At 48.8% G+C, this 57,671-nt stretch carries 54 protein-coding genes, 3 pseudogenes and 2 riboswitches (1 of these 59 cut by a window edge); of the genes and pseudogenes, 19 read left to right on the top strand and 38 right to left on the bottom strand.

Going from position 1 to position 57,671, the window contains the following annotated elements; all coding sequences use genetic code 11:
• A pseudogene (locus tag AC3B4V_RS13265) lies at window positions 1-1,090 on the bottom strand (MFS transporter); it reaches 148 nt to the left of the window's first position.
• A 26-nt stretch (window positions 1,091-1,116) separates the two neighbouring features.
• On the bottom strand, window positions 1,117-1,572 hold the full coding sequence (locus tag AC3B4V_RS13270) for a CBS domain-containing protein (RefSeq protein ID WP_133208459.1): 456 nt from the start codon (window positions 1,570-1,572) through the stop codon (window positions 1,117-1,119).
• Between the two features lie 182 nt (window positions 1,573-1,754).
• Between AC3B4V_RS13270 and AC3B4V_RS13275 the strand changes: the two genes are divergently transcribed.
• Window positions 1,755-2,177 carry a MarR family winged helix-turn-helix transcriptional regulator gene (locus tag AC3B4V_RS13275; RefSeq protein ID WP_035395500.1) on the top strand — a complete coding sequence of 141 codons (423 nt, stop codon included), beginning with the start codon at window positions 1,755-1,757 and terminating at the stop codon, window positions 2,175-2,177.
• 68 nt (window positions 2,178-2,245) lie between these two features.
• Here AC3B4V_RS13275 and mmuM read toward each other — a convergent pair whose 3' ends face one another.
• The 4 genes from mmuM to AC3B4V_RS13295 form a co-directional block, all read right to left on the bottom strand.
• A complete protein-coding gene (mmuM, locus tag AC3B4V_RS13280; protein WP_488378682.1) occupies window positions 2,246-3,181 on the bottom strand; it encodes a homocysteine S-methyltransferase in 936 nt (311 codons plus the stop codon).
• On the bottom strand, window positions 3,156-4,559 hold the full coding sequence (locus AC3B4V_RS13285) for an amino acid permease (RefSeq protein WP_488378683.1): 1,404 nt from the start codon (window positions 4,557-4,559) through the stop codon (window positions 3,156-3,158). Before AC3B4V_RS13285 ends, mmuM begins: the two co-directional genes overlap by 26 nt.
• A gap of 77 nt (window positions 4,560-4,636) precedes the next feature.
• A riboswitch (SAM riboswitch) is annotated at window positions 4,637-4,738 on the bottom strand.
• 108 nt (window positions 4,739-4,846) lie between these two features.
• The gene (locus AC3B4V_RS13290; RefSeq protein WP_064300751.1) at window positions 4,847-6,313 is read right to left on the bottom strand and encodes a polysaccharide pyruvyl transferase family protein; all 1,467 of its coding nucleotides are present in this window, start codon (window positions 6,311-6,313) and stop codon (window positions 4,847-4,849) included.
• 204 nt (window positions 6,314-6,517) lie between these two features.
• On the bottom strand, window positions 6,518-7,432 hold the full coding sequence (locus AC3B4V_RS13295) for a ketopantoate reductase family protein (protein WP_488378684.1): 915 nt from the start codon (window positions 7,430-7,432) through the stop codon (window positions 6,518-6,520).
• A gap of 182 nt (window positions 7,433-7,614) precedes the next feature.
• Here AC3B4V_RS13295 and AC3B4V_RS13300 point away from each other — a divergent pair, with 182 nt between their 5' ends.
• The 6 genes and pseudogenes from AC3B4V_RS13300 (at window position 7,615) to ahpF (ending at window position 14,985) form a co-directional block, all read left to right on the top strand.
• Complete coding sequence (locus AC3B4V_RS13300; protein WP_064300753.1) at window positions 7,615-8,331, top strand: GntR family transcriptional regulator; 717 nt, start codon at window positions 7,615-7,617, stop codon at window positions 8,329-8,331.
• Window positions 8,324-9,865 (top strand): gluconokinase, encoded by a 1,542-nt coding sequence (gntK, locus tag AC3B4V_RS13305; RefSeq protein ID WP_214806128.1) that lies wholly within the window; start codon window positions 8,324-8,326, stop codon window positions 9,863-9,865. The genes AC3B4V_RS13300 and gntK overlap by 8 nt, the downstream gene beginning before the upstream one ends.
• Window positions 9,866-9,889: 24 nt before the next feature.
• A pseudogene (locus AC3B4V_RS13310) lies at window positions 9,890-11,235 on the top strand (GntP family permease).
• Between the two features lie 20 nt (window positions 11,236-11,255).
• A complete protein-coding gene (gnd, locus tag AC3B4V_RS13315) occupies window positions 11,256-12,656 on the top strand; it encodes a decarboxylating NADP(+)-dependent phosphogluconate dehydrogenase (RefSeq protein WP_488378685.1) in 1,401 nt (466 codons plus the stop codon).
• A gap of 221 nt (window positions 12,657-12,877) precedes the next feature.
• Entirely contained in the window at window positions 12,878-13,441 is a 564-nt protein-coding gene (ahpC, locus tag AC3B4V_RS13320) for an alkyl hydroperoxide reductase subunit C (protein ID WP_023469815.1), read from the top strand.
• Window positions 13,442-13,455: 14 nt separating this feature from the next.
• Window positions 13,456-14,985, top strand: a complete 1,530-nt coding sequence (gene ahpF / locus AC3B4V_RS13325; RefSeq protein ID WP_488378686.1) for an alkyl hydroperoxide reductase subunit F — start codon at window positions 13,456-13,458, stop codon at window positions 14,983-14,985.
• 43 nt (window positions 14,986-15,028) lie between these two features.
• On the opposite strand, the gene AC3B4V_RS13330 is transcribed toward ahpF, so the two are convergent.
• The gene (locus tag AC3B4V_RS13330) at window positions 15,029-15,598 is read right to left on the bottom strand and encodes a hypothetical protein (RefSeq protein ID WP_488378687.1); all 570 of its coding nucleotides are present in this window, start codon (window positions 15,596-15,598) and stop codon (window positions 15,029-15,031) included.
• A gap of 250 nt (window positions 15,599-15,848) precedes the next feature.
• Here AC3B4V_RS13330 and AC3B4V_RS13335 point away from each other — a divergent pair, with 250 nt between their 5' ends.
• Window positions 15,849-16,391, top strand: a complete 543-nt coding sequence (locus AC3B4V_RS13335; protein ID WP_488378688.1) for an ECF transporter S component — start codon at window positions 15,849-15,851, stop codon at window positions 16,389-16,391.
• Window positions 16,392-16,436: 45 nt separating this feature from the next.
• On the opposite strand, the gene AC3B4V_RS13340 is transcribed toward AC3B4V_RS13335, so the two are convergent.
• On the bottom strand, window positions 16,437-17,930 hold the full coding sequence (locus AC3B4V_RS13340; RefSeq protein ID WP_488378689.1) for a malate:quinone oxidoreductase: 1,494 nt from the start codon (window positions 17,928-17,930) through the stop codon (window positions 16,437-16,439).
• 244 nt (window positions 17,931-18,174) lie between these two features.
• Here AC3B4V_RS13340 and AC3B4V_RS13345 point away from each other — a divergent pair, with 244 nt between their 5' ends.
• Window positions 18,175-19,704 (top strand): cryptochrome/photolyase family protein, encoded by a 1,530-nt coding sequence (locus AC3B4V_RS13345; RefSeq protein WP_488378690.1) that lies wholly within the window; start codon window positions 18,175-18,177, stop codon window positions 19,702-19,704.
• A 40-nt stretch (window positions 19,705-19,744) separates the two neighbouring features.
• Here the strand turns inward: AC3B4V_RS13345 and AC3B4V_RS13350 are convergent, their stop codons facing one another.
• Window positions 19,745-21,112: an amino acid permease gene (locus AC3B4V_RS13350; protein ID WP_488378691.1), complete on the bottom strand. Its 1,368-nt coding sequence runs from the start codon at window positions 21,110-21,112 to the stop codon at window positions 19,745-19,747.
• Window positions 21,113-21,272: 160 nt separating this feature from the next.
• Window positions 21,273-21,350, bottom strand: a riboswitch (glycine riboswitch).
• Window positions 21,351-21,532: 182 nt separating this feature from the next.
• A complete protein-coding gene (locus AC3B4V_RS13355) occupies window positions 21,533-22,849 on the bottom strand; it encodes a calcium-binding protein (protein ID WP_488378692.1) in 1,317 nt (438 codons plus the stop codon).
• 247 nt (window positions 22,850-23,096) lie between these two features.
• Between AC3B4V_RS13355 and AC3B4V_RS13360 the strand changes: the two genes are divergently transcribed.
• Entirely contained in the window at window positions 23,097-24,320 is a 1,224-nt protein-coding gene (locus AC3B4V_RS13360; protein ID WP_488378693.1) for an MFS transporter, read from the top strand.
• 41 nt (window positions 24,321-24,361) lie between these two features.
• On the opposite strand, the gene AC3B4V_RS13365 is transcribed toward AC3B4V_RS13360, so the two are convergent.
• Window positions 24,362-24,883 carry an NUDIX hydrolase gene (locus tag AC3B4V_RS13365; protein WP_488378694.1) on the bottom strand — a complete coding sequence of 174 codons (522 nt, stop codon included), beginning with the start codon at window positions 24,881-24,883 and terminating at the stop codon, window positions 24,362-24,364.
• Between the two features lie 18 nt (window positions 24,884-24,901).
• Window positions 24,902-25,396: an LURP-one-related/scramblase family protein gene (locus tag AC3B4V_RS13370; protein WP_488378695.1), complete on the bottom strand. Its 495-nt coding sequence runs from the start codon at window positions 25,394-25,396 to the stop codon at window positions 24,902-24,904.
• Between the two features lie 142 nt (window positions 25,397-25,538).
• Between AC3B4V_RS13370 and AC3B4V_RS13375 the strand changes: the two genes are divergently transcribed.
• The 4 genes from AC3B4V_RS13375 to AC3B4V_RS13390 all read left to right on the top strand — a co-directional run bounded on the left by AC3B4V_RS13375 (window position 25,539) and on the right by AC3B4V_RS13390 (window position 29,591).
• Window positions 25,539-27,146 (top strand): FMN-binding glutamate synthase family protein, encoded by a 1,608-nt coding sequence (locus AC3B4V_RS13375; protein WP_488378696.1) that lies wholly within the window; start codon window positions 25,539-25,541, stop codon window positions 27,144-27,146.
• Between the two features lie 107 nt (window positions 27,147-27,253).
• On the top strand, window positions 27,254-28,252 hold the full coding sequence (locus tag AC3B4V_RS13380; RefSeq protein ID WP_195866080.1) for a tRNA dihydrouridine synthase: 999 nt from the start codon (window positions 27,254-27,256) through the stop codon (window positions 28,250-28,252).
• A 55-nt stretch (window positions 28,253-28,307) separates the two neighbouring features.
• Window positions 28,308-28,799 (top strand): MerR family transcriptional regulator, encoded by a 492-nt coding sequence (locus tag AC3B4V_RS13385; protein WP_223041073.1) that lies wholly within the window; start codon window positions 28,308-28,310, stop codon window positions 28,797-28,799.
• Between the two features lie 60 nt (window positions 28,800-28,859).
• On the top strand, window positions 28,860-29,591 hold the full coding sequence (locus AC3B4V_RS13390) for an SDR family oxidoreductase (protein WP_488378697.1): 732 nt from the start codon (window positions 28,860-28,862) through the stop codon (window positions 29,589-29,591).
• A 50-nt stretch (window positions 29,592-29,641) separates the two neighbouring features.
• On the opposite strand, the gene AC3B4V_RS13395 is transcribed toward AC3B4V_RS13390, so the two are convergent.
• The 5 genes from AC3B4V_RS13395 to AC3B4V_RS13415 all read right to left on the bottom strand — a co-directional run bounded on the left by AC3B4V_RS13395 (window position 29,642) and on the right by AC3B4V_RS13415 (window position 35,694).
• Window positions 29,642-30,163: an SF0329 family protein gene (locus tag AC3B4V_RS13395; RefSeq protein ID WP_223041074.1), complete on the bottom strand. Its 522-nt coding sequence runs from the start codon at window positions 30,161-30,163 to the stop codon at window positions 29,642-29,644.
• Between the two features lie 31 nt (window positions 30,164-30,194).
• Entirely contained in the window at window positions 30,195-32,954 is a 2,760-nt protein-coding gene (locus AC3B4V_RS13400; RefSeq protein WP_488378698.1) for a glycoside hydrolase family 3 protein, read from the bottom strand.
• Between the two features lie 16 nt (window positions 32,955-32,970).
• Window positions 32,971-34,035, bottom strand: a complete 1,065-nt coding sequence (locus tag AC3B4V_RS13405; protein WP_488378699.1) for an alpha/beta hydrolase — start codon at window positions 34,033-34,035, stop codon at window positions 32,971-32,973.
• A gap of 191 nt (window positions 34,036-34,226) precedes the next feature.
• A complete protein-coding gene (locus tag AC3B4V_RS13410) occupies window positions 34,227-35,414 on the bottom strand; it encodes a DUF4317 domain-containing protein (protein ID WP_035395462.1) in 1,188 nt (395 codons plus the stop codon).
• Window positions 35,415-35,496: 82 nt separating this feature from the next.
• Window positions 35,497-35,694, bottom strand: a complete 198-nt coding sequence (locus AC3B4V_RS13415) for a hypothetical protein (protein ID WP_488378700.1) — start codon at window positions 35,692-35,694, stop codon at window positions 35,497-35,499.
• Between the two features lie 192 nt (window positions 35,695-35,886).
• Here AC3B4V_RS13415 and AC3B4V_RS13420 point away from each other — a divergent pair, with 192 nt between their 5' ends.
• The 4 genes from AC3B4V_RS13420 (at window position 35,887) to AC3B4V_RS13435 (ending at window position 37,473) form a co-directional block, all read left to right on the top strand.
• On the top strand, window positions 35,887-36,507 hold the full coding sequence (locus AC3B4V_RS13420) for an HNH endonuclease family protein (protein ID WP_369792036.1): 621 nt from the start codon (window positions 35,887-35,889) through the stop codon (window positions 36,505-36,507).
• A gap of 15 nt (window positions 36,508-36,522) precedes the next feature.
• Window positions 36,523-36,762 (top strand): hypothetical protein, encoded by a 240-nt coding sequence (locus AC3B4V_RS13425; RefSeq protein WP_064300766.1) that lies wholly within the window; start codon window positions 36,523-36,525, stop codon window positions 36,760-36,762.
• Window positions 36,763-36,918: 156 nt separating this feature from the next.
• Window positions 36,919-37,071: a hypothetical protein gene (locus tag AC3B4V_RS13430; protein WP_488378701.1), complete on the top strand. Its 153-nt coding sequence runs from the start codon at window positions 36,919-36,921 to the stop codon at window positions 37,069-37,071.
• Window positions 37,072-37,098: 27 nt separating this feature from the next.
• Window positions 37,099-37,473, top strand: a complete 375-nt coding sequence (locus tag AC3B4V_RS13435; protein ID WP_488378702.1) for a hypothetical protein — start codon at window positions 37,099-37,101, stop codon at window positions 37,471-37,473.
• A gap of 1 nt (window position 37,474) precedes the next feature.
• Here AC3B4V_RS13435 and AC3B4V_RS13440 read toward each other — a convergent pair whose 3' ends face one another.
• From AC3B4V_RS13440 to AC3B4V_RS13530, 19 genes and pseudogenes are all read right to left on the bottom strand, one after another.
• Window positions 37,475-37,951, bottom strand: coding sequence for a GNAT family N-acetyltransferase (locus AC3B4V_RS13440; protein WP_488378703.1), 477 nt, complete (start codon window positions 37,949-37,951; stop codon window positions 37,475-37,477).
• Window positions 37,952-38,080: 129 nt separating this feature from the next.
• The gene (rlmH, locus tag AC3B4V_RS13445; protein WP_214806109.1) at window positions 38,081-38,560 is read right to left on the bottom strand and encodes a 23S rRNA (pseudouridine(1915)-N(3))-methyltransferase RlmH; all 480 of its coding nucleotides are present in this window, start codon (window positions 38,558-38,560) and stop codon (window positions 38,081-38,083) included.
• Window positions 38,561-38,632: 72 nt separating this feature from the next.
• Window positions 38,633-38,794: a CxxH/CxxC protein gene (locus tag AC3B4V_RS13450; protein WP_023469838.1), complete on the bottom strand. Its 162-nt coding sequence runs from the start codon at window positions 38,792-38,794 to the stop codon at window positions 38,633-38,635.
• 146 nt (window positions 38,795-38,940) lie between these two features.
• On the bottom strand, window positions 38,941-40,230 hold the full coding sequence (locus tag AC3B4V_RS13455; RefSeq protein WP_075643188.1) for a S1C family serine protease: 1,290 nt from the start codon (window positions 40,228-40,230) through the stop codon (window positions 38,941-38,943).
• 106 nt (window positions 40,231-40,336) lie between these two features.
• Window positions 40,337-41,128 (bottom strand): MBL fold metallo-hydrolase, encoded by a 792-nt coding sequence (locus tag AC3B4V_RS13460; protein ID WP_023469840.1) that lies wholly within the window; start codon window positions 41,126-41,128, stop codon window positions 40,337-40,339.
• A 10-nt stretch (window positions 41,129-41,138) separates the two neighbouring features.
• Entirely contained in the window at window positions 41,139-41,975 is an 837-nt protein-coding gene (locus AC3B4V_RS13465; RefSeq protein ID WP_023469841.1) for a two-component system regulatory protein YycI, read from the bottom strand.
• Window positions 41,976-41,981: 6 nt separating this feature from the next.
• Entirely contained in the window at window positions 41,982-43,298 is a 1,317-nt protein-coding gene (gene yycH, locus AC3B4V_RS13470; RefSeq protein WP_023469842.1) for a two-component system activity regulator YycH, read from the bottom strand.
• Window positions 43,295-45,145, bottom strand: a complete 1,851-nt coding sequence (walK, locus tag AC3B4V_RS13475; RefSeq protein ID WP_029343019.1) for a cell wall metabolism sensor histidine kinase WalK — start codon at window positions 45,143-45,145, stop codon at window positions 43,295-43,297. The genes yycH and walK overlap by 4 nt, the downstream gene beginning before the upstream one ends.
• A gap of 2 nt (window positions 45,146-45,147) precedes the next feature.
• Window positions 45,148-45,854, bottom strand: a pseudogene (yycF, locus tag AC3B4V_RS13480) (response regulator YycF).
• A gap of 225 nt (window positions 45,855-46,079) precedes the next feature.
• Window positions 46,080-47,372, bottom strand: coding sequence for an adenylosuccinate synthase (locus AC3B4V_RS13485; RefSeq protein WP_029343020.1), 1,293 nt, complete (start codon window positions 47,370-47,372; stop codon window positions 46,080-46,082).
• Between the two features lie 210 nt (window positions 47,373-47,582).
• A complete protein-coding gene (gene dnaB / locus AC3B4V_RS13490) occupies window positions 47,583-48,935 on the bottom strand; it encodes a replicative DNA helicase (protein WP_023469846.1) in 1,353 nt (450 codons plus the stop codon).
• A 19-nt stretch (window positions 48,936-48,954) separates the two neighbouring features.
• Window positions 48,955-49,398 carry a 50S ribosomal protein L9 gene (gene rplI, locus AC3B4V_RS13495; RefSeq protein ID WP_055969789.1) on the bottom strand — a complete coding sequence of 148 codons (444 nt, stop codon included), beginning with the start codon at window positions 49,396-49,398 and terminating at the stop codon, window positions 48,955-48,957.
• Window positions 49,395-51,380, bottom strand: coding sequence for a DHH family phosphoesterase (locus AC3B4V_RS13500; RefSeq protein ID WP_488378704.1), 1,986 nt, complete (start codon window positions 51,378-51,380; stop codon window positions 49,395-49,397). The genes rplI and AC3B4V_RS13500 overlap by 4 nt, the downstream gene beginning before the upstream one ends.
• 134 nt (window positions 51,381-51,514) lie before the next feature.
• A complete protein-coding gene (rpsR, locus tag AC3B4V_RS13505) occupies window positions 51,515-51,745 on the bottom strand; it encodes a 30S ribosomal protein S18 (protein ID WP_023469849.1) in 231 nt (76 codons plus the stop codon).
• A gap of 44 nt (window positions 51,746-51,789) precedes the next feature.
• Window positions 51,790-52,308: a single-stranded DNA-binding protein gene (gene ssb, locus AC3B4V_RS13510; protein ID WP_023469850.1), complete on the bottom strand. Its 519-nt coding sequence runs from the start codon at window positions 52,306-52,308 to the stop codon at window positions 51,790-51,792.
• A 23-nt stretch (window positions 52,309-52,331) separates the two neighbouring features.
• Window positions 52,332-52,619, bottom strand: coding sequence for a 30S ribosomal protein S6 (rpsF, locus tag AC3B4V_RS13515; protein WP_023469851.1), 288 nt, complete (start codon window positions 52,617-52,619; stop codon window positions 52,332-52,334).
• Window positions 52,620-52,739: 120 nt separating this feature from the next.
• On the bottom strand, window positions 52,740-53,840 hold the full coding sequence (gene ychF, locus AC3B4V_RS13520; protein WP_023469852.1) for a redox-regulated ATPase YchF: 1,101 nt from the start codon (window positions 53,838-53,840) through the stop codon (window positions 52,740-52,742).
• A gap of 228 nt (window positions 53,841-54,068) precedes the next feature.
• A complete protein-coding gene (locus tag AC3B4V_RS13525) occupies window positions 54,069-54,257 on the bottom strand; it encodes a DUF951 domain-containing protein (RefSeq protein WP_023469853.1) in 189 nt (62 codons plus the stop codon).
• Window positions 54,229-55,158 carry a mechanosensitive ion channel family protein gene (locus tag AC3B4V_RS13530; RefSeq protein ID WP_050678887.1) on the bottom strand — a complete coding sequence of 310 codons (930 nt, stop codon included), beginning with the start codon at window positions 55,156-55,158 and terminating at the stop codon, window positions 54,229-54,231. The genes AC3B4V_RS13525 and AC3B4V_RS13530 overlap by 29 nt, the downstream gene beginning before the upstream one ends.
• Window positions 55,159-55,340: 182 nt before the next feature.
• On the opposite strand from AC3B4V_RS13530, the gene yyaC reads away from it, so the two are divergent.
• On the top strand, window positions 55,341-55,958 hold the full coding sequence (yyaC, locus tag AC3B4V_RS13535) for a spore protease YyaC (protein ID WP_488378705.1): 618 nt from the start codon (window positions 55,341-55,343) through the stop codon (window positions 55,956-55,958).
• A gap of 37 nt (window positions 55,959-55,995) precedes the next feature.
• On the opposite strand, the gene AC3B4V_RS13540 is transcribed toward yyaC, so the two are convergent.
• Window positions 55,996-56,760 carry a ParB/RepB/Spo0J family partition protein gene (locus AC3B4V_RS13540; RefSeq protein WP_035395440.1) on the bottom strand — a complete coding sequence of 255 codons (765 nt, stop codon included), beginning with the start codon at window positions 56,758-56,760 and terminating at the stop codon, window positions 55,996-55,998.
• Window positions 56,761-56,798: 38 nt separating this feature from the next.
• Window positions 56,799-57,641 carry a nucleoid occlusion protein gene (noc, locus tag AC3B4V_RS13545; RefSeq protein WP_023469857.1) on the bottom strand — a complete coding sequence of 281 codons (843 nt, stop codon included), beginning with the start codon at window positions 57,639-57,641 and terminating at the stop codon, window positions 56,799-56,801.
• Window positions 57,642-57,671: the final 30 nt, after the last annotated feature.

The following is a 57,671-nucleotide window of genomic DNA, read 5'->3' on the forward strand; positions in this document are numbered from 1 at the left end:
CGATGGCTGCCCCGAGAAAACGTAGGAAACTGTATGCCGCAGATGCTGTCGAACGTTCGACAGGTGCTGCGTCCATGACAGCTGTCGTGATGAGCGTGTTGTTATTCCCAAGCACGGCTCCCGCCAAGATGACACAGACGATGACGACGGCTGGTGTTTCCGTGAAGATCCCCATTAATAGAAGCAAGATTGCGAATGTGATCAACATCATGACCATCGCTTTGATTGTTCCGAACCATTGTTTCAGTTTCGGAGCCGTTAAGACCGATGTGATCGCAAGCAACATTCCCCAGCCGAGGAAGACGAATCCGAGTCCTTGCGCTGGTAATTTCATGACGAATGGCGCATAGGCCATGATCGTAAAGAACCCCACGTTATAAAGCGCTGCAACGATTCCGAGTGTCAAGAGCGAACGATGCTTCATCGCTTGGAACGGTGCTTTTAACGATAACTTCTGTTTCGGTGCAGCAGATGCTGCTGGTTTTGGCATCAAGAAGAGCAAAACGAGGAACGCGATAACCATGATTGTCGCAACACCCATGAACGGGGCGCGCCATGTGATTGAACCGAGCGTTCCACCTAACAATGGTCCAATCGAAATCCCAAGACCAACGGCTGCTTCATATAAAATGATCGCTTTGGCTGTTCCGCCTGACGATAAGGAAACAATCGCAGCGAGTGCAGTTGCGACGAATAAGGCGTTCCCTAGTCCCCAACCACCGCGTAACGCGACGAGCGTCCAGATGCTGTCTGCTTGTGAAGCAAAACCAGCAACGGTTGCGATGACGGCGATTCCGAGCATCAACGTTCCTTTTTGACCAATCCGTGATGAGATAGCGCCTGTAATCAACATCGCGAATGCCATGACGGCGTTATAACTTGTAAATAAGAGCGTTACTTCACTTTTTGACGCTTCTAAATTTTCGGCAATCGTCGGTAAGACCGGATTGACGAGCCCCATTCCCATGAATGCTGTGATACTGGCGAAAAAGACTGCCCAGACAGCAACTGGTTGATGGAATAATCCATGTTTGCTCTCTGCTAATACCGTTTCCGGCTCAAGCGTCGTTGTTTTTTCAGCAAGTGCCATAGTGTCCCTTCTTTCTATTGGATGTGTTACATGAACTGTTTAAACGAATGGCGGATGACGTCGCCTCGACTAATGATCCCAACAAGCCGTCCTGCTTTAAGGATTGGAAGCTTTTTGATCCGTTTTGCGCCGAGCGTTGCTGCAATCTCTTCCATTTCTGTGTCAGCGTCCGCAGTTACGACTTTTCGGCGTGCCAGTTCCATGACAGGTCGATTCAAGATATGACGAATCCGGTCTTCATAATCTTCTTCGTCTCCTTTGATGACATCTACATATAAGAATGTATCGACGATGATGTCCTTGTGTTTTCCAATCGCGCGCATGATATCTCCATCACTGATATACCCAACGACCTCCTGATCGGCATTGATGACAGGAACGCCGCTAATACCAGATTGAATGAATCGTTCGATGACCGTCCGAATCAGATCTGTATCGTTTACCGTGATGACCTCTTGTTTCATCGACTCATAAGCTTTCATCTGAATTCTCCTTTGTCGTTCGTTTCTCATACGAAAAAGTTGTATGATACAATTAAAAGAACAAAAATGATTGTATAATACAACTACAACTCTGTCAAGCCTCCTGCTTTTCGCATTGACAGCTTATCCACATTGGGTAATCATGAGGGACAGAGAGACTTTTTTGAAAGGGGAGATACCCGATGTCTCAACAAGCACTCGAAACCATTGAATTGGAGTTAGCAATCCTGATCCGGCGCTTGACGACAGCGACGGCAGACAATCGCAATTTAGATCGTGCTTCCTACCTCTTACTGCGACAACTAGCGGATTCCGGCAACGTCGGTGTCAAAACACTTGCCCGTGAACTTCAGCTTGATGTCTCGACCGTCAGCCGCCAAGCTGCAGCGCTCGATCAGAAGCAACTTGTGGAAAAAGTAAAAGATCCGACAGATGGTCGTGCCTTCTTCTATCATATTACGGATAAAGGACAAGAAGAGCTCACGATTTACCGGACAGCGCGCCTCGCGAGCATCGAACGTCTCCTGACGGATTGGCCATCGGACGATGCCGAAGATTTTGGACGTCTATTGCAACAATTCAACCGTGCCTTGCGCGAGCGGTAACGAAATCACACCATTTAAAGGAACGGACGCGAAATCAATCGATTTCGCGTCCGTTTTTTCGTCATTCTTCATGATGTATGAGAAACCTGACAAACCAAACGAATTTGTGCGATGTGTTCAGGTGACGTTCGGCAACAACCACCGATCAATCGTGCCCCTGCCTCATACCATGTCTTCGCGACGGTTTGGAACGACGTACACTGATTCGTACCCGACCATGTTTTTGCGACCGGATCATAAACCTCACCGGAGTTCGGATAGACGATGATTGGCACGTCCGTCAACGCCTTGACGTGACGAATAAAGTCGGTCGCGTAAGATGCCGGAAAACAATTTGCACCGATTGCTGCGAGCTGTGGATGTTGTCCGACCGTTTCAATACACGTCGCAAGTGCCGTTCCTTCACTAATGTGTGTCGCATCTTGAAGCGAGAACGTCAGCCAAGCGGACACTTCCGGATACGCTTCGAGAATCCGGAACAACACGACAGCTTCCTCGAGCGACGGAATCGTCTCAAATGCCAGCAGATCAGCCCCCGCTTCAATCAATGCTTCGATCCGTGGTCTGTGGAAGGCTTCTAGCACATCTGCTGACACTCCATAATGACCGCGATACTCAGAACCATCTGCTAAGTAGGCACCATAAGGACCCACTGATCCTGCGATTAATGCGTCACTCTTTCCGCTACGCGTGCGTGCGTTTTGCGCCAAGGTGACCGTTTGTCGAATCAGCGACTGTGCTTCCTCTGTCGTGATATGACGTTGCTTGAACCCTTCGATACTTGCTTGATAGCTTGAAGTGATGGCAACATCGGCACCTACTTCAAAGTAGTCACGATGGACGTGTTCGATCTGTTCCGGTGCTTCGATTAAGAGACGTGCTGACCAAAGCGGGTCGTTCAGGTCGAATCCCTTCTGTTCAAGTTCGGTTGCAAGGGCACCATCTAAAATGAGAAAGGGAACTTCCTGTAATCGTTGATCAACTGGATTTTTGATTCGGGACATCTTCAACACTCCGTTTCTGAGAAGAATTCGTGAACGCATGAACGACATAACAGATCACGATGAATGGAATACCACAGTACAAGGCAATTCGTTGTGTCGGATCAAATCCGATACCAATCAAGGAAATCAAACAAACGACGAAAGCGGCGATCGGTACGAATGGAAAGAGTGGTGTGCGATAGACCAATTCGTCGACCGTATGCCCTTCACGAAGAAATTGCTTCCGGAAGCGATACTGGGCAACGCTGATACTCATCCAAACGACGACGACAGCAAGACCGGAAATCGAGACGAGCGCGATATAAACACTTCCTGCTGCATAGATGCTAGACAGCAAGGCAAGTCCTCCGCCAAGCATGCTGAACAATACGGCTCGAAGTGGAACCCCACTTGGCGTCACCTGGGCGAAGAATCGTGAAATCATGCGTTCGTTCGCAAGCGACCAGAGCATCCGAGAGGCGGCGTAAAGTCCAGAGTTCGCTGCCGACAAGATCGCTGTCAAAATGACGAAGTTCATCACGTCTGCTGCGTAGGGAATTCCGATTCGTTCAAACACGGCGACGAACGGACTTTCGAGTACACCTTTCCCATCCGTTGGTAATAAGACGGCTAACACGATGATCGTACCGACGAAGAAGAGGACGAGTCGCAAGATTGTCGTCCGGATCGCAAGCGGAATCGTCCGTTTCGGATCGACTGCTTCACCCGCTGCGACACCGATCAATTCCGTTCCCGAGTAAGCAAAGTTCACGGCAAGCATCGTCATGAAGATGACGAAAGCGCCATTTGGGAACAACCCGCCTTCGGTTAACGAAGAAAAGAATGGAGCCGGGCTACCATCTTGCAGTGGAATGAAGCCGACGATTGCTCCCGCACCGAGTAAAATGAAAGCAATGATCGTCACGACCTTAATGGCGGAAAACCAAAACTCGACTTCAGCAAACACGCGAACCTTCAAGACGTTGATAACGAGGATCATCGCAGCGAACAATGCGCTGAACACCCATACAGGAATCGACGGGAACCAACGTTGCATCAAAATGCCTGCTGCCGTGAATTCTGAACCAAGGGCGACCGTCCACGTCAGCCAGTAGAGCCAGGCCACTGTATAACCGGTGCCGGGTCCGATGTACTTCGTTGCGTACTTATGGAATGATCCGGTTTCCGGCATGTGCACGGCGAGTTCACCGAGACTTAACATGACTAAGTAAACGACGACGGCCCCAATCAAATACGATAAAATCGTTCCGACGCGTCCTGCTTGTTCCAACGTATAACCTGTACTTAAAAATAATCCTGTTCCAATGACACCACCTAACGACAGCATGATCAGATGACGTGATTCCATCTTGCGTCGAAATGCTCCGCTCGTTTTCATGAATCCATTTCCTCCTCGTTCCACCTATTTCAAACAAAAAACGCATCCTCACGGATGCGTCGGTCGACAATTCGGAAATCTTATCGATCGGGTGCAGCACCCGCAGGAATTAGCACAGTATCTTTCGACCTGTTGCTGAGGTTTCATAGGGCCAGTCCCTCCACCTCTCTGGATAAGTATGTAATTGTTCCTAACCCTATCAAGTCTTTTTCAAATTGTCAACACAATTCAGAATACTCCTATCAAAAAAACATTCCGCATCGTATCGATCCGGAATGTTTGGAGGTTTATTTTTTGGCGAATAAATCCGCTGTTTTCAAGGCTGCACGAACCGCTTTCCGATTCAATGTTCCTTGCTGGTGCTTCATTTTCTTCGTTTGGGCAGCCAATTGCGCTTTGAGCGCCGCAATCTCTTGATCCTTTTGAGCCGTTCCTGTTTGTTTCTGCAATGCTTTGATTTTCTTATCTTTTTCAGCTAATTGTGCTTTTGTTTGTTTTTGCGCATCCGCAATCTTCTTCTCTTGTTCCGGGAAGAACCGTTCAAAACGAGCGACTGCTTCCTCAAGACTTACGCCAGAGATCGGTTGGACTGGTGGGAGCAACTCGGTTTGCGCCATTTGACGGTCAAACGGTACATTCTCAGGATAGTTCGTCTCTTGGTAGATATGCTCAAGATTGTTCACGTTCAAGAAGTCAACGAAGTTGTCGAAGTTACGCGCTTGAACACGTGCCGGACTTTGGAAGTCAGCGCTTGCTACGACGTCGGATAATTGTGTATCCGCTGTGATGTCGTTCGCCCAAATGTGCGTCAACTGATGGTAATCCGTCAATTCGCGCATCCGTGCATCTTTTGGAATGAGGATACTCGGCGTACCTGCAAGCGTTGCTGTGATGTTTCCGTGCAAGCGTGCACCAAAACTAAGGTCTGCTTGTCCGATGAAATCGAACCATGTCTGTGCGTTCAAGAAGAAACGAACCCGATCATTCATGTAAGCAGGATCCGACATTTTCACCGGATAGTTCGTCACTGAAAGATCTGCGATCGGGTGCGTCCCTGTATACGTCAACTTCAGTTCCTTCATCCACTGGGGAATGAAGTAATGATTTGGATACTCTTCCATCCCACGTGTAATGAAATCGAGGACGTTTTGTGGAGCTAAACGTGACGAGTTGACCGTAATCATCGACTCAGGTGTGATGTTCGTTTCACGGATGTGCAAGTCGCGACCGAACGCGTACATCGAAGGACATCCGATGACGCGATGATCGATCCCTTCGCGGAAACCAAGACGTGTTAAGTATTTCGACGTAATCTCCCCGCGAAGACCCAGCATGCTCGAGCGCTCGAGAACGGCACTGACGAATGCTTTGACATCTTCATCGAATGGGAATCCACCATCTAAGTCTGGTTCAAACGGTGCACGTAACCCTACACCGATGACGACGACTGGAATCTTTAATTTTTTGATGAGACGTGTATATTTCCGTAACGTCGGTACGAATTCTTTTCGGAATGCGTCCGCTAACGGAATGACATAAAGGTCAAAGTTGGCATTGATTTCGTCTGCCCGTTCTTCGTCGTAATAGTAATAGTCAGGTGTGATCGTCGTACCTTCTGTCATCAACGTCCGAAAGATACTGTATTGATAGATAAGATTTCCAACGTTTCCTCCAATGGAATTATGTTTCATCAAATAAGGAGCATCGAACTGTTCGAATGGTGTCATACCTGCACGAATAATAATACGTTTCATAATGGATAAACTTCCCCTCTCGTCTGCTTCATTCGTCCTTGCAAGAAAAAATACGGAAAAATATATTATCAGTTTTTTTCAATCTCATTAAGAATAGATGAACTTTATTTCGGAAGTCAACGATTCCTAAGGGAAACAGGTCTTTCGTCATCAAAACGAAACATTTGCACCACTCCATCATTTTTCTAAAATAGAAAAATGTGACTATCTAATCGTTTCGAGATACATGCGTAGATTCGCTTCGACTAATTTCAAGGCATACATCTGATCAGTCGTAGCAGGCTTCAATAATGCACTGAAAAAATGTTCCACTTCGACGGGCTGACCCTTTTCCATGTCCCGTAACATCGATGATTTCATCGTATCTTCCATTGCATGCATCTGCTTCAGTAAGACCGCTTCTACATCGTCATTAAAGACTGCGCCTTGTTCTTCCATCGCCTGTTTCGCTTCCGCCATGACGTCTAGGATCATTTGACGTCCAACAGCTTCTTTCCGAATCGGACCGATTGCTGAGCGAAATAGCGTCGTCACGCCCGCGAATGTCGAAATGAAGAGATACTTTTGCCACATGTCATCCATGATATGCATCGAATACTTCATTGGTGCCTTCGCTTTCGCAAAACACGCTGCGATTTTCTCTAGACGCGCTGTTGGTTTACCGGTTCGTGAACCAAATAGCAGCCGATGCGACGGGCTTGTCTGTACAATGCGCCCTTCTGCATCAAGCGTCGACTCAATAAAGCAAAGACCACCCAAAACTCGATCTTCTCCAAAGACTTCTGTTAACCGTCGAATGTGCTGCATGCCGTTCAACAAAGGAATGATATACGTCTCGCTCGAAACGAATGGCGCGATGTCCTGTAGGACGTCATCTAAGTGATAGGCTTTCGTTGAAAGCAAGATGACATCAAATGCACGATCCGGTCGCATGTCTCGTGTTATCAACTGAGGCGTAATCGTCATATCGCCATGAGGACTAGTGATGTGTAGTCCTGTTTTTTGTAGTTGTTCATATCGATTCGAACGGACGAGGAATGTCACCTGCTCCCCTTGCTCAGCAAGACGACCTCCGAAATAGCCTCCAACTGCCCCTGCACCTACAACTAACATGTTCATATGTACTATCTCCTCCTTACCCGTTCTGTGCGTTGCTTACTCCTTCACCCTAACATATTTGGAACCGATTTCCTGATTTCTGCGTAGATCGATCCGTTTTAAGTTAAGCGTTTGCATTTTAGAAAAAAACGTATATACTAACTTGTATACAAGTATACTCACTTTAGAAATCAGGTGATTCCATGTCAGAAATGTTATACCCCTTGAAGTGGTTATCAAAAGCCTCCGCCGGAGATCGTGTCGCACACGAGCTACGGATGCGCATCATTTCAGGAAGGATTGAAAGCGGTACCATCTTATCTGAGAACAAATTAGCCTCTGATTTTTCAGTCAGTCGCTCGCCTGTCCGTGATGCGTTAAAGGTCCTTGCATCCGAACAATTGATCCGTCTCGAGCGGATGGGAGCGGTCGTCGTCGGTTTGTCTGAGCGCGACATTCAGGAAATCTATGATGTCCGGCTACTTATCGAAACGTTCGTCTTCGAACGACTCGTCAAAATCGAACGGGCAGAACTCGTCCGGGAACTCAGTAAGATTCTCGAAATGATGAAGGTTGCCATCAAATACAAGGATGCCGATGAATTCTCCTTCCAAGATGTACTGTTTCATGAAACAATCATCCGCTCGATTGATCATGGATATGTCAGCATGATTTGGCAAAATCTCAAACCGGTCATGGAAAGTTTCATCCTCCTATCGATGCGGGTACGATTCGAGGAAGACATCGAAGACTTCGAACGCATCCTCGCGAACCACGCCTTGTACATCGAAGCGATCGAGACGGGCGACCGTGAACGGATGGTTGCTTCCTTACATCAGAACTTTGATGACGTCCAGGAAGTCGAAGATCTCTGGAAAACGCAACAAATGATGTCGAAAGGAGTCGATTCACATGACTGAATATATGTTAGGCGTCGATATCGGAACGACGAGTACGAAAGCGGTCTTATTTACGACAAAAGGAGAGGTCATCGGACAAACGAACGTCGGTTACCCGCTCCATACACCAAATCGCTCGACGGCGGAGCAGGATCCGGAAGAAATTTTCGATGCTGTACTCGAATCAATCCGCTTGATCACGAAACGTCATCCGAGCATGCCACCAAAGTTCGTCGCGTTCAGTAGTGCCATGCACAGCTTGATCGCAATGGACGCACAACATCAACCATTGACTGCCTGCATCACGTGGGCGGACAGCCGGAGTGAAGCATGGTCGAACAAGATCAAGGAACAGTATGGTCTATCGATCTATCACCGGACCGGAACACCAATTCATCCGATGTCACCGCTCAGCAAAATCAGTTGGCTCGTCGAAGATCGTCCGGAGCTCCACGCTCAAACGAAAAAATATGTCGGGATCAAGGAGTTCGTGTTCCAAAGATTGTTCGGTAGATATGTCATCGACCACTCTCTCGCTTCAGCGACCGGTCTCTTCAACATTCATGAATTAGGCTGGGATACGGGCGCGTTACACGTCGCAGGGATCGATGCAAGCTACTTATCGGAACCCGTACCGACGACGACGACATGTACCGGACTGAATGCTGATTACGCACGACAAATGGGACTCTCCGTCGATACGCCGTTCCTAGTCGGTGCCAGTGACGGTGTTCTTTCTAACTTAGGTGTCAACGCGATTCGCAAAGGGGAAATTGCGATCACGATCGGAACGAGCGGTGCCATCCGAACGATCATTGATCGTCCGCAGACCGATGAAAAGGGACGGACGTTCTGTTACGCGCTGACCGAGGACCACTGGGTCATCGGCGGACCTGTCAATAATGGTGGAATGGTCTTACGGTGGATCCGAGACGAACTCGCTTCAGCCGAAGTCGAGACAGCAAAACGCCTTGGCATCGATCCGTACGCTGTTTTGACGAAGATTGCCGAACGCGTCCGTCCTGGATCCGACGGGCTATTGTTCCATCCTTACTTGTCCGGTGAACGAGCACCGCTCTGGAATCCGGATGTCAGCGGTTCGTTCTTCGGTTTGACGCTTTCGCATAAAAAAGAGCATATGATCCGGGCGGCACTAGAAGGCGTCATCTACAATCTCTATACCGTCTTCCTCGCCCTAATCGAGTGCATGGACGGTCCCGTGACACGGATTCAGGCGACGGGTGGGTTTGCCCGGTCCGAAGTCTGGCGCCAAATGATGGCGGACATCTTTGAATCAGAAGTCGTCATTCCGGAAAGTTTTGAAAGTTCATGTCTTGGTGCTTGTATTCTCGGACTGTATGCGACAGGGGAAGTCGATTCGTTCGAAGTCGTCTCTGAGATGATCGGGGAAACGCATCGCCATGTACCAAATGAAGAAGCGATGCATGAATATCGTCAGCTCTTACCAATTTTCATTAGTCTAGCGCGGACATTGTCTGAGGATCACAAACGAATCGCTACGTATCAACGGAGCTTGATTCAAGAAGAAAACTAACTTAATCTTTTGGGGGAAGTCATCATGCCTTTAGTCATCGTAGGAATTGGGATCGTCGCGTTGCTCGTTCTCATCATGGGGTTGAAATTAAATACGTTCGTCTCACTCATCATCGTTTCCTTTGGCGTTGCACTACTACTCGGCATGCCGCTCGATCAAATCGTCAAGACGATCGAAGCCGGTATCGGAGGAACGCTTGGTCACTTGGCACTGATCTTTGGTCTCGGTGCCATGCTTGGAAAGCTGATTGCTGACGCCGGGGGGGCGCAGCGAATCGCCATGACGCTTGTCGCCCGATTCGGGGAAAAGAACATCCAGTGGGCGGTTGTCGTCGCTTCGTTCATCATCGGGATCGCCCTCTTCTTCGAAGTCGGACTCGTTTTGTTGATTCCAATCGTCTTTGCGATTTCACGTCAGCTCCGTGTCTCGATTCTATATCTCGGATCCCGATGGTCGCTGCCCTATCCGTCACGCACGGCTTCTTACCACCTCACCCGGGTCCGACCGTCATCGCTGGTGAGTATAAAGCCAATATCGGGGAAGTCTTATTGTATGGTTTCATCGTTGCTGTTCCGACCGTCATCATCGCTGGTCCTATTTTTACAAAAATCGCGAAACGACTCGTACCTGAATCGTTTACACGGACAGGAAACATCGCGTCACTCGGAGAACAAAAAGAATTTGATCTAGAAGAGACACCAGGCTTCGGCATCAGTGTCTTCACGGCGATGCTACCGGTTCTTTTGATGTCGGTCGCAACGATCTTCACGCTCTTACAAGAAACACTCGGTTGGGGTGAAAACAGTGTCATCTCGGCGATTGAATTCATCGGGAACGCCTCAACGGCGATGTTGATTTCATTACTCGTCGCGGTCTACACGATGGGGATCGCGCGTAAGATTCCGATGCAAACGGTCATGGAATCTTGTACGACGGCAATCGCCCAAATCGGGATGATGCTATTGATCATCGGCGGTGGCGGTGCCTTTAAACAAGTCTTGATTGACGGCGGTGTTGGGACGTTCGTCGCGCAATTATTTGAAGGATCAGCGTTATCTCCGATTCTACTTGCTTGGTTGATTGCTGCGATTCTCCGGATCTCACTTGGTTCCGCGACAGTCGCTGCCCTATCAACGGCAGGTCTCGTCATTCCGTTACTGGAGCAATCCGACGTCAACTTAGCGCTCGTCGTTCTCGCGACTGGTGCAGGTAGTCTGATCGCTTCACACGTCAATGATGCAGGCTTCTGGATGTTTAAAGAGTATTTCGGATTATCATTAAAAGAAACGTTTGCGACATGGACTGTGCTTGAGACGATCATTTCCGTTTGTGGACTTGGGTTCGTTCTTCTCCTCAGCCTCGTCGTCTAAGAAAAGGAGTCGTTCTACTTATGCAACATTCTATCGGAGTCATCGGGCTTGGCGTCATGGGACGCAACCTGGCACTGAATATGGCGAGTCATCAAGAAGAAGTCGCCATCTATAACTACACACGTGATTTAACGGACGATCTCGTCGCACATGATGAGGGACTACCTCTTCATCCGTACTATGACATTGAAGCATTCGTTCAATCACTCGCTCGCCCACGTAAAATCTTCATGATGGTCACGGCTGGTAGCGCGATTGATTCAGTCATCGAATCGTTGCTTCCGCATCTCGAAACAGGCGATATCATCATGGATGGTGGGAACTCTCACTTCCTCGATACAGAGCGTCGTTTCGACGAGTTACAACGCCACGGGATCGAGTACATCGGTGTCGGTGTATCGGGTGGTGAAGTCGGTGCGCGGACCGGTCCTGCGATCATGCCGGGTGGATCGAAAGAAGCTTACGAACATGTCGCACCGATCTTGACGAAGATCGCCGCTCACGTCGAAGGAGATCCATGTTGTGTCTATATTGGTCCAAAAGGCGCTGGTCACTTCGTTAAGATGGTCCATAACGGCATCGAGTATGCAGACATGCAACTGATTGCTGAAGCGTATAGCTTCCTCCGTTTCCGTCTCGGACTCGACGTCAAGGAAGTCGCGGACATCTTCGCTGAGTGGAACGCGGGTGAACTGAAAAGTTACTTGATTGAGATCACAGCGGATATCCTCCGAAAAACGGATGACGAGACAGGGCAACCGTTGATTGATGTCATTCTCGATCAAGCCGGTCAAAAAGGAACCGGAAAATGGACGAGCCTGCAAGCCATTGATAATGGGATCGCCTCTTCAATCATTACAGAAGCTCTGTTCGCGCGTTATCTTTCAGCTATTAAAGAAGAACGCGTCGCAGCGTCTACTGTCTTAAAGGGACCAGAAGACTTGTCGACGCTTGAGCGAGACGCGTGGGTCGAACGAATTCGTCAAGCGCTTTATATGGGGAAAGTTGCCGCATACGCGCAAGGCTTCACCCAGTACCGGACGTCGTCTGAGTTGTATGACTGGAACTTACGCCTTGAAGAGATCGCTTTGATTTTCCGTGGTGGATGTATCATCCGGGCAGACTTCTTGAACGTCATCAGTGAAGCATTCAAAAATGATGCGAACCTCTCGAACTTGATGCTCGCCCCGTTCTTCGCTGAGAAAGTACAGGCGTATCAAGAATCGTTACGTCACGTCGTTGCCGAGGGTGCGTTATCTGGTTTTGCACTCCCATCTCTATCGACGTCACTGACGTATTACGATAGCTACCGGACAGCGAATTCGAATGCCAACATGTTGCAAGCACAACGCGATTATTTTGGTGCTCATACGTATGCCCGGACAGACCGCGAAGGGATCTTCCACACGGACTGGCAATAAAGAAAACAGCTCCCGACTCCTGTTTCATTTAGGAGTCGGGATTTCTTTTTTTGTTCACACAATCTTTCCTGAAATAAGAAATTGCCGATTATACCTTGACAAAAGTGTTGGTCTATATGAAATTAGTATTAGATTAGAATTATTCTAGTGTGATAAATACAGATTGTTTGTATGCACTAGAACAGATTCTAAAAATAGAACCCTTGAGGAGGATTTTTATCATGTCTTTAATCGGAAGTGAAGTAAAACCATTCAGTGCATCAGCATTCCACAACGGAGAATTCGTTGACCTAACGGATGCTAACCTTCGCGGTAAATGGAGTGTCGTATGTTTCTACCCTGCAGACTTTACATTCGTTTGCCCGACAGAACTCGAAGATCTCCAAAATCAATACGAAACTCTCAAAGCGCTTGACGTTGAAGTTTACTCTGTTTCAACAGATACGCATTTCACACATAAAGCATGGCACGAAACATCAGAAACAATCGGTAAAATCGAGTACGTCATGATCGGTGACCCATCACACGTCATCTCACGTAACTTCGAAGTCTTGAACGAACAAGATGGTCTTGCTGACCGCGGTACGTTCATCATCGACCCAGACGGCGTCATCCAAACAGTTGAGATCAACGCAGGCGGTATCGGTCGCGATGCAAGCACGCTCGTCAACAAAATCAAAGCAGCACAATACGTACGTAACAATCCAGGCGAAGTCTGCCCAGCGAAATGGGAAGAAGGCTCTGCAACACTCACACCAAGCCTTGACCTCGTCGGAAAAATTTAAGGAGCGGATTCGCGATGGCTTTAGCACCAGACATTAAAGCACAACTCGCGCAATACCTCGAGCTTCTCGAAGGCGATCTCGTCCTAGCGGTTAGCGCTGGGACAGACGCCGTCTCGCTTGAGATGAGCGCACTCGTCGAAGAGATCGCAAGCATGACACCACGCATCTCCGTCGAGCAGGCAAGCCTTCCCCGGACACCAAGTTTCACAGTCAACCGTGTCGGTGAGACAAGCGGAATCACGTTCGCGGGAATCCCACTCGGTCATGAGTTCACGTCCCTCGTTCTCGCTCTGCTACAAGTCAGCGGTCGAGCACCGAAGGTCGATGCGGACGTCATCAAGCAGATTCAAGGCATTCAAGAAACGTACCACTTCGAGTCGTACATCAGCTTGAGCTGCCACAACTGCCCAGATGTCGTACAAGCATTGAACGTCATGAGCGTCCTCAACCCGAACATCAGTCACACGATGATTGATGGCGCGGCATTTAAGGAAGAAGTCGAACAAAAAGAAATCATGGCTGTTCCGACGGTCTTCGTCAACGGCGAAGCGTTTGGTAACGGACGGATGTCACTCGAAGAAATCTTGGCGAAGCTTGGCACAGGTGCCGATGCTTCTGATTTCGCTGATAAAGATCCATACGATGTCCTCGTCGTCGGTGGTGGTCCAGCTGGATCGAGTGCTGCCATCTATGCAGCCCGTAAAGGCATCCGGACAGGAATCGTCGCAGAGCGTTTCGGTGGACAAGTCATGGATACGATGAGCATCGAAAACTTCATCAGCATGAAGTACACGGAAGGACCAAAACTCGTCGCAAGTCTTGAGGAGCACGTCAAGGAGTATGGCATCGACGTCATGAACCTGCAACGAGCAACTCGTCTTGAGAAGAAGGACCTCCTTGAGCTCGAGCTTGAGAATGGTGCTGTCTTGAAGACGAAGAGTTTGATCCTTTCAACAGGTGCACGCTGGCGTAACGTTGGTGTCCCAGGTGAACTCGAATTCAAGAACAAAGGCGTCGCCTACTGCCCACACTGTGATGGCCCATTGTTCGAAGGAAAACGTGTCGCAGTCATCGGTGGCGGAAACTCAGGAATCGAAGCAGCAATCGATCTCGCAGGAATCGTCAAGCATGTCACGGTCCTTGAATTCGCACCGGAACTAAAAGCGGATGCTGTTCTTCAAGAACGCCTCGCTTCCCTTCCGAACGTCACGATCGTCGTCAACGCACAGACGAAGGAAATCACAGGAACGGATAAAGTGAACGGTATCACGTACATGGAGCGCGAAACGAACGTCGAACGTCACGTCGAGCTCGAAGGTGTCTTCGTACAGATCGGTCTCGTACCGAACACGGACTGGCTTGGTGAAACGGTGAGCCGTAACAAGTTCGGTGAAGTCCAAGTCGATCGCCACGGCGCAACGAACGTACCAGGCGTTTTCGCAGCAGGAGACTGCACGGATAGCGCGTATAAACAGATCATCATCTCGATGGGATCTGGTGCAACAGCTGCACTGGGTGCTTTCGATCACTTGATCCGGAATTAAACGAAAAGAGCGAAACTCAAACGAGTTTCGCTCTTTTTCTATTTCAATAGTAGATTTCACCAACGGATGAACAATGAAACTCTTTTGTGATGTGGTGCTTTGTTAAGATGCCTTGCTTCGCGTATGTACCACTGACCGTTACGACCATCGTTTGTCCTGCATCGATTCGGGTACCATCGAATCCTTTCTGTGTCCAAATGCCATCATTGATGCCCTGAGACGTCATCGAAAAGACATCAGAGAACCATTGTCGCTCACTTCGCTCCAAAAGTTCCGTTTCGAAATTTCCCGTGATACGAACTTCTTTTCCACCTTGTGTACGTTCAAGTGCTCGTTGACCATCTCCATAAATACTCAGTTGGACATGCAACGGCTTTAACCGTTTGACTACTCGTTCCTGAAAACGTTCCGGCGAAATCCAGTCCTCGTCTGCGAATTGATTTGCTGCAAGCAATGTGACGTCCGCATTTTCCTGTGTCCGATTTATTTTCTCCACGATTTTTTCATATGCTGCGTAATAACGTTGATGTTGTGTCGTCTGGTCCTTTGCCTCCGATATGACTGGTGACAACGAAGCAAGTATGACAACGGCTGTCGCGATTTGATATTTCATTGACTTCCCCTTCCTTTCGCTGTTCATTGTACGAAAAAAACGAGGAATAGATTTGAAAACGACAACCGTTTTGGAGATTTTTTCATTTAAGACTGTATGAATAGATTAAACTCTTTTGGAATTAAGAACGAATGACGACTTTTTAGTCAATCTGACCCCTATAAATAATTCAAAGTTGACACTTTTGACTAGTCCAGGCATCTGATAGATTGAAGATATCTTAAAATCTATCATAAAGAAGGTTAGCCACATGCAAAAAGTAGCACCGTATTCTAGCACTCGTACCCGCCAGCTCGTCATCACTGCGATGTCAATCGCACTTGTTCTTGTTGCGACACTATTCATCAATATCAAATTGCCAATCGCTTCAAGCGGTGGTCTCGTTCATATGGGAACAGCAATGCTCTTTCTCATCGCGATTTTATTCGGTCCACGGACAGCACTGATTGCCGGAGCAATCGGTATGGGATTATTTGATCTTATCAGTGGATGGACACTCTGGGCTCCATTTACAATCATAGCTCGAGGACTCCAAGGATATATTGTCGGGCGTATCGCCTGGTCTTCGCGATACAAAGGAGACAACCCTGGCTTAAATATTTTTGCAATGATTGTTTCTGCTCCTGTCATGCTTGCTGTTTACTATGTTTGTGAAGGTATTCTTTACAGCAACTGGGTCGCACCAGTCGCTTCAATTCCAGGAAACATCACACAAAACGTCGTCGGAATCCTCGTTGCGATTCCAGTCGGGATTGCACTGAAGAAAACGCGTTTCTTCCGTAACTTCCGCTAAATCCAAAAAACCGTCCGGCTCCTCGTAGAGTCGGACGGTTTTCGTTTAGCGAATCGGTTGACCTTGTTCGAGTTCGAGCGTTTTTGCTGTTTCGGCATGAATCTGTTCGAACAGCTCCGGATGTTCAACGAGTGAGATCCCGTAAGACGGAATCATCTCCTTGATTTTTGCTTCCCACGCTGGTAATTCGGATGGGAAACATTTCGCGAGCACTTCGAGCATGACCGGTACCGCTGTTGAGGCACCTGGAGACGCCCCGAGTAAGGCAGCGACAGATCCGTCGGCTGCACTGACGACTTCTGTTCCGAACTGGAGTGTCCCTTTTCCTTGTGGTGTATCCTTGATGACTTGGACACGTTGACCAGCGACGACGACATCCCAGTCTTCTGTCTTCGCATTCGGGATGAACTCTCGTAATTCGTTCATCCGTTGTTCCGTCGACAAGAGGACTTGTTCGATCAGATACTTCGTCAATCCCATCTCTTTAGCTCCCGCAGCAAGCATCGTCAAGACGTTGTTCGGTTTGACAGACGCGATCAAATCAAGATTTGATCCTGTCTTTAGGAACTTCGGTGAGAAGCCAGCAAACGGTCCGAAGAGGAGTGATTTCTTCCCATTGATGTATCGTGTATCTAAGTGCGGTACTGACATCGGCGGTGCTCCGACTTTCGCTTTTCCGTAGACTTTCGCATGGTGCTGTTCGATGATCTCAGGATTTTTACAAACGAGGAATAAACCACTGACCGGGAAACCACCGATTTGCTTCGATTCCTCGATGCCTGTTTTTTGGAGCAACGGTAGACTACCGCCGCCACCTCCTATGAAGACGAACTGCGCCGTATGATGCTCGATCCGGTGATCGCGCTCATTCTTCACTTTGACTTCCCAACCCCCGTCAACACGCTTCAAATCCTCGACACCATGCTGATAGTTGATCGCTACATCGTGTTGTGCGAGATATTCAAACAGGATTCGTGTCAACGCACCAAAGTTGACGTCCGTTCCTGAATCGATTTTTGTCGCAGCGATCGGCTCTGGTGACGTCCGACCGTTCATGATGAGTGGAATCCACTCGGCTAATTTCGCTGGATCCTCTGAATATTCCATTCCCGCAAACAACGGATTCGCTGATAGCGCTTCCAATCGTTTTTTCAGGAATTCGACGTTTTCCGTTCCTTCAACCATGCTCATATGTGGAATCGGCATGATGAATTCTTTCGGATTCGGCAAGACACCTTCCTTGACGAGATGCGACCAGAATTGACGTGACAGTTGGAACTGTTCGTTTACTTTGACCGCTTTACTGATATCGATCGAACCATCGGCATTTTCCGTCGTATAGTTCAGTTCGCATAGTGCGGCGTGACCTGTTCCTGCATTGTTCCACTCGTTCGAGCTCTCTTCCCCGGCACTCGCGAGTTTCTCGAATACCTTGATGTTGATCTCAGGCGCGAGTTCTTTTAACAAGACCCCTAACGTCGCGCTCATGACTCCGGCACCAATTAAAATAACGTCTGTTTTTTTAGGCATACTGCTCATGATATCCTTCCTATCCCCGTTGATATTATGGACTACCTGTCATGAAAAACTTCCCCCTCATGACGACAACTTACCTTTCCATTATAACCCTATCATAGCTTGCACAGAAAGGAACTTCTTTTACATTCAGAAATGTGTAAAAGCGACGATTCAGGTAAGAAGATTTTCGTCAGCCGGCACACAACCAGGCATGACTTTGACGAAAAACGGTAATCATATAACGAAAGTAAAAGGAGGAACGCTCATGGCGACACGCTGGATATTCGGCAATCAATTGAATCACGATCTCCCTTTATTGAAGGAAGCAAACAAACAAGACGACGTCATCCTGATGGTCGAAGCGACCTCGCGCTCCAAGTGGAAGACGTACCATAAACAAAAACTTGTCCTCGTCTTCTCAGCGATGCGACATTTTGCGGAAGAACTGCGCGAAAAAGGCTTCACCGTCGATTACCGGGAAGCCGATTCGTTTGATCAGGCATTTAAGGCACACCGGAAAGATCATGATCCGGATCATGTATTCTATACGGCGATCACGGACGAACCGATGCGAAAGGCGATGCACAAGTGGCAAGACGCTTTACCAAAGAAAATCAAGGTCGAGGTCTGTTCCGACGTGCCGTTGTTTTTACTGACACAGGAAGAAGCGGTCGAAGCAATCGGCGACAAGCCCTACAAGATGGACCGTTTTTATCGCAAACTGCGCAAGGAACGAAACGTTCTCATGAACGGCTCCAAACCGATTGGTGGAAAGTGGTCGTTTGACGCCGAGAACCGGAAACCGGCGAAGTCGGGGACGACGTTTCCGGATCCAATTCAGTTTCGTCCCGATCGCATCACAAAGGACGTCATCGACAAGGTCGAGCGTGATTTCTCTGATCATCCGGGAGCACTTGATTCCTTCCATTGGCCGGTCACGCGCAAGGAAGCGACGCGGGCTCTTCATCGTTTCATCGAAGAACGACTCGAGACGTTCGGAACGTATCAAGACGCCATGCTGACCGGCGAAGATACGTTATCGCATTCGCTCTTATCAGCAGCAATCAATCTCGGCTTGCTGACACCGGAAGAGGTCATTCGTCAAGTTGAAGCCGCCCTCGAAGATCAAGATGCTCCGCTCAATGCGGTCGAAGGTTTTATTCGACAAATCCTCGGCTGGCGCGAGTACATGCGTGCCGTCTACCTAGCCGAGATGCCAGACTATGCTTCCGTCAATGCGCTGCGTCATGAAGCGGATTTACCGGACTTTTTCTGGACCGGGAAGACGAACATGCACTGTGTCGCTGAATCGTTACGTCCTGTCGTCGAGCATGCCCATAATCACCATATCCAGCGCTTGATGGTGCTCGGGAACTTCGCTAATCTGTTTGCAATTTCGCCGCAACAGACGGCAGATTGGTTCAACGAGATGTACATCGATGCCTATGACTGGGTCGTCTTACCGAACGTCCTCGGGATGGCGCTTCATGCCGATGGCGGAATATTATCGACGAAACCGTACATCGCTTCGGCGAATTACATCCATAAGATGAGTGATTATTGCAAGGGATGTCCGTTTCATCAAAAGGATATGCTCGGAGAGGATGCCTGTCCGTTTAACGCCTTGTACTGGGACTTCATCGACCGGCATGAAAAACGCTTCGCTGATAATCAGCGGATGTCGATGATGTATCGGCAATGGGGAAAGCGCGATGCGGACAGCAAACGCGATATTCGCAAGAAAGCGAAAGCACTTCGGAAACAATTACAGGATGGTGCTTTCGATACACCATAAAACAAGCCGGTCGGATTAGATCCGACCGGCTTGTTTTGAATTACGCACTTTTTTGATTAGCTGCTTGTTGTTTCTTTTTTCGGAGGTGATACAGTCCGAATAGTCCGAGGAACCAGACCGGTGTCAACAACAAGGCTGGACGTGTATCGTCAGCAAACAGCATGACGACGAGAATGACTGCAAACAATCCGAGCACGAGGTAATTGACGAGTGGTGTCAATGGCGCTTTGAATGTCGATGCCGCATGTAATTCCGGATTTTGTTTTTTGTACCGGAGATGACAGACGAGGATGACACCCCAGACCCAGATGAAGCAAATCGCACTGATCGTCGTGACGATACTGAACGCTTGTCCTGGTAACAGTTTACTGAGCAAGGCACCGACTGAGACGACAATCGTCGAGACGAACAAGGCGTTTGCCGGAACATGGTTTTTGTTCAATTTCGAGAACTTTTTCGATGCTTGCTGTTGATTTCCTAGGTTATACAGAATCCGGCTCGTCGAGAACATTCCGCTGTTACATGCAGAAGCAGCAGACGTCAGTACGACGAAGTTGATGATTCCTGCTGCGAGCGGAATCCCGATCAGACTGAACGTCTTGACGAACGGACTTTCTGTCGCACTTAATCCTGTCCATGGGTTGATCATCAAGAGGACGAGTAAGGCACCGACATAGAAGAATAAGATCCGAAGCGGAATCTTATTGATCGCGGACGGAATGTTCTTCTTCGGATCCGCTGTTTCTGCTGCGGACACCCCAACGAGCTCGACGCCGACATAGGCAAAGACGACCATTTGGAACGATAGCAGGAATCCAGAAATCCCGTTTGGCATCCATCCGCCATGTGACCAGAGGTTCGACACGGTCACGGGACCGGCGTCCGTTTTAAAACCGATTGCGAGCAGGACGATTCCGACACCAATCAAGGCAAGGATCGTCACGACCTTGATCAAGGCAAACCAAAACTCGAGTTCACCGAACAATTTAACCGTTAATAAGTTAAAACCAAGTAAAATCAAGAGAGCAAGAACGGCTGGAATCCATTGCGGGATATCAAACCAATACTTGACGTACACACCGACGGCGATGATGTCCGCCATCGCTGTCATGATCCAACAGAACCAGTACGTCCAACCGGTCACGAATGCGGCACGTGGTCCGAGATAATCTTCTGCGATATCCGTGAGTGACTGATAACCTGCTTTTGACAATAACAATTCCCCAAGTGCACGCATGACGAAGAAGATCGCGATCCCGACGAGTAAGTAGGCAAAAATGATCGATGGTCCGGCGAGTTGGATCGCTTTTCCTGATCCTAAAAATAACCCTGTTCCGATCGTTCCACCAATGGCAATCAACTGTACATGACGATTCGATAAATCCCGCTTTAATCCTTGCTGTTCCAAACCTGAACTCCTCCTTGTGATGGTTTCTCTACGCTTCAGACCGTTCTGTCGGTCCTGAAAAAGAAAAAAAGAGACTGGACGAATGTCCAATCTCAACAAAATCAAAGGAATAACCCATACACGCCACTACGACATTCGATGAATGCCCGTCGCTGCATCTGATTACTCTTCTGTCCGTTTGCCTGAGATTGTGAACCCTTCGGCGCCGTGTCGACACGGTCTCTCCAGAAGCTGCTCCTGCCATAGTGTGACCCATGACAATCATAGCTTTCTCTTTATTTGATTATCCGATGCGTCGCTGCATCGATGAATTGTTTCTAATTCTAGTAATCTCTAAAGCGTTTGTCAAATTAATTTTGAAATTAATTTTAAAGTATTAATATCAAAATTAATTGTATCCGCTTACTTCTTTTTAAATAATCATTGTATGACTAGATCAACTTTTTTAGACCATTTACCTTCAAATTCTCTAGAGATTTTCATTCCATAAATTTTTCCGATTAGTCTAATATCGTAGTCGTCGCCCTCTAATACTTTTACTTTTTGGTCTTGATTTGCCTGTGTTGTGAATGGTGGAATCATGACAGAAAAACTACTGTTCTCATCCCAAGAAGAAGATATTTGACGAGAATTACTATAAACATAGCTTGAAGTCAGCCCAGCTATTCGTTTTCCAGAAGTATTTTTTACACTAATTGTCGATTCAATAAGATCAGGTAGTTTTACCGAAAATTCAGGCATATTTTTAATAATTTCAAGATTATACATGTTTCCACTAAGTCTGATGTTTGATGTGCACTCTGGATTTTTTCCAGGGTAATCCGTGTAGCCACTATCAAATAGTTTGCCAACCTGCCAGTTAAGATACTTTCCTGTAAAGGCGTCGAATTCAAAATGACCATTTTTATCAATTAAACCGGAAGCAGCAGGTTCTTCCCCAATCGGACTATTCATGAAAAAATAGCAACCTTTCAAATCACTGTTATGAATGGTTCCTTTTACGTGGACCACTAAATCACCTAGGTCTTTTAACAGCTGGCAACTCGAACTCTCACTATCTTCTTGATCTAAATAGCATGTATTACTACCTTGTCCTCCATCAATGTGATCGTCGCCTTGATTACCTTTTAAAGTATCACTGCCTTCTTTTCCAACGATTTCGTCATTCCCTTTATTACCTTCGATTTTATCGTTTCCAGCGAGTCCAATGAGTGTATTTTTACGATCGTTCCCTTGGATTTTATCGTTTCCTGTTCCGCCAGTTAAGTTTTCAACATCACTACTAATTAAATCCTTTTCGTTTTTTTCTCCATCATCTTTTTTATTATTTAAGCTGATATTCAAATCTTTTTTCTTATCGCTATATGAAACGGTATCGATTCCTTCGTTCCCTTTAAAATAATCTGATCCACTTTCCCCTTTGAGTTTATCGTTTCCTGTTCCTCCATATAGTTTATCGTCTCCTGAACCCGCAACAATTGAATCATCACCACTTCCACCATCAATTGTATCGTTTCCTCCAAGACCCTGAATTTTATCATTTCCGCCTAAACCACAAATTACATCAGATTTGCTAGTACCTTTTAAGGTATCGTTTCCTTTTGTACCAATGATCGTACATTTTTTCCCATCGCTTGCTTTTAAATTTTTTGTACTTGCTGTTACTAAATTTTCATTTGCAACAAGTACTAAAATTGCAAGTAATAATACCGTTATAATCGTTTTAGCTAATCTCATTCTTACTTCCCCTATCCAACAAAATTATTTGTGCATATCTTTATCGGTAAATTATTCAAAACTATTAACTAATTATGTAATTTATTAGTTTTTGTATATTCTCTTTTATTCTATTTTCTTATACTCAGCATAAGAACTATCTATTTTACTTCCCTTCGGAACGGCTTTATATTGAATGAATTGATAATAAAGTTAAGTAGTTTTCGATTCAGGTATGAAGCGGAACTTCAGAAAAGAAGGGATTTTTATGTCTACCACAAAAAAAGGCTATTTCATGATGATCGTCCTCTGGTTCGCCTATGCGACCTTCGCCATGAACTGGGTCGCGGGTTCATCATTGACGCCACAAATCACGGCGCATTTCTTCGGTAATCAGACCGTTGACCCGCTCATCTCACAACTCGTCAACTATTCGATCACGACGGCGCGTGTCTTCGCGAATATTCTTGCCGCGCTCATCTTGATGAAGCTCGGTCCGAAAAAAGCACCGTTGCTCGCACTCTTGTTCCTGATGATGTCGATCGTCGCCATCTACCTGCCGAACTACTGGGCGTATACGGTCGCTCGCATGGTCATGGGACTCGGTGGTTCAATGGTCATCGTCTACATGAACCCGGTCGTGACACGTTACGTTCAAGACCCCGCTGAAAAATTACGGATCAACGCCTTCAATACCGTCTCCTATAACGTCGGTGCATTCGTCGTGTCACTCTTGTTCACCTTGTTCGCTGATCAATTCGTCAGTGATTGGAAATTGACGTTGACGATCTTCGCGAGTCTGACAGCGATTCTCTTCTTCGCATGGTGGATCGGTAGTGAGTCGTTCGAGTTGAACGATGCTACGGACGTGGACGAAGCGCCTTACGGTTACGGAGATGCTGTCCGCGATCCATTCCTCTGGAAATATGCGGTTGCCTTCGGCGGTTTCTTGACGCTCTATATCTTATCGCTCGTTGGCTTGAAACCCGTGTTCGATACGTACACGCAGTTGAACGGTTCGCTCGTCAACCTGTTGGTCTCAGGTGCCGGAATCGTCGGTACGTTCGTCGGTCTACGGATCGGTAACAAAGGAACACCTCGTAAACCGATTTTGTTGATCAGCGGGACAGTCATGATCGCGAGTTTCCTCGTCACGGTCTTGTTCGGAAACATCTCGCCGCTCGTTTCATATGTCTTTGCGTTCATTTCCGGATTTGCGATGTACATCCAGTATCCGATCTTCATGAACTTGGCACACGAACGAAAAGGGATGACACCGCAAAAGATCACTGTCTTGTTTGGTCTCTTCTGGGCGATCGCTTATGCGACGCAGACGATCTTTACGATCATTTGGAGTTACGCACTCGGACATGCGGGATATACGGTCTCAATGATCGTCTTCTTCCTCTGCTGTTCCGTGTATCTGTTCTTCACGTTCTTCTTACCAGAAACAAAACCAAAACGGACGAATGCACTTCGCAAATCCGCTTAATCAAGCAACAAGCCCTTCCGAATCACCGGAAGGGCTTATTCTTATGCTTCGTTATGCGCGCCATAACTATGACGAAGAGCAAATAACAGTCGAATCAATGATTCATGATAACCGATGAACCATCCTTCTTCGATCCCGTTGACGATCGCTTCTTCTGTCATCCAAGCGACGCGTTGGACTTCTTCTTCCTGCAGCGTCAGCGTCGTCAAATCCACTTCCTGCTCGACGAGATAATAATCATCAAAACCGATCTCAAACGGAATCGTCAGATGGGGACGGATGCCTGTGAAATCGATATCGAGTCCAAGCTCTTCCGACAGTTCACGTTGCGCTGCCATCTGACTCGTATCCCCGCTGACTGCACTGCCTCCGACCGTCAGATCCCACATGTTCGGCCAACCAGATTTGAACGGTTGCCGTTGTTGGACGAGCATCTCTCCTTTGGCGTTAAAGACACAGACGTGAATCGTCATGTGATAATCGCCGGCTGTATGTGGCGTCCCCCGTGTCCAGAGCCGTCCTGTTTTCTTACGATCTGCTGTGTATACGTCCCACTGTTCCATCCTAAATCATTCCCCTTTTTAATCAATGAAAGACGTAGAGTTCGAACTTTCCTCCGCCTTGACGCAATCAATCGCGACGACGAGGGCGATCAACAATTCTTCCATCGCTTCATCGTCGACTTCAATCATGTACTGATCGGTCCAAGAAATCCACTTCTTCTGCACGCGACCTATCCGTTGCCCTTGTTGTAAGACCTCAAAATCAACATCCCACCAGTCGCCCGTCACTTCGAATTGATCCGAGTTGATCGTATAGCGGTCCTTGAAGAACGTGAACTCTTTAATAATTTCAAACGATTGCCCTGCTGCTTCGACATAAAAGACCGGTCGGAAACTGAACGTCTTCTTCGTGATTTCCGCGACTTCCTCTCCATCTCGGTTCGTCACGCTGAATGACTTCGGAAGTTTCATAAAACTTCCCTCGATGTGATAGGCGTCGTGCCCTGCCTCGTCTTGAATCGAGAATCGTCCACGTAAACTGAACGCTTTTTCTTTCATATAGAGTGTATGCATACCGGTCTCCTCCTTTAGTGTATAGTCTCATTTACGCGATCACCGACGGAAAAGATTCAATATCTGGAAATTCTCGTTTGTGTCCGAACTTTCAGTGGTATCAACTTACATACCACGAATCTACGGGAAAGAAGGAATTTTGATGTCTATCAATACGATTGTTCTCTTCATTTTACTCGCCATCGCCCTGTTGATCATCCTTGTCCCACCGCTTCTCTTTTGGCACGTCTGGCGCGCTGATCGTCGTCAGCAAGAACACGCGGTCCTGCGAAACTTCCCTGTCCTTGGAAAAATGCGCTATATCCTCGAGAACATGGGACCGGAACTCCGCCAATACTTATTTCTCAACAATAACGAAGGGAAACCCTTCTCCCGTAATGAATACAAGACGGCTGTCCTTTCCGGCAAATACCAAAGTCGGATTCTCAGTTTTGGATCGGAACGTGATTTTGAAGAAGCTGGTTTTTATGTACAAAACGCCCTCTTTCCAACGAATCGTCAGGAATTACGGATCGATCAATCCGAACGTGTTGATACGCACATCTATCAGATTGACCGTGATGAACTATTTACACGTAAAGAACATCTCGTTGCGAAGCAAATTTCACCGTATCTCTTGAAAATGGAGGATGCACCGGTCATTGGCGCGACGACGTGCCGACACCCTTATCAAATCCAAGGACTGATCGGTCAATCAGCGATGAGTTTTGGCGCACTCGGTGACCGGGCGATCACTGCGCTCTCGATTGGACTCGGTCGCGCTAAAGGGAGCTGGATGAATACCGGGGAAGGCGGGCTATCCGATTTTCATCTAAAAGGTGACGTCGACATCATCTGTCAGATTGGTCCCGGTCTGTTCGGTGTCCGAACGGAAGACGGTGACTTTTCGTTCGATGAGTTCCAGAAAAAAAGTGAGTTACCGCAAGTCAAAGCCTTCGAACTCAAGCTCGCCCAAGGGGCTAAGACACGCGGTGGTCACCTCGAAGGATCAAAGGTTACAGAAGAGATTGCCGCTGTCCGGAAGGTCAAAGTCGGTGTCGGCATCGATAGTCCGAACCGCTTCAACGAATTCACGACACCAGAGACGATGCTCGACTGGGTCGAACGTCTTCGCGAAGTTGGCGGCAAACCGGTCGGAATCAAAGTCGTCGTCGGTAATCTTGAAGACATGCGGCAGTTGATTGCTTATATGAAAGAATCCGGACGTCATCCGGACTTCATGACGGTCGACGGAGGTGAAGGAGGAACAGGCGCGACGTTCCAAGAACTCGCGGATGCTGCTGGTCTACCACTCTTTTCCGCCTTACCGTTCGTTCACCAACTCCTGACGGAAGCTGGTTTACGCGACAAGGTCAAAGTGTTTGCGTCCGGTAAGCTGATCAGTGCCGATAAGATTGCGATCGCTCTCGCCCTCGGTGCCGACTTCGTCAATATCGCACGTGGTCTGATGTTTAATGTCGGCTGTATCCAAGCGCAAGTTTGTCATACGAATCACTGTCCGGTCGGTGTCGCGACGACCGATCCGAAGCTGCAAAAGGCGCTGATCGTCGACGAAAAAAGTTTCCGCGTGACGAACTACATCATCTCGTTACGAGAAGGTCTTTATAACCTGACGGCGGCAGCAGGACTCGTCTCGCCGACGGAACTTCGACCCGAACACGTCATCTATAAGGACGAAGCCGGACACCTGATTCCGGGACCGGACTGGATGACACGGCATATGATGGATCGCTCTCTTTCCTCACGGTAACGAATAGCACTCACTTGCACTTTTTAGCTAGAGCGCTTAAAGTGTATAGTTGATGAAATTCTTTAACCACACATGTGCATTACCTTAAGGAAAGGGTTTAATATACTATGAAAAAGAACTTTTGGCAGGACTTACCACGACCATTTTTCGTCTTAGCACCGATGGAAGACGTCACCGATGTCGTCTTCCGCCACGTCGTCGCGAAAGCGGCGCGTCCGGACGTCTTCTTCACGGAATTCACGAATACAGAAAGCTATTGTCACCCGAAAGGCAAACAGAGCGTCCGCGGACGTCTCGAGTTCACGGAAGATGAACAACCAATGGTCGCTCACATTTGGGGCGATAAACCGGAATATTTCCGCGAGATGAGCATCGGCATGGCAGAGATGGGCTTTAGCGGAATCGACATCAACATGGGCTGTCCCGTCCATAACGTTGCTGTTAACGGTAAAGGCTCCGGTTTGATCAATCGTCCGGAAGTCGCAGCTGAACTGATCCAAGCTGCAAAAGCGGGCGGTCTCCCAGTCAGCGTCAAAACGCGTCTTGGCTACACGAAGGTCGAAGAGTGGCACGATTGGTTGCGTCACATCCTCGAACAAGATATCGCGAACCTCTCGATTCACCTTCGGACACGTAAAGAGATGAGCGCCGTTCCAGCGCACTTCGAATTGATTCCGGAAATCAAGAAGTTACGCGATGAGATCGCACCGCAGACGTTACTGACGATCAACGGGGATATCAACGATCGCCAACACGGGCTTGAACTCGTCGAGAAATACGGTGTCGACGGTGTCATGATCGGTCGCGGGATCTTCCACAACCCGTTTGCGTTCGAAGTCGAGAAAAAAGAACATTCGAGCCAAGAACTCCTCGATTTGTTACGTCTGCAGCTTGATCTGCACGATCATTACTCGGCTCAATTCGAGCCCCGTCTCTTCAAACCATTACGCCGGTTCTTCAAGATTTACGTCCGCGGATTCCGCGGTGCGAGTGAACTGCGGGTCAAATTGATGGAGACGAACTCAACGGACGAAGTGCGTGCTTTACTCGACGCTTTCGTTGAAGAAGAAGGCATTCACGAGGTCAACTCGTTTTCAATTTCATGATACGTAAAAGAGAAGTCGAATACGACTTCTCTTTTTTGAACAGGAGGACTTACGAATGAGTATGCGCATTGGTGAAGTAGCAGAACGGATGGGAATTTCAACTTCCGCGATTCGGTTTTATGATCGCAAAGGGTTACTTCCATTCGTCGATCGTGATGAGCACGGGCGACGGCAGTTCAAGGAAAATGATTTCAATTATATCGAAACAATCGATTGTCTGAAACGGAGCGGTGTGCCGATTAAAACGATTGCGACGTTTATTGAATTATGTATGCAAGGCGATGCCTCTCTCCGTCAGCGATACGACTATTTGGATGAAGAAGAACGACATCTACAAGCAAAAATCGAGGAATTACAAGCGCAACAAGCGTTTCTTCGCTTCAAGAAGTGGTACTACAAAACAGCCATCGAAGCTGGAACTGAATCACTTCACTTCATACCTGGCACCACTCTGTTCCAACCGGATCTTCAAGAACAATTCGAGCGTCTTTTGGCAGCAGGACAGTCCATCGATGCTCTGACTCACCTTGATGAGCAAAGGGGTTGACTTAAACTAAGGTTTAACCGATAAGGTCGAGATAATCATACAGAAAGAAGGGATTATCTCATGAATAAATCATTAGTCGTCATTACAGGTGCAAGCTCGGGATTCGGTGCTGAAATTGCCAAACGTTTTAACAAGGAAGGGTTTCCGCTCTTATTACTTGGAAGACGTCTTGAGAAAATGGAGCAACTTCCACTCAATTTTGAGCATGTCCTTCTTAAACAAGTCGACGTGACAGATCTTACTGCTTTTAAATCTGCTGTTCGGGAAGCAGAAGAACGTTATGGAAAAACCGATCTTCTCATCAATAATGCCGGTGTCATGTTGCTTGGTAACATCGAGACGCAACAACCTGAGGAATGGCAGACGATGCTCGACACGAATGTCCGAGGTGTGTTGAACGGGATGCAAATCGTGCTTGAGGATATGAAAAATCGTCAGCATGGGACGATCCTCAACATGTCTTCCATTGCCGGCTTCAAAGCGTTTGTGAATCATGCTGCTTACGTTGCAAGTAAGTTTGGTGTCCATGGAGCAACGGAAACGATTCGCCAAGAAGTCGCCGAACACAATGTTCGGGTTTCTCTCGTTTCTCCTGGATATGCAGAAACAGAATTACTGCACCACGTCACGAACGAAGCACTTGTCTCAGGAATTGAAGATTGGAAGTCAACGATTGGTGGGACCACGCTCGATCCACGTCATGTGGCGGATACGGTTTTCTTCATCTACTCTATGCCGCAAGACGTCACTGTACGCGAAGTCGCGTTAGCGATCACGAAACAAACACCATGATCCTAGAACAAAGCACGCCTCCTCGTCTTGAGGAAGCGTGCTTTTTCGTGTCACCAGCGTTCGACGGTTTGCCGCGTATCCGCACACCATTGTTCAAAATCAGACTGATGCGTCAGCGATAGGAAACGTCGTTTGCCGAGTCGCCGATCGAGCCGTGCGATGCCACGGATGAAAGGATGTGGATGAACAAGCGCTTGTTCGAACGCGAGGTTCGGGTACTGCAACAAGTCCTGTTGGATTTCGTAGTTCGCTACGTATCCGTCCTGTTTGACCTGTCGTTCGATCTCCGCCGATAACGCATGCGACTGTTTCAACCAGTCGGACTGCCATAATTCTCGGAAGGATGCTTCTGGTTTATCCGGTAACTGTGTAGCTTGTAACGCATAACGCCGCTCCACTTCCCGTTCGAATCGAAAGTCGTCTGCTCCGAGAATCTCTTCACCGTCAAACGTCACCCAGACGCGACTAGGACTATCTTGAATCCGGTAGACGGCTGCATGAAAAGCAATCCGTCCCTGTAACGACGGGGCAAGCAGTTGCTCGACCCGTTTTTTGATGATGGAAAACTGCACGCAATCCGTCCTTTCCGTCCGGCTAATCTAATCAGCCGTTCTTCATATGAAACGATTCCGCAAGCGTAAACGTCAACTCTTTTAACTCGAGACCACCGAGTGCAAAGTAGAGCTTTAAATAGTTGTGCGGATTAAAGACGAAGACGTCCTTCGTCTGACTGACCCACTCGCCGTTCGTTCCGTTGAAGGTAAAGGTTGCAACTGGCATGTTGTTCGCAAATAGTGTCACCGGCATTTGCGCCAGTTCGCCGGCATTCGAACGTGCCGTCAACGTGACCTGATACATCCCTGTCTCTTCCGCCGTGACAGCGAAGACATGACTGCTTCCTGTCGTCGTCGTGACGTCCGTTAACGGGAAGGCATCTCCACTGATGAGGCGTTGGTGCGAGACCGCTTGCTCTTCAAGTGCTTCTTCTTCGACTGGTGCCCCGAGGACCTCGACGGGTGACGCCGTTCCCATCACACGGTCCATGACCGGTGACCGAAGTAAGAACTGACAGATGTTCGCGACACTCCGCAGTAACTCGGAACGTCGAAGTGTTCCATCAGCGAGAGCCGTCAACGTATCATCCTCGAACGGATTCGTTCCTGGTTCACCGACGACCATGTAGAGATCGTTTTGCGAACGGACCATCGTCGCCGTTTGCTGACGATTTGCTTCTGTTCCTTCCGCATTGATCTTCGCCCACCAGTCGGTCATGACGATTCCGTCAAAGCCCCACTCATCGCGCAAAATACGTGTGTTCTGATCATATAAGCCGGCAGTCCAGATGCCATTGACGGCACCATACGTCGTCATGATCGAGTAGGCTTTCCCGTCCTTGACGGCCATCTCGAACCCTTTCAAGTACAACTCACGTAACGCCCGTTCTGATACGATCGAATCCAGATCGTGTCGGTGGAATTCTTGGTTGTTGGCACTGAAGTGTTTCAACGTTCCCGTCACACCAACCCGGTGCATCCCGTCGAGCTGTGCCACGGCCATTTTTCCAGTCAGATACGAATCTTCCGAGAAATACTCGAAGTTCCGTCCGTTGAGTGGATGACGATGGAGGTTCATCCCGGGTCCAAGCAACGTATCAATCTCGTTCTTCCGTAACTCGAGACCTGTCATCTCAAATAGATCGGCAATCAATGTTGTGTTGAACGTCGAAGCAAGCAATGTTCCGTTCGGTAACGAGAAGGCTTTCGTCCCGATGTCCATCCGGATTCCGGACGGACCATCCGCGCAGCAGCCTGCTGGAATACCGAGTGCTTCGAGTTCTGTCGTCACGCCACCAAAGGCGCCCGCCGTTCCCGGTGTGACACGCGGTGAGTTCATCCCTTCCCCCCGAACGATCGCCGCGAGATCCGCATCCGTCAATTGATCGAGGAACGTCTCGAGCGTGACCCGTTCTTCTTTGACATCGCGTAACTTCCAACCGGCGTCTTCCGTCCGCGTCCGTTCAACGGGACGCTCCTGTTGACGACGCTGTTCCGAATCGATCGTCCGCAGTGGTGTTGCTTCATACGTCACCGTATATCCCGTTTCGGTCGCTTGCGGTTTGATGCGTTCAAACGCTGTCACCGGTGCCATGTTCTCCGTTAAGACGTCCGTGACGTCAAGCGTCTCGACAGAATGGCTTGCGACTGGAATCGCCGACCGGACGTCCGTTCCGAGATAGAGCTGATACGTGCCAGGTTCGACAACATAAGACGACTTATTCCCGGTAACGCCACTATCGTCATAACTCGCAAACGAGGCGAATGGTACGACGAGTCTGAGAGATTCTTGCTCGCCTGGTGCGAGTTCTTTTGTCTTGCCGAACGTAACGAGTTGACGCGTCGGATTCCCGAGTTGTCCTTGTGGTTTCTCAAGGTATCCTTGTACGACTTCCTTCCCGCTCGTCTGCCCGGTATTCGTCACCGTCGCCGTAACCGTCCAAGCATCAGCCGACGTCGTCACGTCTGTCGTCAGGTCAAACGACGTATACGATAATCCGTACCCGAACGGATACAAGACCACTTCCGGTGCGAACGTCTCGAAGTAACGGTACCCGACATAGATGTCTTCTTGATACAACGCGCGATCGGCATGACCGAAGTGTGGTGTCGACGGATAATCATCGAGCGAACGAACGATCGTATCCGGTAGTTTCCCAGACGGCGAGACGCGGCCGAGCAAGAGATCACTCAGTCCAGTTCCGCCTTCCATTCCTCCTTGCCACGCGTAGAGGACAGCACTTGGCGTCGTCTCTTCGACCCAGCGCATATCGATGATGTTCCCGACGTTTAAGACGACCACAGTTTGTTTGAAGTGTGTCGTCACGAGTCGGAGCATCTCCTGTTCCGTCTCCGTTAAAAAATAACTCCCTGGATCCGCTGTATTATCGCGATCTTCCCCAGCCGTGCGACCAATCATGATCAAGGCAACATCGGAGTCAAGTGCTGCTTGCTGAACGAGTGTCGCGTCAAGCGGCATCTCTTCTTGCGACCACGGCTCGGCTGCCCAGCCTTCCCCTTGGTCAAACGGATGGTCTTCAATCCAGTTCTCGTACGCCTTGAGGACGTCTGCGTTCAGCGTCACGTCTTCGCGTAGCATATCGAGCGGACTGACGACGTTCGTGACGTTGACCATCCCGCCTGATCCTGTTCCACTTTTATAGTAGTTGAACTGATTACGTCCGAAAACAGCGACCGTCGATGCAGGTTGCAACGGGAGTACACCATCATTTTGTAAGAGGACCGCCCCTTCCGCGACGGTTTGTCGTGCGAGTTTTGTATAGGCTTGCCAATCGAGTGTGTATGTCATACGTCATCCACCTTTGTTAGTTAGTTTGAGAAAAGAGTCGTTTTAAGTCCTTCGCGATTTCGTCTAAGCTGTCTTCGGCTTGCGGATACAGACCGAGTTTATCAAGAAAGGCATGTTCCATCCCGCGGTAGTGGAGATAACGAGTCTTGACGCCGGCGCGCGCCAGTTTTTTCGCATACGCTTCCCCTTCAAGACGTAAGTAATCAAACTCTCCTGTAATGACGAGTGCCTCTGGTAGATCATCGAGCGTCGCGAACAACGGTGAGATCCGTCGATCCTTCGAATCACTTGCTTGAACGTACCATTGCTCGAGGACACCTTCTTCATCTTGCAGCGACAAAATGATCCGTTCGAGTAGCTCCGGTTCCGTTTGTCGGTCATACGCTTCAAGCGTCCAGTCATATTCCGAATTCGGATGTTCACCGACATTGACGACCGGATAATACAAGACTTGATAGCGGATATACGGTGTCGGACGCTCGCGGTCGAGCAAACAACAGACCGTCGCTAAGTTCCCACCGGCACTATCACCGGCGACAGCGATTGCACCCGGATCAATCCCAAGTCGATCAGCGTGTTCGACTGCCCAATCGATCGCTGCATGACAATCCTCAAGTCCTGTTGGAAACGGATGCTCGGGTGCCAATCGGTAACCAACCGACAAGACGGCGACATTCCCCTTATCGGCTAATGCCTTACACGGATTCTCGACCGTCTCGAGTGTGCCACCGAAAAAACCACCGCCATGGAAATAGACGACGAGCGGGAGCGGACGCGCCGCTTCCGGACGATACAGCCGTGCTTCGATCGTGGTACCGGGTCTTGGGATCTTGAGGACATCCGTTGAGATTTGCCGAGTCGTCACGTCTTCGTTGTCCCAGCCCATGCCGGCACGCGCCAGTTCGACTGGCGACGCCCCTTCTGGAATCGAGACCGATGGACGCTGCGTGAGGACGACCTCACGGACACGCGGATCGAGTGTTCCTGGAGTCGAGACGTCAGGAATCGGCTTATCGACGATTTCAAGTCCGTCTTGATGGATGGATGAACGATTTCGTAACGTTCGCAGTAAATCTTGCATCGATGCGGTAGACAAGTGGATCGCTTCCTTTCTAGTCAAACTGTTATCGAAAGCGCTTTCGATAGCGGTTAAAAAAATTTCGAATGCCTCTTTTTAAAAAAAGAGACCGCTTACATCACAATATACCTGTCTTTAACAGCAGAAGCAAATGTTTCACCTAAAAAAATCAGCGCAGTCGCCTGCGCTGATCCTCATCGTAATTGTTCTTGGGAAACGATCGTAAAGCCATCGATGACCGTGTCTTCCTCGACCTCGATCAATAGGCATCGTTTCCCTTGATAGTTGACTTGTTTGACGTACTTCAAGTCTTGCGGACTGATCGCGATGTTCGCGACCTTCGTATTGATTTTAATCGATTTCGCTTCATAGTTCGGGACGATGTTACTTGCCTTCATCTCGTATGTTGGATCGTCAACGACCGTCTTGAATGCCCGTTCGACTTGTTCCGTGCTGACATCTTCGACACCACTTGCCTTGAGCACACGCTCGACCTCCTGAACGTCGAGCATTGGCACTTCTTCCTCATCCTGATCCTCTTCGACGACGATCAACTGATTGATGTTTTCATAGACACCGGCTAACGTCTTCGTATCCATTGATTCACCGACGACCGATTTGACGATTTCCTCGAAGATCGCTTTATCCTCATCTGCCGTGACGATCGGTTGACCGTTCAAGACATTTTCAAGGAACCCGAAATCCGGTTTATTCGGCTTACCTGCCGCATACAAGACATGATTGACGTCTGCTGCATTGTCGGTGAAGGTCGGGAAGAGGAATCCACCGATCGGCGACGCTAGTTTGATGACCGGATTGATGAATAAGTTCGACTTGAATTCGCGTTCGACGAAATCAAAGACGAGTGATTGTTTCGGTAACTCCGTCAAGTTAAGGCTACCGAGAATGAACGGTGTCGTATAGACGTCGTCATTCGGATCGATCTCTGTCTCATCTGCTTGGCGCTTCGTCGTTTTATAGTATTGTCCGCGAATGAACGTGACGACGAGGTCGTTCTCGTACTGGACGTCCTGAACCATCTTCAGCGCCATCGTCTGCATCTGTTCAACCCAGTCCTCCGGCTCTTCCGCATACAGTCCTTCATAAAGGAGCTGTTGCGTATGACCCGTCTCTCCTTCTTCCGGATGGGTGAACTTGACCTCGAACAGCTTGACGTCGAGTTTTCCACCTAGTACTTTCTTGAAGTTCGCAAGAAACAGCTCCTGTTGTTCCGGATCAAGCAATGGAAACGGTCGGGCTTCCTCATGATAGATTTCGCTCGTCTCTTTTCGGATATAGACGTTGTAGATTTCATGGATTTTTAGTAAATCGGCATCCATCTTGAAGTGACGACGGATGTCGGCGATGTCTTTTTTATTCATGCATACCAGCTCCTCAAATCATTAAAATCCTGCTTCCTGAAAAGCGTACCATATGCGAGATGACCCGACATCTTTTAGAAAATCAATGCGCACGGAACGAATACGCGCGTGTGACAGGATTAACGATCTCATATTCATATTCTTGGTGGGCAGCGCGAGCTTGCGCGATACAATTTTCTAGTTCTTTTGTGTTGAAATAACGTTGTGCTTCCGTCAACATGCCACTTACGACTAAAAAGATACCGAACACGATCAACCATCCTCTGATTCGTTCGTTCATGATGTAGTCCCCTTTCTTCTCCACCTAAATCCTAACATCAGACCCTTCTATATAATGACAAAAGTTTAATTTTAATAACATTTACACGATATTTATTTTTTCCTAAATAAGTGATGCCATACTAAAAATTGTGAAGGGTGTCTTCACATCATCTCGTCTCATACATAGGAGGAATGACACGTGTTCAAAGCCATCAAGTCCATCGTCATCACTACGCTCGTCTGCCTGACCGCTTTCCAATTCGATACGACGTCTGTTTCCGCGTTACCATCGGGCATCTCATCGAAAGCGACGGCCCAGTCTCAACTCGATGCCTTAACGGTTAAAACAGAAGGCAGCATGACCGGTTATTCGCGTGATTTGTTCCCGCACTGGAGCAGTCAAGGAAGCGGCTGTGATACACGACAAGTCGTCTTAAAACGTGACGCGGATTCATATGTCGGATCGTGCCCCGTTACATCCGGTTCTTGGTATAGTTACTATGACGGACTGACATTCACGAATCCGTCTGACCTCGACATCGATCACGTCGTACCGCTTGCCGAAGCATGGCGTTCAGGAGCAAGCAGCTGGACGACGACGACACGTCAAGCATTCGCAAACGATTTGACAGGTCCGCAATTGATCGCTGTCTCCGCAAGCTCGAACCGTTCAAAAGGGGACCAGGATCCGTCGACATGGAAGCCGACACGAGCAGGTGCGAGCTGTGCCTACTCGAAGATGTGGATCAATACGAAGAGTCGTTGGAACCTCAGCTTACAATCAAGTGAAAAAACTGCCTTACAGACGATGTTGAACACATGTACATACTAAAAAGGAGTCGATTCGATGGAAACGAAAACCTCTACCTTTACCGCCACACATGGTGTCATGACGCAAGAAGTCGGTGTCATCAGCGGTGAACTCGAGCTCCGGACGACCTGTCAGGAGGATGGAACGTTGGAACTGAAGATTGCTTACGTCGGAGCGATAGACGTCTATACGTTACCCGGAACTTATCGTGTCCATGACGTTCGGGATCATGACGTCATCCATCAGATGCTCGTCAATGTACTAGAGCGAACATAATGAAAAACAGACGCTGTCCAAGTTAATGGACGGCGTCTATTTTCGTTCTGTATATTCAAAATCAGATTGTCATTATTTACTAACGTATGTGTTTTATCTGACGTTCTATCCGGTATAGTGAAAACAACGTCATTATTCTTTCGGGAGGAATACTTCATGCGAAACGTTTTGATTCCAACCGGCGTCATCTTAAGTGGTGCAGGTCTCTATATGGCACTAGAAAGTCATGTTTCTGCGTTACTCGTTACCGGCATCATCATGCTGTTTGGTTGTGGTATCGGTATCATCACGAAAGAAAAGTCGGAGTAATCTATAGGTACAGTCAGGGGGATAACTATGATTCAACAATTCATCAAGGAACAGCAGTCACACGCTACTATTGGCGGGTTTATCGCTAAGTCTGTCGATCCGATCCTCGCCCACGTCAATCCATCGCGTTTACAAGACAACAATCTTGTACTATTGATTCAAGCTGATCAATCGATTGTTGTCTCTTTCGCTAATTCACAAAATCAATCAGGTTGGACGCCACTATTACGAGAGCAGATTCATCAATCGAAAAGTCTACTCGCACCTAAGACATGCTATTTCAAAATTAAGTACGGTGAATATGCCGGAACCTATTTGATTTCACCAGATTTGATTGTGAATGATCAATTCAAGAGTGAGAAAGATTATTTAGAAGTTCTAACATCAACAACGAATAAGTAACTCATAAATGTTTTATCAAGACAATTTCGTCTTTAATCGGAACTCCCTTTTCATTGTATAACGGGATTTCCGGTTTTATTTTGCGTGCAAGGTCCACGGCATTCGGAATCACCTGCGATACTGTATATCCCCGATGTTGATAGAAACGTATCGCATGCTCATTATCATTCGTTGTAACGAGTGTCAGCAAGTCGCATTGTTGCTGTGCTGCCCTTTCTTCTACCACTTGCATCAATCGTGAGCCGATTCCTTTTCCTTCCTCAAGACTATCCAGCGAAATGATTTCGCACGTCTGCGAAGTCATATGATAGGTAATCAGTCCAATGATTTCATGATCATCGTTTATGGCATAAAATCCATCTAAGAGACTACAATCATGAACACCTGTCGATGTTACCATTTGTGAACTGCCCCAGTGCTTGGTAAAAAAGACTTTAACCTGACTACGTGTTTTTTCTTCGATGATCTGAATAACCATTATGTCCTCCTTTCATTTATATACATTTCGTCGTCTTTGTTAATTATGATATAAGAGTTAATCTTACTAACTAAAAAAGACCACCTAGAGTATCAGTTAATACACTTAAGGCGGTCATCTAAATAGTGCTTATTTGTGATAAGGCTCATTTCGATTAATCCGGTACGCCCGATAAATCTGTTCACAGAGGATCATCTTCATCAATTGATGCGGAAATGTCATCTTTGAAAACGAGATTGTATCATTCGCCCGCTGCATCACTTCTGGTGCAAGACCAAGTGATCCACCGATGACGAAAGCAATTTTACTCTTGCCGTATGTCGCGAGTTGATCGAGTTCTTTTGCAAACTGTTCGCTCGTCCGTTGTTTTCCTTCGATAGCAAGTGCAAGGACATGAACGTCCGGTCCAATCTTCGCTAAAATCCGTTCGCCCTCTTTTTTCTTCACTTGCGCCATCTCCGCTTCACTCAATTGCTCCGGTGCCTTTTCGTCCGGGACCTCGATTTCTTGGATTGAACAGTAGGCGCCGAGACGCTTCGTATACTCGGCGATGCCTTGCTTCAAATACTTCTCTTTTAGCTTTCCGACCGTAATGATGGTAATTTGCATCTTTTTTCTCGCTTTCTGACAGAAAATTCAGGAGTTATCCACAGAGTTATCCACAAATCCACATGTTGATATTTATTTTTTGCTTGACACAAGATATGTTGCCGGTGCGTCACAGTATTCACAGGTGATGTTTTTTTCTGGATTTAGCTGATCGAGAATCGGGTATTGTTCTGTTTCATCTACGATTTCGTCAAGTGCGAGCTCGACATGTTCTAAACAAACGTACTTATCCACAGGTGGTCTCCTCCTTTCACTTATCCACATTTATCCGCTTCCAGTATAACAAATATCGACCTTTCTGACCGGAAAAGCGACAGGTTTCCTCACTCAAAAAAAACCATCCACAGGTCGGACCTGTGGATGGTTTTTCACGTGATGCCTTACTGAACGGTTGGGGACTGAGCCGACAACTTCACATCTGCTGTCTGTTTTTCACCGCCCCGATAAAACGTGACTTTGACCGTTTCGCCAACTTTTGCATCCCGGTAGAGAACACTTTTTAGATCAGCGAACGATGCGATCGCTTTTCCGTTGATCTCAACGATGACATCGTTTGCCTTCATTCCCGCTTTTTCGGCTCCACTATTACGGGTTAGACCAACGACGACGATTCCTTTCGTGACATCATTCGGTAATTTCAGACGATCTTCGCGATATCCGCTTGGGAATTCCTGCACGTCACGAATCTGAATCCCGAGCTGTGGACGAACGACTTCACCATTTTGCTCAAGGTCACGCATGATTGGTAACGCTTCGTTGATCGGAATCGCAAATCCGACGCCTTCAACACTTGCTTCCGCAATCTTCATCGAGTTGATCCCGATCAATTGACCGGCTGTATTGATGAGCGCTCCACCCGAGTTCCCCGGGTTGATCGCTGCATCGGTTTGGATGACTTCCGTATTGAAGTCTTGCTGTCCATCCTTGTTCGTATCGACGGGAACCGTCCGTTCCTGCGCACTGATGACACCGCGTGTGACAGAGTTCGCGAAGATTCCGAGTGGGTTTCCGATCGCAAGCACCGTTTCACCGGCGCGTAACGTATCCGAATCCCCCAGTTTTGCGACTTGTGTCACTTTCGATGAATCAATCGACAGGACCGCTAAATCGTACGTCGGATCTTCCCCGAGGACTTTTGCCTCGAGTGCTGTTCCGTCGGATAACGTGACAGACAAGCGGTTCGCCCCTTCAACGACGTGGTAGTTCGTAACGACGTAGGCTTTATTGCCGTCTTTTTTATAGATGACGCCGGACCCTGCACCCGTTTCCTGATCGGTTCCTTGGAACGAGCTCTGAAGGTTCGTCACGCTCACGACGGCTTCCTTCGTCTTACCGACTGCACCAACGATGTCGGCTTCATCCTCTGTCGTCTGTGTCGCAGTCTGTTCCGCTGTCGTCGACGAAACCGGAGTCGGACTCGTCATCTCATCGCGGACGAACGGCCACGCGACGAGAGCAATCAACAAGGCTCCGACGATTCCGCCGATCAGACCGACGAAAAAGGCTTTTCCGGCACCGCGACGACGCGGTGGTTCTGGTTGTTCTTCATATGGTTCACGATAAGGGCTGACCGGTTCGCTCGTTGCCGGCTGACGGGGCGGGAAGCCGCTCTCATCGGATGACTGTTCGTATCGTTCGGATTCGTTCCGTGGTTCTTCGGGTCGATCCATCGACATACGCCTCCTTTATGACTCTCTTTACACAAGTATACCCCCATCACGTGGCAAGTGAGCCAAATGTGGGGGTCTTTTGAGCATATTCAGTAATTTCCCATAATCAAAGCTTTAGGAGCGGTGTCGGAATGACCGGATCCGTGTCGAGAAGCTGAATCTTACTCAGATCGACGTCACGGCTCGCGAGCGTCTGGGAGACACTCATCCGGGCGAGTTCCTTCATGTTGTTGTCCTTGCTCAAGTGGGCCATGTGGATCCGTTTCGTCCGGTCATCGAGGACCTCACTCATCGCGATTGCGGCATCTTCGTTCGAGACGTGTCCGTAATCGCCAAGAATCCGTCGTTTGACGCTCCACGGGTAATGTCCCATCTGGAGCATGCCGATATCATGGTTCGCTTCAAAGATATAGGCATCAGCGCCCCGAATGACACCTTTCATCCGGTCCGAGACGTATCCGGTATCCGTGATGTGTGCCAACCGTTTTCCTTCATGAGCGAACTGAAAGAACATCGGATCTGCTGCATCATGACTGACGTTGAACGATTCGACTTCGATGTCACCGAACTGCTTGACCTCTCCGACTTCCCAGAGGAACTTCAGTGCCGGATCAATCTTGCCGATCTTCGCTTCCATCGCTGCCCACGTCTTTTCATTCGCATAGAGCGGGATATTGTACTTCCGTGCCATGATGCCGACGCCTTTGATATGGTCGGAGTGTTCATGGGTGACGAACAGACCATCGATGCCATGCGGCGACCGATCGATCTGGTCGAACAAGGCGAGCATCGCCTTGCCGGTCAGTCCCGCGTCGACGAGCAAGCGGGTCTGTTCACTTTCGATATAGAGGGCGTTCCCCGTCGAGCCACTGGCCATGACGCTGTAGTGTAGGCTCATCGTGCATTCCTCATTTCTCTGAGACTGTATCCAATCGTTCGACGGTCTGGACACCGCCGTCAATCGCATTGACGAAGTAGACTTCCTCGTTGTCGAGCTCGATTTGCCACGTCGGCGGCAGAATTTGGACGGATTCCGTGCCTTCCGTGACGAGACAGAAATAACCGAGCTTGTGACTCGTCAACCGCTTCGATGCCGGGAACAAGCCTTGCTCCGACAACTGGACGATTGCTTCACTTGCCGATAACAACGTCACGTCCTGTGCTTGCCGGACGACCTTGTTCAAGTGGCGTTGTTTGTAGCTGACGATTTCCTTCGCATCGTTGAGCTGCAAGACGAGCAGGGACGGTCCGATCATCGCATCGTCCTCACGCGACTGCTGTGGTGTCGAATAGAGCGGCTGTCCCTTATACGTCTGAACGAATGTCATCTCCTGATACTTACTATCATACTTCCAAAATGTATATTCGGCACCATACCGAACGGACGCTTGAACAAACGATGAAGCGGAATCCCGCATCGTCTTCGCATCGAGTCGATACGGTTTCGTCAACCGGACCGACCACTCGACATCGTTCTTGACGGAAGCGACCGCGTCACGAATCGGTGAACTAGCAAGTGGCGCCAGTGTTCGCGCATCGACTTCGGCTGTTAAATAGCCGATGTCTCGCGTAACCGGTTGTAGTTTTTTCTCATCGATTTGACGATCCTTCAAGATCGATTTACCGGTCGCACTCGTCGCGACGATCCGCGGCTCGACCATCCGGTCCATCAATTGAATGGCAAGGTAGACGTTCAGGATCAAAAAGGTCAGCATCAATAAGGTCTTCGCTTTACTCCAGTCCATTCATCCTCACCCCTCATTCCCGACAGCTTGATTGATCGATTGCCAGACACCGTCAATTTTGATGAACCACGTTGGCTCAAAGACGGCATAGCGGCTCGTTGAAATCTTATACGTCATCTCATATCCAATCCGGATTCCACTGATCTCTTTTAAGAGGTCAGCACGGCTCAGACGTTCGAGAACCGTTTCAACGGCTGGCACTGTTTCTTCCCGAAGGATGAGCTTCCGCTTCGCTCGGAGCATGCTACGGCTGAGCGACCGGACTTGATTTTCCTCGTACATAATCTTCAGTGTCGCGAGATCGAACTTCGTCTGTTCGAGCAGCGGACCACTCTCCCCAAATACCGGATACCGGTTCAAGTACAACCGGAACGTCGCCGTCTGTTCCTCACTCTTTTTACTCATCTGATCAAAGTAATACCGGAAACCACTGCGTTGGGTATCTTGATCGAGCCAGCCCCCATGAATGTTGACATAACTGACGAGCGTGCTGTAATCGACCGTCGAGCTTTGAGTATTCGGTGATAATGTATTGAAACGATAGACATTGTAGTTTCGGTCATACGTCGAAACACTGACACCGTCCGTCAAGACGTCGAGATCATCCCGACTCTTGATTTGCTGGACGTTCGAGTTCTCGGCAAAAAAGGCACTCCGGATGCGGTCGAGTGGTTTCGGCGATTGTCCGACCTCGTCATAGACGAAGACTTGCTCTAGTCGCGTCGTACCGCTCGCGACATACGTATAATCGCCACCTTTGAGTTCGACGCGTGTCATCGGTTTTTTCTTATCATGCGCGAACAGTCGCTTCAGAACCGTCTCATCGCCGACGAGCTTGAAGTCCTTCAGGCGACCGGTCGCTGACTCGAGACGGAGGATTGGTCCATCATAATCGAGTAAATAGAGTCGTTTGATCGGTTCCGAGAAAGCGATCTGTTTTTCTCCGAGTAACTCTTCAAGAATCGTCGCACTGATCGGTGTCGGGAAGATCATCTCGACACTCCGGTCACCGACCGGGATGTTGTTCGCTTTATCCGTCAAGACGAGGACACCGATGTTAAACGACGCACCGATTCGGTTAAGGAAGGTCCGACCGATGATTTGTGTCTGATAGATCCCTTCCTGATCCGAATAGACGAGTAGTTCCGGGTTGATCAGTTGGTTGCTTTCAATCGTCTTTGAGGCATCGATCTCGTTGAACGAGACCTGTTCCCGCTCGATTGATTCACTGCTTGGATGATAGGTCCAGAGCATCGCTGTCTGAGCGATCGAACCGGCGACAAGCAGGACGAGTAACAGCGAACTCCAGTGTTGTTTCTTCATCCGGCATCCACCTCTTCGATCACCTCATACGGAAGCGTGAAGTAAATCGTCGTGCCGCGTCCCCATTCACTTTCTGCCCAGATGTCGCCACCATGTGCCGAAACGACGTCTTTTGCGATCGACAGACCAAGACCGGTGCCGCCGATTTTACGGGCACGGGCTTTATCGACACGATAGAAGCGTTCGAAGATTTTTTGGAGATTCGCTTTCGGGATTCCGACACCTTCATCCTTGATGCTGATGACGATCCGTTTTGCCCGGAGCATCGTCCGGACGGTGATCGTTCCGCCTTCCGGTGAGTACTTGATTGCGTTCGTCAGGATGTTATCTGCGACCTGAATCAATTTATCCTGATCCCCACGGATATAGACTTTCCGCTTCATGATCTTACGACGGAAACGAATCCGTTCCGGCTTCGTCATGTCATGGCGATCGAGAATCTCATTCAGGAACTGAATGTAATCAAAGCGGACCTTATTCATCTTGTATTCCTTACTGTCCATCTTCGACAGTTGTAAGAGATCGGTGACGAGGCGGATCATACGCTCCGTCTCGTTCTGTGTCGTCTCGAGGAAACGTGGTGCGAGCTCCTCGTCCTGATACGCTCCTTCTGCCAAGGCTTCAAGATAGCTGCGCATCGTCGTCAGCGGTGTTCGGAGCTCGTGACTGACGTTCGCGACGAATTCGCGACGATCCTGTTCGACCTGCTCCTGTTCCGTGACGTCATGCAGGACGACGATCATCCCGGTAATCGGACCACTGTGTTTCTTAACGGGCGAGAAGAATGCCCGGACGAGGAACAGTTCGTCCTCACTACTGAAATCAAGCAGACGCGGTGGCATCGTACCGTCTTCCGGAATCATGAAATCATCACCGAGTGCCAGTAAGTCCTTCAAGTTCGTGCCGACGACGCTCGCATCATCCGCACCGACGATATCCTTCGCTTGATCGTTCATCAAAATGACGCGCAGCGTCCGGTCCGTCGCGATGACGCCATCGGTCATGTTCTCTAGGACACTCGTCAACTTCCGTCGTTCGGCTTCCGTCGTCGCGTTTGCTTCGAGTAGCTCATCCGTCAATTCGTTGAAGGAACGGGCGAGTTGCCCGATCTCATCGTCCGAATAGACCTTAACCTTCCGCGAGAAGTTCCCGCGTCGCATCTCGATCGCTTGACGCCGCATATCGGAAATCGGGCGCGTGATCGTCCGTGACAGTAAGACACCAAGAATCGACGTGATGACGAGAGCGATGACCGTTCCGGTCGCAAGAATCCGCGTGACCTGTTGCATCTGCGAATAAATTGACTCCATCGAGGCGCGGACATAAATCATCCCGGTCGTGACACCATCTCGTTCCGAGGTGACCGGTACGGCAAAGATCCGGATCTTATCCTCTGATTCCGGATCAAGCACGGTGTCCGTCCGGGTCGAGCTCGTTGCCTGTGCTTTTTTGATCAATGAATTCGTCGCCCGTTGTCCGACCGCCGACTGGTTCTCATTATCCGATGTTGCCTGGATGATCGAGTCCTGGTCAATGATCTGAACTTCGAGGATGTCGTTCCTTGAGGTGGAGCCATTACTAAACTCAGACAGCAGTTGCCCTAGTGATTGGGACAACTGCCGCTTGGAGGCGTCATCATCGCCTGTTTTATCGAATTCCTTCCCGACGTTATAGGCGACAAGACCTGCTCGGTCCTCGACCGACTTCGAGAAGTTCGTAATGTACTGCTTTTCAAGGGAACGAACGAAATAGACGCCAATGACCTGCATCGCCACTAAAATCAATAAGGCATAGATGACGACGAGTTTCCATTGGATGGATTTAAAGAAGTTCGTTCCTTTTAACATCGTTATTCATTCTCCCCGTCTTGGAGATAATAGCCGACACCACGACGCGTCATGATATAGACCGGCGTACTTGGGTTATCTTCGACTTTCTCACGAAGACGACGTACCGTTACGTCGACTGTCCGGACGTCACCGAAGTAGTCATAGCCCCAGACCGTTTGCAACAAATGCTCACGTGTCATGACTTGACCGATGTTTTTCGCGAGGTAGTGCAACAATTCGAACTCACGCTGCGTCAGCTCGATCTTTTGATCCTTACGTGTCACCGTATGCGAATTCGTATCGATATACAGTTCTCCGACTTTGAGTGGACCTGGTCAACCGGTTGTGGTGTAGCTTCCGGACTCGTGTTGCGTAAGTGGACTTTCACGCGGGCAAGTAACTCGCGCGAGCTGAATGGCTTCGTCACGTAATCGTTCGCGCCAAGCTCAAGACCAAGTACCGTATCGATCTCGGAATCCTTCGCTGTCAACATGATGATCGGAATCTTCGACGTCTTCCGGACTTCCCGGCAGACCTCCATCCCGTCCATTAACGGGAGCATGATGTCGAGTAACATCAAATCCGGTTTGAACTCCTCGAATTTCTCTAATGCCTCCACGCCGTCATTTGCGATCGCGACCTGGTAGCCTTCTTTTTCTAATTTAAACTTGAGTATATCTGCAATCGGTAACTCGTCATCGACGACTAGAATTTTGCGTTCCGTCACTGGGTGTGCCCCCTTAAAAATTTCTATTCAATCTATTTTACCTGTTTTTTCGGCATATAGAAAGGTGGCGACGGAAACTCCCGGCGCCACTCTCTCTGCTGTTCGTCGTCTCACGAGAGAGGTTCCACGTGAAACACTGTATTTAGTATACCTGTTTTTGCTTCCGTTTGTGAACCATTTCGCACAAAAAACAGCCTCTTGCGGGAGGCAAGAGGCTGTTGGGACTTATGCTTCTTCGTAGAGATCACGCAAGACGACTGTCTGTTCACGACCCGGTCCGACCGAGAACGTGACGAGCGAGATACCTGTGAGATCCGCAATCCGCTTAACGTAGTTCTGTGCGTTCAACGGTAGATCTTCAAAGCGACGGACACCTGTGATGTCCTCTTTCCAGCCCGGCAGTTCTTCGTAAACTGGAACACATGCTTCGAGATCACGGAAGCTTGCTGGGTACTCATCGATCTGTTTTCCGTTGAATTCGTATGATGTACAGATCTTCAACGTGTCGAGTCCTGTCAGAACGTCGATTGAGTTGAGCGAAAGATCCGTCAACCCACTTGTACGGCGCGAGTGGCGAACAACGACCGAGTCGAACCAACCAACACGACGCGGACGTCCTGTCGTCGTTCCGTATTCACGACCGACTTCACGGATCTGATGCCCGATGTCATCAAACAATTCCGTTGGGAACGGACCGTCACCGACACGTGACGTGTACGCTTTACAGACACCAACGACGTGATCGATCCGAGCTGGACCAACACCGACACCCGATGCGACACCACCAGCTGATGCGTTCGACGATGTAACGAACGGGTACGTTCCGTGGTCAAGGTCGAGTAAGACACCTTGTGCGCCTTCGAACAACACTTTTTCACCATGGTCGAGGCTATCGTTGACGACGACGGATGTATCGCAGACGTATTTCGCGAATTCTTGTCCATACGCATAGTACTCTTCGAAGATATCGTCGAATGCGATTGGTTCAGCGTCATACATCTTCGTGAACATGCGGTTCTTTTGGTCGAGAACGATCTTCAACTTCTCAGCGAACGTTTCTTTGTCGAGTAAGTCTGCCATCCGGATACCGATTCGTGCGGCTTTATCCATGTAGCACGGTCCGATTCCTTTTAGCGTCGTTCCGACTTTAGCGTCGCCTTTCGCTTCTTCTTCTAACTGGTCCTGCAACTGATGATACGGCAAGATGACATGCGCCCGATTCGAAATTAACAAGTTATCCGTTGAAACACCACGATCGTGCAGATACTTCAATTCCTTGACGAGTGATTTCGGGTTGACGACGAGACCGTTCCCGATGACACATTTCTTATCCGAGTAAAAAATACCTGATGGGATCAAGTGCAATTTGTACGTCTCGTTATTGAATACGATCGTATGTCCTGCATTGTCTCCACCTTGATAACGTGCTACGACGTCGGCTTGTTTCGAAAGAAAATCGGTGATTTTCCCTTTTCCTTCGTCGCCCCACTGTGTTCCGACTACTACTACTGATGACATCTTATCATCCACCTCCACGTACGATTCAAAACCACGACTAAGTGTAACGCGATAAAAAAAAGAAGTCAACCAAATACCGAACAATTAATTGTTACAATTCTCTTTCGTTCGTTTAATTATCGTTTTTGATGAATAAACTGAGAATCTTTAGGTAAAAATAAAAAAAGCTACGTTTTGTCTCCGATGATCGAAGACAAGACGTAGCTTGGATTAAGCTGGTGGCGCATACGAGTTACTTGGCTCGAGATCCACGAACTTGTTGAATTCTTTTCGGAAAGCGAGTTTGACCGTTCCGGTTGGACCATTCCGCTGTTTCGCGATGATGATCTCAATCGTATTCGCATCTTCCGTTTCTTTATTGTAGTAATCGTCACGATACAAGAAGGCGACGATATCGGCATCTTGCTCGATCGCTCCCGATTCCCGGATATCCGACATCATCGGTCGCTTATCTTGACGACTCTCAACCCCACGGGAGAGCTGCGATAAGGCGATGACCGGAACTTCAAGTTCCCGCGCGAGTGATTTCAAGGAACGGGAAATTTCCGAAACCTCTTGTTGACGGTTGTCGCTGGAGCGACCGTTCCCTTGAATCAGCTGCAAGTAGTCGATCATGATCATTCCAAGCCCGTGCTCCTGCTTCAAACGACGGCACTTCGCCCGGATATCGTTGACCCGAATCCCTGGTGTATCGTCGATATAGATGCCGGCTTGAGACAGATTACTCATCGCAAGCGATAACTTGCCCCAGTCCTCTTCTTCAAGCTGACCAGTCCGCAGACGCTGCGCATCGACGTTTCCTTCAGCACAGAGCATCCGCATGACGAGCTGTTCGGCACCCATCTCAAGACTGAAGATGGCGACATTTTCGTCAGCGCGTGTCGCGACGTTTTGCGAGATGTTCAAGGCAAACGCCGTCTTCCCGACCGATGGACGTGCTGCGACGATGATTAGATCGTTACGCTGGAAGCCGGCCGTCATCTTATCGAGATCCTGGAAACCAGTCGGAATCCCCGTCGTCTCACCACTTTGCTTATGCAATTTATCAATCGTTGCATAGGCACTCGTCAAAACGTCCGAGATCGGAATGAAGCTCGCGCTCCCTTTTCCTTGTGATACTTCGAGAATCTTTCGTTCTGCCTCGTTCAGCAGGACATCGACCTCGTTTTGCCGCTCGTATCCGTCAGTGACGATTTCACCCGCCGTCCGAATGAGACGCCGAAGCGTCGACTTCTGGTCAACGACGTTGACGTAGTAATTGATGTTGGCTGCGGTTGGTACACCTTCCGCTAGTTCCGCTAGATACGGTAGACCACCGATCTCATCTAGGATGCCAAGCGTACTGAGCTCGGCTGTGACCGTGACGAGGTCGATTGCTTCGCCTCGGTCGGACAGCACGAGCATCGCTTCGAAGATCCGTTGGTGAGAGGCACGGTAAAAGTCCTGCGGTAACAGACGTTCTGATGCACTGATCAAACGATCCGCATCAATCATGATCGCCCCTAGGACGGCTTGTTCTGCCTCGATACTTTGGGGAGGCATATTTTGCATGACTTCACTCATCACCGTTCCCCTTTTCTACTCACGCCTCTTTGACCTGAACGTTCAGCGTCGCTGTCACTTCGTTGTGTAGCTTCAATGGTACCTTCGTAAAGCCGAGTGCCTTGATTGGGTGCTCGAGCTCGATTTTACGTTTGTCGATTTTGTAACCCATACTCTTGAGTGCTTCCGCGATCTGTTTGCTTGTGACAGAACCGAAGACACGACCGCCTTCACCGGCTTTCGTCGAGACGATGATCGTCTCTTTTTCGATTTTCTCTTTTAACGCTTGCGCGTCAAGCAAGTTCTGTTTCGCTTCTTCTGCTGCTTTACGTTCATGTGCTTCATGTTGCTTCAAGTTGCCAGTCGTCGCAGGACGCGCTAACTTTTTCTTGAAGAGTACGTTATTTGCATAAGCATCGGCCACGTCTTTGACGTCTCCTGCTTTACCTTGTCCTTTTACATCTTGTAAGAAAATAACCTTCATTCTGATTCCTCTCCTTTTGTCTCATCTTCTAGATATTGATCGATCGCTTTACGCAACGCATCCGCGACCGTGATGACCGATTCTGACATCTGTGTCGCCGCGTTCGTCAAGTGACCGCCGCCTCCGAGCGTCTCCATGATCAACTGGACGTTGACTTCTCCAAGCGAACGGGCACTGATCGCTGTCCGTCCGTCTTGAAGTTCCGCGATGACGAAGGCAGCACGAATGCCTTGAAGCGACAACAATTGATCAGCCGCTTGTGCGATCAAGACTTGATCGTGAATGACGCCAGGTTCCGCTGTCGCAATCGCCATCCCTTTCGTATAGACCTCGGACCGCTCGAGGATATGTGACTGCTCAACGTACGTCTCAAGATCCTGACTGAGGAACTCTTGCACGAGCACCGTGTCAGCACCTTGTGAACGCAAGTAAGATGCAGCATCGAACGTCCGCGAGCCGGTCCGAAGCGCAAAGCCTTTCGTATCGACGATGATTCCGGCAAGTAACGCCGTCGCCTCAAGCATCGATAGCTTTTGATTCGTCGGCTGGTACTCGATTAACTCGGTGACGAGTTCTGACGTCGACGATGCGTAAGGCTCGAGATAAACGAGGACCGCATCTTCGATGAAATCCTCCCCGCGCCGGTGATGATCAATCACGACCATATGCTCGAATCGATCGAGTAACGTCGGCACGACGACGAGCGACGGTTTGTGGGTATCGACGACGACGAGTAACGTCTGATCGTCAATCAACTGATCGGCTTGAAACGCATTGACGAACCGTGTCTCGAGTTGTGGTACTTCAGCGATCTCGTCCATCATCCGGCGAATCCCGCGACCGATTTCTTCTGGCGGTAAAACGATATGCGCTTCCTTATCGTTCATTTCCGCAAGCTTCAAAATGCCGATCGCTGATCCGAGTGCATCCATATCCGGATTCTTATGCCCCATGATCAGGACACGGCTTGATTCCTGCATTAAATCACGAAGCGAGTTGGCGATGACCCGCGCCCGGACACGTGTCCGTTTTTCTGTCGGATTCGTCTTGCCACCATAGAAGCGGACTTTCCCGTCGCGTTTGATGACGACTTGGTCGCCTCCCCGTCCTAGCGCGAGATCGAGACTCGATTGAGCCATCAGACCAAGCGAAGGAATCGGATCACTACCGCAACCAATTCCGATCGATAACGTCAACTGGACACCACGCTGACTCGTCTCTTCGCGTACGATATCAAGAATCGTGAACTTCGATCGTTCAAGAATCCGTAGATTCTCTTCTGTCGTGACGATGAAGTATCGATCAGATGCGGTTCGTTTGATATACGTTCCGTGTTCGGCTGCCCAGTGATTCAACAGTTGCGTAACTCGGCTGTTCAACTCACTGCGTAACTGATCTTCGATACCTTGTGTCATCTCATCGTAGTTATCGAGATAGATGACGCCGATGACCGTCTGATTGTCGACGAGTTGTTGTTCGACTTGTGCCTCTTCTGTCATATCGAACAGATAGAACGTCCGGTTCTCATGATTTGAAAAGACGCGATATACGGCATCACCGATTTCAAGCGTCGCTTGGTCCTCATTTGTCGCGACCATCTCGATGAATAAGGGATCGAGCTCATTGAGCGTCTGTCCCATCGCTACATCATCAAATATGTCCCGCATCGGATCATTGAACCAGGTGACGAGGGTTTCCTCATCGTATAACAAAATCCCGATTGGCATGTTCGTCAACGCATCTTGTCCCGTCTCCTCGACTTGCATCGAGATTCCTGCGACGTATGTCTCCCATGCCCTGCGTGCACGACGTTCTTCGAATAGGTGCAATCCGAAGAGGAGGGCAGTCACGACGGCTCCGATAGCAGAGATGATCGGTTCACGTACAGCGACGACGAGAAGCAGACCGACGATTAATAGATACGGAATGAAGCGAACGATGCGTCGTTCTCGTTCCGGTGATACTTGTTGACCTGACTCCATCGTGTCCTCCTTATATGCTCTATAGGGTTCATTTAAATTTTTAGTAACTTGTTTATTATAACCGAAAAGCAGGAGGGGATGAAAGGGAAGCGAAAAAAAGCACCATCCTCATGCTTGAGGATGGTGCTACGAAATCAGTCAGCCACGTATGGGATTAAAGCCATTTGACGTGCGCGTTTGATTGCGATTGTAAGTGGACGTTGGTATTTCGCTGAAGTACCAGTCACACGACGTGGAAGAATCTTACCGCGTTCCGAAATGAAACGTTTGAGAAGTTCTACGTCTTTATAATCGATATGAGTGATGTGGTTCGACGTGAAGTAACATACTTTACGACGACGTTTTCCACCTGGACGACGTGCCATGTGATTAACCTCCTTTTTAACTTGGATTTTTCAGGACGATTTCCTTAGAACGGGAGATCGTCGTCTGAAAGGTCGATCGAACTACCGCCGCTGAACGGATCAGCGCCGAAGCCCGAATTCGATGAAGCGGGTGCTGGCGAGGAAGAGTTGTTCTGCTGTTGCTGTGAACCCCATCCTGCAGCATTCCCGTTTCCACCAGTAGATGAAGCGTAGCCTTCGCTACCATCCGAAGAACGGCTCGCGTTACGTGACTCAAGGAAGCGGACGCTATCAGCGACGACTTCCGCACGATAACGGCGTTGCCCTTCTTTATCGTCGTAGCTGCTAATCTGGAGGCGACCCTCTACACCAGCAAGACTACCCTTCTTCAAATACTGAGCAACGTTCTCTGCTTGCTTGCGCCAAACGACGCAATCGATGAAATCAGCTTCTCGCTTCCCATCTTGCCCTGTGAAAGGACGGTCACATGCGAGTGTGAATCGCGTTACCGCAATCCCGCTCTGCGTATAACGCATTTCCGGGTCACGAGTTAACCGACCGACTAAAACGACGCGGTTAATCATCAGAATCACTCTCCTGTTTCAGCTTATTTCTCGTCTTTTGTGATCATTAAGCGAACGATATCGTCACTGATCTTCATGAGACGGTCAAGTTCTTTTGTAGCTGCTGGTTCAGCAGAAACGTTAAGAAGAACGTAGAACCCTTCACGCATATCATTGATTTCGTAAGCGAAACGACGTTTACCCATTTCAGTTGTTTTATCAACTGTACCACCGTTATCAGTGAGGACTTTGTTGAAACGCTCCACTGTTGCTTTGCGTGCTTCCTCATCAAGTTCCGGACGGATGATGTAAAGTACTTCGTATTTACGCATATCTGTCACCTCCTCTTGGACTGGCGGCTCGAATGTTCGAGCAAGGAGCAATAATTCATTACTCACATTCGTTAATACTACCAAAGTATTTTGCTTTATGCAATAACGATTCGTTTTCGATTAGACGTTGAAGCGGAATGTGACGACATCGCCGTCTTGGAAGACATATTCCTTACCTTCTGAACGGTAACGTCCTTGTTCCTTGACTGTCGCCATGTTGCCTGCAGCTGCTAAATCTTCGTACGAAACGACTTCTGCACGGATGAATCCACGTTCGAAGTCCGAGTGGATGACACCCGCACATTGTGGAGCTTTCATCCCTTTTTTGAACGTCCAAGCGCGTACTTCTTTTTCACCTGCTGTGAAGTATGTCGCAAGACCAAGCGTGCTGTATGCTGCATGAATCAATTGATCAAGACCTGATTCTTCGATTCCGAGATCGACGAGGAACTCTTGGCGTTCTTCTGGCTCAAGCTCCGCAATCTCTTCTTCGATCCGAGCACAGATGACGATGACTTCAGAACCTTCTTTTTCAGCGAATTCGCGTACGAGACGGACATTTTCGTTATTGTCCGCATCTGCGACTTCATCTTCGCCGACGTTTGCGACGTAAAGCATCGGTTTCATCGTCAACAATTGGAAGTGTTTAACGAGAGCTGCTTGATCTTCGTTCAATTCAGCGAGACGTGCTGGTTTCTCGTCTTCGAGTAATGCTTGCACGATTTCAAGTGCTTCGAGTTCAGCCGCTGCGTTTTTATCGCGTGACTTGACTTGTTTTTGAACACGCTGAATCCGTTTTTCGACTTGCTCGAGGTCTGCGAGGATCAATTCGAGGTTGATCGTCTCGATGTCATCGATCGGTGAGACTTTCCCGGCCACGTGTGTGATGTTTTCATCGACGAAACAACGCACGACCTGACAGATCGCATCTACCTCACGAATGTTCGCGAGGAATTTATTTCCGAGACCTTCCCCTTTAGACGCGCCTTTTACGATACCTGCGATATCCGTGAATTCGAATGCTGTCGGGATCGTCTTTTTCGGGTTGACGAGTTCCGTCAATTTCCGAAGACGTGCATCTGGTACTTCAACGACACCGACGTTCGGGTCGATCGTTGCGAACGGGTAGTTCGCTGCCTCTACACCTGCTTGTGTGATGGCGTTAAAAAGTGTTGATTTTCCTACGTTTGGTAAGCCAACGATTCCTGCTGTTAATCCCACTTGGAATTCCTCCTTTTCGGTATTTCCTAGGAAATCCGTGCTAGCGGCCGCAGTGGGTAGAATGATTACACCACGTCAGCACATCTTTCACAATTATAGATAGTTCAATTTTTTTAAGCAAGGAGCTCGACCGTCTTTTTTACTCACGTCCTAACCGAACGCAACCGCTCCACTTAAGCAAGACAACAAAAAAGCGAATCTAATCACGAGGATCAGATCCGCTTTTCATTACTCTGGTAAGACTTTTTTCAATCGTTTATCAAAATCACGACGTGGCATCAAAATGCTTGCCCCGCAACCTTGACATTTGATTCGGATATCCATGCCGACCCGAATGATTTGCCATCGGTTCGTACCACATGGATGCTGCTTCTTCATCTCAACATAATCATGGAGTTGATACGTTTTTGGAATCATCCGTTTGTCCACCATTCTTTTGTTCTGGATTCATCATGACCATCCGTGGATACGGGATCTTGATGTTTTCTTCTTCGAGTCCTTGCTTCAATTCTTTCCGGATCAGACGACCAGCTTGGAAATGTTGCATCGGTGGTACTTCTGCCATCAAACGATAGACGACTTCAGAAGGACCAAGCGTCTGGACGCCAAGCATCTGAATCGGTTCGACGAACATATCGACATACTTCTTCGTCGTCCGGTCTGCGATCTCATGCAAGACTTGTTCGACCCGTTCAAGATCCTCATCATAGGAGACTTGGACGTCGACGAGTGCAAAACTGTTGTCGACCGAATAGTTCGTGACTTGTAAAATCTGACCGTTCGGGATGATGTGGATCTCCCCGTTGAGTCCTTTGAGTTTCGTCGTCCGGATCCCAAGTTCCGTGACGACCCCTTCAATCACACCGACGCGTACATAATCTCCGACTTTGAACTGGCGTTCGAAGATGATGAACGCTCCGGTAATGATATCTTGCACCAAGTTTTTCGCACCGAACGAAATCGCAAGACCGGCGATTCCAGCACTGGCGACAAGACCGGTGATGTTGATTCCGAACTGACTGAGTACCGTCAACAACATGACGATTCCGAGCACGTAACGGATTGCATTTTGGAGCAATTTCAGTAATGTCTCGTTCTGTCGTTGTGCTAAGTAGTCCTGTTCATTGATTTTCCTGATCGTAAAGAGACGTGAGACTGCCCCAGTCAAAACGCGCGTTAAGATATAGAACGCCGCGATGATGATGAGCGCAATCAGTAGTTTCATCCCAAAACGAATCCACATATCCGCATCCATTACTTGATTGATTAGTTTATCGACTTGGGCGACGGATTCTTGTACATCTTGATTGGTAGCCATTCTCTCATCCTTTCTTGTTCTCTCTATTACGACAGTATACGTGATTTTAATTGAGTTTCAACCAAAGAGCCGATTTTGACGTTAGATTTTCGGAAAAACCGGGAAAGGAAAATCATCTAAGAACCCTTCACTCTTGCCAATCCACCACGACACCGACACCAAGAGAAGAAAGGATGATTTCGATGAATTTCCGCTTTCATTCGCACGAGCCCAAGCCCTATTCTTTCTTTTTAGAATATACGGAACCGTTCGCGAAAGAACGCTTAGCTGAACAACTATTCGAACAAATCTCCGCGGTCCAAGAAAAACGACCAATCGTACTCGTCTGCATTGGTTCTGATCGTTCGACGGGCGACTCACTCGGTCCACTCGTCGGAACATTCCTTGAAAAACAAGCACCTGCTCATCTCCACATTTACGGTACACTCGCTAAACCCGTCCATGCACTGAATCTCGCTGAAACGATTCACTCGATCCAAACGACCCATTACCGTCCACTTGTCATCGCAATCGATGCGTGTCTTGGTCGGCTTTCAAGCGTTGGGCATGTCTTCTTTTCGGAAGGACCACTCGCACCCGGTGCTGGCGTCCAAAAAGAATTGCCAGCGGTCGGTGACTTCAACATCAAGGCTGTCGTTAACGTCAGTGGCTTCATGGAGATGATGATTCTCCAAAATACACGGTTACACCTCGTTTATGAACTAGCAGAACTCGTCGCGAACAGTTTCCACATGCTCGATGCGAAACTATCCGCTGAGTCGACACGGACGACGATTTCCTTCACGCCACGTTCGATGTAATCAAAAAGAAGCGAACCGTTACCGGAACGCTTCTTTTTCATTGATCCGATTCAGGTAATAACAAATCGAGCAACCGATTGAGGTCGTCTTCATCTGCAAAATCAATCTCGAGTTTCCCTGCTTGTTTCCCTTGTTTGATCCGAACCGTCGCTCCGTATTTTTCGCGAAGCGACTCTTCGACGAATTGGACAGCGGTCGCTTGTTGCGGACGCGTGGATTCTTTCCGTTCCCGAAGCGCCTGCTCTAATCGACGGACGTTCCAGTTTTCCGCCATGACGCGTTCTGCCATCTGCTCGATCTTCTTTGGATGCTTCAGCGACAATAGGGCACGGGCATGTCCCATCGATAGCCGCTCATCCATGACCGCTTGTTGAACGAGTAACGGCAATTGTAGTAACCGAAGACTGTTCGTGATGTGCGAACGACTTTTGCCGACACGCTGCGCAAGCTCTGCTTGCGTGATACCGAATTCCTCGATCATCTCCGCATACGCCATCGCCTCTTCAATCGCGGATAAATCCGCCCGTTGGATGTTTTCGATCAAAGCGAGCTCCATCACGCGTGTCTCGTCTGCTTCGATCACGAGGACCGGTACACGTTCGAATCCTGCGCGACTCGCTGCTTGATACCGTCGTTCGCCGGCGATGATTTCATAATAGCCATCACGTGGTCGGACGACGATCGGTTGGATCATCCCGTGCCGAACGAGTGATTGGGCGAGTTCTTCTAATGCTTTTTCATTGAATCGTTTCCGGGGTTGAGTCGGATTCGGGCGAATCGCCCGAACAGGTAATTCGTTCACTTGCCTTCTCTCCTAAACGTAGCGGAAGGCACGACCGCTTATTCCGGACGTGCCTTCACGATGCGAATCCGCACCTCTACATATTCTTCACAATCGACTTCTTCTTTTTCAATCGTCAATCCGGTTTGCTCGATCATATCGACGGAATCGCGAAGAGTATTTAACGCAATCCGTGTATCGCGAGCAAAGCTCTTATGACGTTTTTTCTTCGGTGGCTGTGGTGTCATCAATCGTTCCACCCGGCGCTCCGTCTCCTTGACGTTCCATTCCCGTTCCAGAATTTCAGCGAGTACCGTTACTTGTAGCGCTTCATCCTTGAGCGGTAATAACGCACGGGCATGACGCTCCGTGATCGTCCGTTGCTTCAATGCTTCCCGGACATCCGTTGGCAATCGAAGCAAACGCAATTTGTTGGCAATCGTCGATTGACTACGTCCGAGCTTACGAGCTAATACTTCTTGCGTGATGTCTTGTAACGCAAGCAAGCGCTCATAGGCTTCTGCTTCTTCGATTGGTGTCAAATCTTCGCGTTGCAGATTTTCAATCAATGCCAGTGAAGCAGTCGTCTCGTCCGTCATCTCTTTGACGATGGCAGGAATCGTTTCCCAGCCAAGCGAGCGCACTGCCCGGTATCGTCGTTCTCCCGCAATGATCTCGTATCCTGTTCCTTGTTTTCGAACGACGATCGGCTGGAGTAATCCATGCTCTTCGATCGTAACGGCTAGCTCTTCAATTCGGTCCCCATCAAACACTGTCCGTGGTTGGAACTGGTTCGCGACAAGTTCTGTCAATGGTAATTCCTGAACCGTCTCTTGTGGGTCAAGCTCGATCGTAGCAGGTTGCCCTCCCTTACCGAGCAGCTTGGCAATTGCATTTCTCACGTTGGCGCACCTCACCTTTATCAGTCATCG

The sequence above is a fragment of the Exiguobacterium sp. E17S genome (assembly GCF_057772545.1).

Coding starts and splice junctions, on each gene's coding strand:
- AC3B4V_RS13285 (WP_488378683.1), bottom strand. CDS start 4,559: ATGAAAACGAGCGGAGCATTTCGACGCAAGATGGAATCACGTCATCTG.
- AC3B4V_RS13425 (WP_064300766.1), top strand. CDS start 36,523: ATGGAAACGAAAACCTCTACCTTTACCGCCACACATGGTGTCATGACG.
- AC3B4V_RS13460 (WP_023469840.1), bottom strand. CDS start 41,128: ATGAGCCTACACTACAGCGTCATGGCCAGTGGCTCGACGGGGAACGCC.
- AC3B4V_RS13385 (WP_223041073.1), top strand. CDS start 28,308: ATGAGTATGCGCATTGGTGAAGTAGCAGAACGGATGGGAATTTCAACT.
- walK (WP_029343019.1), bottom strand. CDS start 45,145: ATGTTAAAAGGAACGAACTTCTTTAAATCCATCCAATGGAAACTCGTC.
- AC3B4V_RS13405 (WP_488378699.1), bottom strand. CDS start 34,035: ATGCAAGATTTACTGCGAACGTTACGAAATCGTTCATCCATCCATCAA.
- AC3B4V_RS13525 (WP_023469853.1), bottom strand. CDS start 54,257: ATGATTCCAAAAACGTATCAACTCCATGATTATGTTGAGATGAAGAAG.
- AC3B4V_RS13410 (WP_035395462.1), bottom strand. CDS start 35,414: ATGAATAAAAAAGACATCGCCGACATCCGTCGTCACTTCAAGATGGAT.
- AC3B4V_RS13400 (WP_488378698.1), bottom strand. CDS start 32,954: ATGACATACACACTCGATTGGCAAGCCTATACAAAACTCGCACGACAA.
- AC3B4V_RS13360 (WP_488378693.1), top strand. CDS start 23,097: ATGTCTACCACAAAAAAAGGCTATTTCATGATGATCGTCCTCTGGTTC.
- AC3B4V_RS13340 (WP_488378689.1), bottom strand. CDS start 17,930: ATGAGCAGTATGCCTAAAAAAACAGACGTTATTTTAATTGGTGCCGGA.
- AC3B4V_RS13290 (WP_064300751.1), bottom strand. CDS start 6,313: ATGAAACGTATTATTATTCGTGCAGGTATGACACCATTCGAACAGTTC.
- AC3B4V_RS13330 (WP_488378687.1), bottom strand. CDS start 15,598: ATGAAATATCAAATCGCGACAGCCGTTGTCATACTTGCTTCGTTGTCA.
- AC3B4V_RS13485 (WP_029343020.1), bottom strand. CDS start 47,372: ATGTCATCAGTAGTAGTAGTCGGAACACAGTGGGGCGACGAAGGAAAA.
- yycH (WP_023469842.1), bottom strand. CDS start 43,298: ATGAAGAAACAACACTGGAGTTCGCTGTTACTCGTCCTGCTTGTCGCC.
- AC3B4V_RS13275 (WP_035395500.1), top strand. CDS start 1,755: ATGTCTCAACAAGCACTCGAAACCATTGAATTGGAGTTAGCAATCCTG.
- rpsF (WP_023469851.1), bottom strand. CDS start 52,619: ATGCGTAAATACGAAGTACTTTACATCATCCGTCCGGAACTTGATGAG.
- AC3B4V_RS13365 (WP_488378694.1), bottom strand. CDS start 24,883: ATGGAACAGTGGGACGTATACACAGCAGATCGTAAGAAAACAGGACGG.
- AC3B4V_RS13300 (WP_064300753.1), top strand. CDS start 7,615: ATGTCAGAAATGTTATACCCCTTGAAGTGGTTATCAAAAGCCTCCGCC.
- ssb (WP_023469850.1), bottom strand. CDS start 52,308: ATGATTAACCGCGTCGTTTTAGTCGGTCGGTTAACTCGTGACCCGGAA.
- AC3B4V_RS13355 (WP_488378692.1), bottom strand. CDS start 22,849: ATGAGATTAGCTAAAACGATTATAACGGTATTATTACTTGCAATTTTA.
- AC3B4V_RS13390 (WP_488378697.1), top strand. CDS start 28,860: ATGAATAAATCATTAGTCGTCATTACAGGTGCAAGCTCGGGATTCGGT.
- AC3B4V_RS13435 (WP_488378702.1), top strand. CDS start 37,099: ATGATTCAACAATTCATCAAGGAACAGCAGTCACACGCTACTATTGGC.
- AC3B4V_RS13465 (WP_023469841.1), bottom strand. CDS start 41,975: ATGGACTGGAGTAAAGCGAAGACCTTATTGATGCTGACCTTTTTGATC.
- gntK (WP_214806128.1), top strand. CDS start 8,324: ATGACTGAATATATGTTAGGCGTCGATATCGGAACGACGAGTACGAAA.
- AC3B4V_RS13375 (WP_488378696.1), top strand. CDS start 25,539: ATGTCTATCAATACGATTGTTCTCTTCATTTTACTCGCCATCGCCCTG.
- rlmH (WP_214806109.1), bottom strand. CDS start 38,560: ATGCAAATTACCATCATTACGGTCGGAAAGCTAAAAGAGAAGTATTTG.
- dnaB (WP_023469846.1), bottom strand. CDS start 48,935: ATGAGTGAAGTCATGCAAAATATGCCTCCCCAAAGTATCGAGGCAGAA.
- ahpC (WP_023469815.1), top strand. CDS start 12,878: ATGTCTTTAATCGGAAGTGAAGTAAAACCATTCAGTGCATCAGCATTC.
- AC3B4V_RS13430 (WP_488378701.1), top strand. CDS start 36,919: ATGCGAAACGTTTTGATTCCAACCGGCGTCATCTTAAGTGGTGCAGGT.
- AC3B4V_RS13415 (WP_488378700.1), bottom strand. CDS start 35,694: ATGAACGAACGAATCAGAGGATGGTTGATCGTGTTCGGTATCTTTTTA.
- AC3B4V_RS13335 (WP_488378688.1), top strand. CDS start 15,849: ATGCAAAAAGTAGCACCGTATTCTAGCACTCGTACCCGCCAGCTCGTC.
- AC3B4V_RS13530 (WP_050678887.1), bottom strand. CDS start 55,158: ATGGCTACCAATCAAGATGTACAAGAATCCGTCGCCCAAGTCGATAAA.
- AC3B4V_RS13270 (WP_133208459.1), bottom strand. CDS start 1,572: ATGAAAGCTTATGAGTCGATGAAACAAGAGGTCATCACGGTAAACGAT.
- ahpF (WP_488378686.1), top strand. CDS start 13,456: ATGGCTTTAGCACCAGACATTAAAGCACAACTCGCGCAATACCTCGAG.
- AC3B4V_RS13295 (WP_488378684.1), bottom strand. CDS start 7,432: ATGAACATGTTAGTTGTAGGTGCAGGGGCAGTTGGAGGCTATTTCGGA.
- AC3B4V_RS13370 (WP_488378695.1), bottom strand. CDS start 25,396: ATGCATACACTCTATATGAAAGAAAAAGCGTTCAGTTTACGTGGACGA.
- mmuM (WP_488378682.1), bottom strand. CDS start 3,181: ATGTCCCGAATCAAAAATCCAGTTGATCAACGATTACAGGAAGTTCCC.
- yyaC (WP_488378705.1), top strand. CDS start 55,341: ATGAATTTCCGCTTTCATTCGCACGAGCCCAAGCCCTATTCTTTCTTT.
- AC3B4V_RS13455 (WP_075643188.1), bottom strand. CDS start 40,230: ATGGATCGACCCGAAGAACCACGGAACGAATCCGAACGATACGAACAG.
- rplI (WP_055969789.1), bottom strand. CDS start 49,398: ATGAAGGTTATTTTCTTACAAGATGTAAAAGGACAAGGTAAAGCAGGA.
- AC3B4V_RS13440 (WP_488378703.1), bottom strand. CDS start 37,951: ATGGTTATTCAGATCATCGAAGAAAAAACACGTAGTCAGGTTAAAGTC.
- rpsR (WP_023469849.1), bottom strand. CDS start 51,745: ATGGCACGTCGTCCAGGTGGAAAACGTCGTCGTAAAGTATGTTACTTC.
- AC3B4V_RS13500 (WP_488378704.1), bottom strand. CDS start 51,380: ATGGAGTCAGGTCAACAAGTATCACCGGAACGAGAACGACGCATCGTT.
- AC3B4V_RS13380 (WP_195866080.1), top strand. CDS start 27,254: ATGAAAAAGAACTTTTGGCAGGACTTACCACGACCATTTTTCGTCTTA.
- gnd (WP_488378685.1), top strand. CDS start 11,256: ATGCAACATTCTATCGGAGTCATCGGGCTTGGCGTCATGGGACGCAAC.
- AC3B4V_RS13345 (WP_488378690.1), top strand. CDS start 18,175: ATGGCGACACGCTGGATATTCGGCAATCAATTGAATCACGATCTCCCT.